Here is a 57671-nt window from a genome sequence, read left to right as displayed (position 1 = left end):
CGGCAGCTCGTCTATCACCGACACATCCAGGTCGCCATACAAGGTCATGGCCAGGGTGCGCGGAATGGGTGTGGCTGTCATCACGAGCACGTGCGGGATAACGCGCGGGTTCTTACGCCACAGCTTAGAACGCTGCTCCACACCAAAACGGTGCTGCTCGTCCACAATGCAGAGGCCCAGGTTATGGAACTGCACTACATCTTCCAGCAACGCATGGGTGCCCACAATCATTTTCATGTCGCCGGAGCGCAGTTGCTCGTGCAGCACCTTACGTTCTTTAGCTTTCGTGGAGCCTGTTAATTTGCCAATGTTTATCCCAAGGCTGTCGGCGTAGGCTTTCAGGCCCACATAGTGCTGGTCTGCCAGGATCTCGGTAGGGGCCATCAGCACAGATTGCGCTCCATTATCTGCCGCAATCAGCATGGTGATGAAGGCTACAATGGTTTTGCCGGAGCCCACATCGCCCTGCAGCAGGCGGTTCATCTGTTTTCCTGCGGTAAGGTCTTTGTAGATCTCCTTTACCACCCGCTTCTGGGCATTGGTCAGGTCGAAGGTGAGGTGGTTTTTGTAAAACTCGTTGAGCGTAGGCACCTGGCTGAATACCTGTCCCTGCAGGTCTGCTTTGCGCACAAGCTTCTGCCGGAACAGGCGCAGCTGTATGTAAAACAGTTCCTCAAACTTCAGCCTGAACGTGGCCGCTTTGTACTTGTCCGCAGATTCCGGGAAGTGAATGTTGAGGAGCGCATTGCGCTTGTCCATCAGCCGGTAGTGGTCAATCAGTTCCGGCGACAGCGACTCCTGCACGTTTGGCAGGGCTACCTTCAGCAGCATCTCCATCATTTTACCGATGACCTTGCTATCGATGCGGTGAGCCTTCAGCTTTTCGGTGGTATGGTAAACGGGCTGCAGAAAGGAGGTTGTCTGCTTCTCTTCGCTTAGTTCCTCCAGTTCCGGGTGCGCCATGTTAAACCTGCCGTTGAAAGCAGTTGGCTTACCAAACACAATGTAATCAGTGTGGTTCTTCAGCGTTTTCTGCATCCACTTCACCCCTTTGAACCATACCAGCTCCATCTGGTCGCCGTTCTCATCCACCAGGGTAGCCGCCAGGCGCTGCTTTCTTCCTTCGCCCAACAGTTCCTTTCCCCGTATGCGGCCGCGCACCTGCACGTAGGGCAGGCTCTCGTCCAGTTCTGCAATTTTGTAGAACTGCGTACGGTCGAGGTAGCGGAAAGGGTAGTGCTGAATTAGGTCTCCGTAGGTGAAGATCTGCAGTTCTTTCTGCAGCAGCTCCGCCCGCATCGGCCCCACGCCCTTCAGGAATTCAATCTTTGTATGGAAGAAGTTGTTCAATGCCTCTGGCTGGTGGTTTAGACTACTGTACAAAGATAAAAGACAAAGGACAAAAGACCTTGAAGTATATTTCTAAAGTCTTTTGTCCTTTGTCTTCGTAGTGTGTTCCTGTTACTCTCTGTCGTTGTTGGTGTTTTTCACCAACAACTTTTGCTTTGCAGCAGCCTATCCTGTTTGTTGTTGGTGGAAAACACCCAAAATGGCGCATCATACATTTTCTATTACAGGTAAAGAATCAACAGTTCTACTGTTTATCCTTCCACTCCAGCGTATTCAGCAGGTGCACGATGTCTTTTTTTACATATTCAATAACCGGTGCCAGTGAATCATTTTGCGTAGCGGTGCGGAAATACAAAGCGCCGCGCAGGAAGTGATCGGTAGAGTCAGTAACATAGAACTGAAACTGGCTGGGTACTTCGCCCTCTAACTCAAATATAGAGGCGATGTCGCCTGAAGGCGTCTTGATCTGGCTTTCCTCAATGGCATAAGCTTTTATCTGGTGCTTCGCCGTTAGCTTACGGGAGTCCTCCATCAGGTCATTCAGCATTTTGTCGCCGTTAATGCTTTTGTACGTAAGCTGCACATTGGCTCCCAAGCTAGGATAGATGATATTTATCCAGTGAGGTTGCGCAATGCCAGAAGAGTCAGGGCGTATTTTAGCGTGCTCTGAGAACTCGAAAGTATACGGGTGCGCTTCTTGCAGTGGCTGGTAAGCCGCTTGCGGAAGGTCGATGCGGTTATACCCTTTTGGTTTTGGGGTGTATTCTGCTGTTCCGCAGGCTGCCATGGCCGTTGCCAAGCAAACCCATAAAAATACCTGTAATTTAACTAACCCTTTGGTAGTGCTCTTTTTTACTTGCGACATTTATCTTAACTCGTTTTACGCGCTTAAAGTCCGCCGACTCTACGGTAAAATGAAAATGACCGTAGGAAACTTCCTCGCCTACGCGCGGAATTCGGGAGAACAGCGCCAGCATCAATCCAGCCACCGTTTCGTTCTCCTCTTTTACCTCGTTGAAGGCATCGAACGGTACTTCTGCTATCTTACAAAAGTCGTGCAGCGATGTCTTTCCATCAAAGATAAAAGTATTTTCGTCGAGTTGTGAATAGATAATATCATCGTCGTCATCGTACTCATCGTTAATTTCGCCCACAATCTCCTCCACAATATCTTCTAATGTGAGCAAGCCGGAGGTGGCACCATATTCATTTACCACAATAGCCATATGCACGTGCTTGGCCTTAAACTCCTGGAATAAGTCAGAGATGCGCTTGGTTTCGGACACAAAAAAAGGCGGGCGTACCAGTTTTTGCCAGTTAAAATCTGCGCCCTTGTTAATGTGAGGGAGCAGGTCTTTGACGTAGAGGATTCCCTCAATCCTGTCGTTACTTGTAGTATAAACCGGCACTCTGGAGTAGCCCCACTGTACAATCAAAGGCAGCAATTCAGGAAGTGTCATGCAGCTGTTAAAGGCATTTACATCAACACGGGGGCGCATTATCTGCTTTACCGTGATAGAGCCGAAGTTTACAACGCCACGCAGAATCCGGCGCTCTTCCGGTGATGTCTCCTCGTTTGTTAAAGCTAAGTCCAGACTTTGGTGCAGGTCCTCGATGGTTTGGTTGTACCCATTTACCATGTAGCGCTTTTCTATATAGCCACTAATGGCCATCAAAAGGGAGGAAAATGGCCGGATAGGCAGTTCGAGCCAGTGCAGGACAGAAGCTGTTCTGGTTACAATACCCAATCTTCTTTTCTGCACATACACCTTCGGAAGCACTTCCCCGCAAAATACAATGAAAAAAGTGGCGAACAGCATACAGGCCACCATCACACCGGCGGGAAGCGCCATTGTGCCAAACACCTGCCAGGCCACATACGCAAACAGCGTAATGATGCTGACATTGATGCCGTTGTTAAGAATAAGGATGGTGGTAAGAAGCTTACGCGGGTTCTGCAGGAGCTGGTATACACGTTGTTCTGCAGGCGACTTGCTGTTTTTGCACTGCTCCAGTTCCTGCTCTGAGAGAGAGAAAAATGCTGCCTCTGCCCCCGAGATGAGGGCAGAGAACAGCAACAATATAAAGCCGGCCAGTATGGCGGCTATGTATTCAAATCTGAGTTGTGTAAGCGAACTTTGCAGTATCTGAAGTAAACTATAACTCAGGGGGTCTCCGGAATCTATACTGTCCAAGATCTATTCATTTAGTGAAACATAGGTTAGAACGGCAGGTCATCCGGCTCGTCGTTCTGGAAAGCCGATGCTCCGCCGCCAGTGGCTGTTGCGCCACCGCCATAGTTGCCGCCTGATGAGGAGGCAGAAGACGAAGAAGACTCCTGGTAATTTCCGCCACCGCCGTTGTCGTTGCGGCCGCCTAACATGGTCATGTTGTCGGCAACAATCTCTGTGCTGTAACGCTGGATGCCCTCTTTGTCCTGGTAGTTGTTTGTTCTAAGCCGGCCTTCAATGTACACAGAGTTACCTTTTTTCAGGTATTTCTCAGCCACTTCAGCCAGACCTCTCCAAACCACGATGTTGTGCCATTCTGTTCTTTCCTGGCGCTGCCCGCTTTTGTCTTTGAACGTTTCAGAGGTAGCCATTGGGAAACGGGCGACAGCTACACCGCCTTCAAGGTGACGTACTTCCGGGTCTTTGCCCAGGTTTCCGATCAAAATCACTTTGTTAACACTTGCCATGTCTTTTTACGATAATATTTAGTTAAATGGGCTACTCCAGCAACCAAGCTGGAGGCAATATGGCTTACTGAAAAAGATAATGCTTTTGCCTGCATAAAAAGTTTCAGTCTATAAATATACTAAAATCTTAGCATCTTTCAAATAGCTGTCAATCAATATTGGCTTCGGCAGTGCCTCTATTTCTTCAACGTGAAAAGGGGCTACTCTTGTTTCTCTCAGCACCTCTTCTTTTAAAGGAGAAGTTAGCCTTATACGGTAAAAGCGGGCTGTTATTTTCTGGTGGCTCAGGATGTGCTTGTAGTCTTTCAGAGGCGGCTGCAGGTGGTTCGGGTCTATCTGCAGGCCAGCATGCTGCAACTCCTGTACCAGTGCCTCCAGGGGCAGGCTTTTTTCCTGGCTCTCATACAGGTAAAAGTCGTAAAGACCCTGCCAGATGTCGCCCTCCAGCCGCTTACGCAGGTAAAAAGTCCCCTCGTGCTCCAGTACAATATAGTGAAAAAAGCGGGGTCGCGCTGCCTTCGCTTTTTTCTTTACAGGCAGCTCCTGCACCATGCCGTTGTTAAAGGCAAAGCAACTTTGCTGCAGCGGGCAGAACAGGCAGTCGGGCATAACAGGGGTGCACTGGATAGCGCCGAACTCCATGATCGCCTGGTTGTACAGGTCAGGGGCACCAGCAGGCACGAGTTCATCTGCCAGTTTCTGGAAGATTTTCCGGGAGGCCGGTACTGCAATATCATCAGAGACACCGAACACACGGGCCAGCACCCTGAACACGTTCCCATCCAGCACCGCTACCTGCTCCCTGAATGCAAAAGCTGCAATAGCGGCAGCTGTGTAGCTTCCTACTCCCTTCAGTTTAAGCAGTTCTGCATAACTGTCAGGAAACTGTCCTCCATACTGTTCCACTACAATTTTAGCGGTATGATGCATGTTGCGGGCCCTTGAATAGTAACCAAGGCCTTGCCAGAGGCGCAGTACTTCGTCTTCAGGGGCGGCGGCCAGTTGCTGCACCGTAGGGTAGGCCTCCACAAACTTCTGATAATAGGGCAGGCCCTGTGCTACACGCGTCTGCTGCAGTATCACCTCTGAAAGCCAGATGTAATACGGGTTGGTGGTGTCGCGCCAAGGCAGCGAGCGCTTGTGCTGCCCATACCAGCGGAGGAGCGTGTCAGAAAAATATGATGGGGCGGGAGTAGCCATGTTTTGGGGTGTGAATACTAGAGTTCCGGGGTTGATAAAACACACCAAAGGACGTGAATGTTTGCTGGTGGTGCAACATTGATATAAAAAGCCTGAGGCTGAAATATATACCTTTTCGCCGCGTTATGGGGTGGTGCGGATTGTATAAACAGGTGTTTTGGGGTGCTAAAGCGGTGCGTATGAGGCGCTAATAATTTATGGGGAATGCTTTTACTTGTCGAAAAGTAAAACTACCTTTGTGCCCCGAAAATGAGGAAGCGAACGATCGCGCTGATTCCAAAGGATAGAAAGTTATCTTATTATTAAATTATAAAAATCTAAGAAAGTGACTAAAGCAGAAGTAATATCAGAAGTTGCTGATAAAACAGGGATTGATAAGGCGGATGTACAGGCTACAGTAGAGGCGTTTTTCAAAGTGATCAAAGACTCTATGGCTGATGGTAACAACATCTACGTGCGTGGTTTTGGTAGCTTTGTGAACAAGAAGCGCGCGAAGAAAGTAGCTCGTAACATCTCTAAGAACACGTCTATCATCATCGACGAGCACTTTATCCCGAGCTTCAAGCCATCGAAGACCTTTATCCAGAAAATCAAAAACAGCAAAAAAATACAGGAGTTAGCTCATTCTTAATTTTTTGTATCTTTGCTGATCTAAAATATTTTAAATCAGAATACAACCTTAGGTAAAAAGAATGTCACGGTCACAAATATTGATAGTTGTTGCAGCCATCGTGTTGGTAGCTGTCATGTTCTTTTTGCCTAAAGTGGTTGTAAACGAAGAAGACAAAGAGGGCTTTGCCCAGAATGAGTCTGCCGCAGCTACGCCGGAAGGTCATTCAGAAGATGATGGGCATGACCACGGGACAGCGGAAAGTACAACTGCAGCAGGTGCACATATGGCTGCCACTCCGGAGCAGTTGATGGAACTGGCCACGACACGTGCCCGGTACAGCAAAGCCACCGACGAGCAGGCGCGTATGCGACTGGCGACAGAGCTGGCAGAGGCTTATGCTACTGCTAACAAATACGACAGCGCCGGTTATTACTTCGAAATTGCAGCAGAAGCTCGCGGAGGCGAGAAGAGCTACAAGAGGGCTGGTGACGCGTATTATGAAGCATTTACTTTTGCGTCTACTCAGGAACGCGCCAGTGAACTTGGTGCCAAGGCCCGTGAGATGTATGAGCAGGTACTAAAGAACAATCCTTCTGCGCTTGATGCAAAAACGAATGTGGCCATGACGTACATTGCCAGTACCAACCCGATGCAGGGAATTACACTGCTGCGGGAGGTGATTGCATCAGACCCAAACAACGAGAAGGCGCTGTTTAACCTTGGTATCCTGTCTATACAGTCCAGGCAGTACGACAAGGCGGTAGAGCGCTTCCGAAAGCTTGTGTCTGTAAACCCGGCACATATAGAGGGAACCTTCTATTTAGCCGTATCGTTGGCAGAGACAGGGGAAACTGAAGAAGCGAAGGCCTTGTTTAACAAGGTAAAGGGCATGAGCGATGACCCGGCACTGGCAGCCTCCGTGGATGAGTACCTGACTAAACTAAAGAATTAAAGAAAATATTTATATAACAAAAACTACAAGACTATGCCTTGCGGAAAGAAAAGAAAAAGACATAAGATAGCCACTCACAAGAGAAAGAAGCGCTTAAGAAAGAACAGACATAAGAAGAAGTAATTTCTTCTATAGTTTTAAGGCCCACTTTGCTTTGCAAAAGTGGGCTTTGGTCTTATACATCCTAAATAACCATTTGAGAGAAATTGAGTAACGAACTGATTATCAATTCTACTCAAGATGGGGAACGTATTGCGCTTTTACAGGACAAGCGCCTGGTGGAGTATCACTTCGAGTCGAAAGACACGGACTATATAGTCGGTGATATTTTTCTGGGCACTGTAAAAAAAGTAATGCCTGGCCTAAACGCTGCTTTTATTGACATTGGCTATCAGAAGGATGCATTTCTGCATTACCATGATCTGGGAGCGAATGTGCGAACACTTAACAAATATGTTAAAGCAGCGCAAACACAGAAGAACGCGTCACCAAAGCTCAACCAGATAAAGTTTGAGCCCGAGATAGATAAACTCGGAAAAATGGCTGATGTCCTTAAAAAAGGGCAGCAGCTTTTGGTGCAAATCGTAAAAGAGCCAATTTCAACCAAAGGCCCGCGCCTTTCCTGCGAGATTTCGCTGGCTGGCCGATACCTGGTGCTCGTGCCGTTTTCAAATACGGTAAGTGTGTCCAAGAAAATCGTCAGCAAGGAAGAGCGTACGCGCCTGAAGCGACTGATCACCTCCATAAAGCCGGAGAACTTTGGTGTTATCATCAGAACGGTGGCAGAAGGACGTGATGTGGCAGAACTCGACAGAGACCTGCGCAACATGGTCGCAAACTGGGAGGAAGGCTTTAAAACGCTGCGGATAGCAAAACCCAATGATAAAGTTATTGGTGAGCTGAACCGTTCTTCATCCATCTTGAGGGATTTATTGAACGAGAGCTTTGATAGCATAGTAGTAGATGATACACACCTCTATGACGACATCAAGGCATACATCAGTAGCATTGCCCCGGATAAGTTAAACATCCTGAAGCATTATACTGGTAAAACCAAGACCTTTGAACACTTTAACATTGAGAAACAGCTAAAGTCTGCTTTCGGCAAAACAGTTACTATACCAGGCGGCGGATACCTGGTGATAGAGCACACCGAAGCACTGCACGTGATTGATGTTAACAGTGGGAACAAATCCAATACCGAAACCGATCAGGAGGCAACTGCGCTGAACGTGAACATGATGGCAGCCAGAGAAGTGGCCCGTCAGCTGCGTCTCCGGGATATAGGTGGTATCATTGTAGTGGACTTCATCGATATGAAGTCGGCGGAAAACCGCCAGAAAGTATTTGAGGTAGTAAAGGAGGAAATGAAGAGAGACCGTTCAAGGTCCACTATTCTCCCCATCTCAAAATTCGGCCTGATGCAGATTACAAGACAGCGTGTAAGGCCTGAACAAAACATTGTAACCGGGGAGGTTTGCCCTACCTGCAACGGCACCGGTAAAATAACAGCCAGTATACTGGTAACAGATGAAATTGAGGCAGCGGTAGACGACCTGCTGACCAGCCACAACCACAAAAGCCTGACGCTTTACCTGCATCCGTTCTTGTATACCTATTATACAAAAGGAATAATGTCACGGCAGATGAAGTGGTTCTTTAAATACTTTAAGTGGGTAACACTGGTAAAAGACACCTCGCTGGGCATCATGGACTTTAAAGTGATGGACGACAGAGGGGAGGAAATTGAACTGCGCGCCGCACTGGCAGATGTAAGTGTGGTAGCAGATGAAGTATAAAATAAATATACAGCGTAACAAAAAAGCCGCACCGATTTCTTATCGGTGCGGCTTTTTTATTTTCTCTGGTGCAGTGTGCTTAAAACTTCACCCCAAAATCAATGGAAACGCCATTGTTCTTCACAGAAATATTCTTGTCGCTAAATTGGTCTTCGTAGTAATCATCAATATCAGTAAGCCCGCGGTGGTACGTAATGCCGCCAAAAAGTTTGGTGCTCTGCCCTAGCTGAAACTCAGCGCCTCCACCAATCAGTGCATCTGCTTCAAAAAGGTTGAAACGCTTTGTCACGCGATCGCCGTTAATAACTTTCTTGTTGTTTACCTGGGCAGCTACTTTGGTGTTGAGTGAGCCACCTACTTGGAAATAAGCAATAGTACCGGGCGCCAGTTCGTTAGTAAATAGCTTTAGCGTTACAGGCAACTCAATGTATTGCAGGTTGATGTCGTCCTGGCCTCTGGTGGTAACAGTGGAGCCACCAGTGTCGCGGGTATAGCTGTAGGATATTTCTGCGCCTTTGCTGCGGTACATCAAGCCGGTGCTGAACGCATAGTTCTGAGCGAAAAAGTAATCCGCTACTACACCTACACCAAGACGCAGTTTGCTGCTCTCTTTTTCAAAATTGTACCTGTCTTCTGCAATAAAGCGGTTACCAGCTATCGTTGGCGACACCATCAGCCCTATCTCGACTTGTGCCATCGCTGAAAAACCTGCGACCAAAAACAGCATGAGGAATGTAAGTTTCTTCATAAGTGTGGTTAAATTATACTAAGTGTTACTCTAATACGACGGAACACCTTATTTTTGTACAAAGATACGCAACAATGTATTACAGATTTCTATTACTAGCAACACTTCTGGTAGCTTTTGGCTGCAAAGACAAAGGCTGTGAACTTCCGGATGAAATTGCACAGATACCCGTAAACGTGGAAATTGAGCGGCTGGAAAAACCCTTTTTCACAGCAGACTCGAAAGAAGATATTCTTGTTTTTATGAGAGAGAATCCACAGTTCTCAGAAAAGTTTTTACAGGCAGACAACCGCCCGTCTGATTCACTGCTGGTTACACCGCTGTACGAACTGGCCACAAATGCTGCCCTCGATACTTTAGCCCGGCAGGCTATGCAGCGTTTCGGAGACATGGAGGAAGAGCGACAACAGCTGGAGACGGCTTTTAAAGTAGTGAAATTCCATTACCCGGAGTTTTATGTGCCGCAGGTAAAAACTTTCGTAACCGGCCTTGGCACCCTGGGCAACGATTTGTTTGTGTCCGACAGTTTGCTGGTGTTCGGGTTAGACTACTTTATCGGTAAAGAAGCCAGCTACCGGCCGCAGGTATACGATTATATTCTAAGCCGCTACGAGCGGGAGAAAATGGTGCCAGCGGCCATGCTCCTGCTCTCTGACCGCTTTAACAGAACAGATGCCACTGACAGAACGCTGCTCGCCGAAATGCTGAGCATTGGCAAGGCCTACTACTTTGTGCAGACAGTGTTACCCTGTACCGCTGATTCAGCTATTATCAGCTATACAAGCCAGCAGATAGCAGATGTGCACCATAACGAAGGCCGTATCTGGGCGCACTTTATTGAAAAGGAACTGCTGTATGAGAAAAGCCCTTTTGTAGTGAACAAATACATCGGAGAGCGCCCCAGCACACCTGAAATTGACGCCACTGCCCCGGGCCGCATAGGGGCATGGGTAGGTTGGCAGATTGTGCGGAAATACATGGAGCGCAACCCGGAGGTAGCACTCCCGGAATTGATGGCTGAAACCGACTACCGGAAAATATTCAATGAGTCGAGGTATAAGCCGGAGAGAAGGAGGTAACTTTATAATTCCTGATAGTCAGTTGTTGCTTGTTACGCGGGTGCAGAGTTCAAGGTCCAGACTTAAGTTCTCAGCCATCTCTAATTGACGACAAGCCATCAACAACCAACCATTAACAATACATAATGCACATTGCCGTACTAAACCAGCATCACAACACCCCGGATTGCCCTTCTACCGCCCGCCATTATACCTTCATAGAGTACCTGGCCCAAAAGCACCGGGTTAGCCTGGTGGCAAGTGATGCGTGGCGGAGAACATGTATTGCCGACAAACACAGTTGGGTGCCGGAGGGGGTAGAGCTGCACGAGAGCCATGTGCCTTATGAAAACAAAATGGGTATAAGACAGCGGCTGAAGTCTTTTGTGGGTTTTGCAGGCAGTGCTTTCAAAATGACCATGCAACTGCAGAAGCCGGATGTGATATGGGCCGTATCCACGCCGCTTACCACACCCTGGGTAGCAGCGCAGGTGGCACGGCTGCGTGGGGTCCCTTGGGTGTTTGAGGTGCAGGACCTCTGGCCCAGTTTTCCGATTGCGATGGGGGCTGTAAAAAATAAATGGGTGCAACAGCGCCTGTATAAGCTGGAGAAAAGCCTTTACCGCAGCGCCAGCCATATTATTACGCTCTCCCCGGACATGACAGACTATGTAGCTGGCCTTGGCATTAGCCGGGATAAAATTACCATGAACTATAATGGCACGAACCTGGAGATGGTAGATGCCGTGCAGCCGGAGGACGTGGAGGTACTGCGTCAGCAGTATCAGCTGCAGGATAAACAGGTGGTGCTGTATGCCGGCACCTATGGCCGGGCCAACGACATGCCTACCATGCTGCAGGTTGTAGAAAGCTTAGCGGGAGAGCAGCACATTCGTTTTGTTTTTGCAGGTGCCGGCTATTATGAACCGCAGCTGCAGGAACTGGCGCAGCGGGTACCGAACCTGTTGCTTTTACCACCGCAGCCCCGCACCGAGATCTTCAAACTGTTTAAGCTGGCAGACCTTTCAGTTGTTTCTTTTAACGACCTGCCGGTGCTGGCAACTAACTCTCCGGCTAAAATGTACGACAGCCTGGCCAGCGGCACCCCGGTGCTGGTAACTAATCCTGGTTGGACAAAAAGCTTTCTGGAGCAGCATGACTGTGGCTGGTATGCACCTGCTGAACAACCCTCCGCTATAGCCAAGGCTATAAAAGAGCTGCTTGCAAAGCCGCAGGAGTTGCAGGCAGCAGGCACGCGTGGTGCCGCCATCGCCCGTAAACTATTCGACCGCCAACAGTTGGTGCTGGAGGTCGAAGAAGTGCTGGAGCAGGTAGTGCGGTAGTTTTTCGTAATGCCGTCAGCGGATTCACAGTGGGTATGTGCCTTTTTGTTCGTTGGGAGGATGACCCTTCAAAAGGCGAAAGAAAGGCAACAAATTATATTGTTTTCCTCAACCAGCAAGGGTATTTGGCTTTAGAGCTGTTGAAGATCTGCTCCTGTCTGCCCAATACGCCCAGCCTATAAATAACCACTGCAACTGCCCTGCCCAGGCAACCGCTGACATACTGGGAGGCAGGCGGCGGACCAAAAAGGTTAGCGCCGTGTACCAGCACAAGAAAAACAATCAAAGCCCATAAAGAATATAAACCGGTTCTGCCCTCTGCCCATGTAGTGCGCAGGTAGAGCCATAGGCCAAACAGAAATAGCAGCCCTTCCAGTAGCAGCGTGCCACCCATGGAATTCCAAAGGCCGAAGCCTACCCGTGGGGAGTTGCCAGGGTAAAGCGGGAGGTCAGGGAGGTGTACAATCAGGTCGAGAAACCAGTGGCTTACCACCAGCAAGCCCAGTACAAGAGCCGTTTTCACGTCTTTTTGAAACAACCAGTGTACCAGCGCAAACAAAAGCCCCCAGCCCAGCACAAGCACAAGGCTATGCGAGATAGGATAATTTGTAAACGCTATCGGTACAGGATTGCCGGGAGCGGGGTTGATGGTGGCATGTTCCAGGTTCAGGAGAAGCAGCGTGGGCCAAAGCAGGTCCAGGAACTGAGCACCAAGAAACAGTGTGCCCAATGAAGCTTTAGGAGCTGCGGCTTTGCCTGCAAAGCCAGCAGCAAAATGACCAATGAACATCTTTTTATAGCGTAGATGAGTTATGATTTACGCTATAAATGTAATAAATTTAAGAAAATTTTATGTTCCTTTTTTCTTCATGGCTTTGCATAGCCAGCTCAATCACTCTGATGGTGTCGCGTGCCTGCTCTGGCTTTACCTCCAGTTCGTCCTCACCTAAAATAGCGTTGTATACATTCTGGTAGAAAGCAGTATAGTCACCGGCTTCACTTTTGATTTTCCCGATGATTTGGAGTCCTTCAAAATCAGTATTGAGCTTACCCCAGGTTTCTTCCGGCTCTATACCCCAGTCAGCATTGCCTTTTGGAGACTGGCCTTCTTTTAGCGCAGCTTCCTGCACATCCAGGCCGTATTTTAGAAAAGAGCCTTTGTCGCCGTAAATTTTATAGCGTGGGCCCTGCTCCCGCACCAGCATACCTGCCCTTAAAATAACACGCAGGCTGGGATAGTGCAGTATCAGGTGAAAGTTATCGATGATCTGGCTGTCTTCCCGCTGGATGCGAAGGTCTGCAGAAATTTCAGAAGGCAAGCCGAAGAGGCACAATGCCTGATCTATCAGGTGCGAGCCGAGGTCATAGAGTAAACCAGAGCCTGGAGCCTCCTCTTCCTTCCAGCTATCAGGCTTCAGGAAATTGCGGAACCGGTCAAAGTGTGCTTCATACTCCACCACTTCTCCCAGCAGGTTTTCAGAAACTATTTTCAGGATTGTCTTAAAATCGCTGTCCCAGCGGCGGTTCTGGTATACGGTCAAGAGCCTGTCCTGCTTTTCTGCCAGCTCCATCAGTTCATCGGCCTCGGCAGAGGTAACCGTAAAAGGCTTTTCCACCACTACATGCTTGCCTGCCAGCAATGCCTCTCTTGCCAGGCTCAGGTGCGAGCTATTGGGAGTGGCTAGCACGACTAAGTCAACAGACTCATCCTCAAAAACAGCCTTTGCAGTGTCAACAATTTTGGCCTCCGGGTACCGCTGGTTGGCCAACGCGATGTTTTCAGGGCGGGTTTCTCTGATTTTGGCGAGGCGGAGCCCCGGCACATTGGTAATGAAGGGTGCATGGAACATACTGCCGGCCATGCCAAAGCCAATGAGGCCTACATTGATAAGTTTGCTCATGATAAGAATAGGGTGTAAGGAAATTTGCGGCCGTTAAGTTAAGCAGAAATTTGAGCTAAGTGCATGACTGCTATAAAGATTCTCTATTTAAGCTCTTCGCTCATAGAGATCAACATGCCTGTAACACCGGTCACCACTTCTGCCATTTTATCAAAGTTCAAGGTGTCGATGGTGTCGGTTGTCATGTGGTAATGTGGGTTTCTTAAAAACGAAGTGTCGTTCACCATTACAGCATCAAAGCCATGCTTTGAATAACTGCGGTGGTCCGATAAATTGGCCAAACCGTTTGTAACCGGAAAGGCCACCGGAAATACAGGTACGGTGCAGTGCTTCTGCATACGGGACGCCAGCGTTTCGGCCACTTCTTTCTGTGAACTGTGGCCTGCAATAACAACAAAGTTGCCAGTCTGGGGGAACATGCTTTTCAGGGCAGGGTCAGGGAAATGCTGGGAGCCGGGGGCATCGCTGAAGTAGCCAATCATTTCATAGGCAATCATATATTTAACCGGCACTTTCTGGTTCAGCATCTGGCGTGCGTGCACTGCGCTGCCCATTTCATCTGTTCCAAAAAAGGGTGGCTCTTCCAGGCAATAGCCTACAAACTCCAGGGTATAATTTAGCTTTTCTTTTTGCTGGTATGCCTGTAGCAGCCTGGCTGTTTCCAGCATGCCGGCCACCGCGCTGGCATTGTCGTCTGCCCCGGGCTGGTCACCACACACGTCATAATGCGCTCCTATAATTATCCTTTCTTCGCGTGTTCCCTTGTATAAGGCAGACACATTCCGGTATTTTTCTCCGCCTCCTACCGTAAAGTCCTGGTATTCTATCTTGTCGAAGGACAGCTTGTCCAGCTCTCTATAGATATAGCTGGAGGCTGCTTCCAGCGATTGCTTGTTACGGTAGTTCCGGGCAGGCTGAAGGGTGGTCAAAAATTCTACATCCTGGTAAAGTCTCTGTTTGTCTGCTTGTAGTGCCATAGTAGTTCTTAGCTTGTAGGTGAAGGGTGCCTATAGAAACTACGGTTAATCTGGCTGCACTGTCTGATTCTGCTCCATTTTTCCAACATTGGGTTTGAAGAAGTTGAGCAGTAGAAATGCCTAATATAAACAAAATCAGTGTTCTATAGAGCAGTATCCATAAAAGGCTGCTTTTGTTTTGAGGACCTGATACCTGCAGGTGTTGGCTGTTTAGCGGCAGCCTCTAGCCACCCAGTTTATTTTCCGGGTCATCCGGGATGTTAGGGAAGTTCTTCTGGAAAAAGGCGCAGAAGTGGGTGAGAGGGCACTCCTCACATTTGGGCCTGCGAGCCACACAGATATAGCGGCCATGCAGAATAAGCCAGTGATGCGCTTTGGAAACAAGCTCCTGGGGGAGGTTGGCTACCAATTGCTTTTCTACCTCCATCGGTGTTTTGGAGGCTTTTGTTACCAGGCCCAGTCGCTTGCTTACCCGGAACACATGCGTGTCCACGGCCATGGCAGGCTGGTTCCAGATAACGGACACAATGACGTTAGCGGTTTTACGGCCTACGCCCGGTAGCTTTACCAGTTCCTCCACCGTGCTGGGCACTTCTGAGTTAAACTGCTCTACCAGCATTCTGCCCAGCCCTGCCAGGTGCTTGGCTTTGTTGTTAGGGTAAGAGATGCTTTTAATGTACGGCAGTACTTCTTCAGGTGTGGCAGTAGCAAGGTGCTCTGGTGTAGGGTAAGCCTCAAAAAGAGCAGGCGTTACCATGTTTACACGCTTATCGGTGCACTGGGCACTCAGCACCACAGCCAGAATCAGCTCATAGGGGTTGCTGTAGGCCAGTTCTGTTTCAGGCTCCGGGAAATGCTGCGTGAAATACTCAATCAGAAGTTTGTAACGTTCCTTCTTTTGCATAAAAAAAGTTTGCAGTCGGTTAAGACTGCAAACTTAAGCTTTTTGAGTAATTTAATATGTTATTGACGGCGCGCTGATGAGGAGCCTTGGCGGCAGCATCAAGCAGCTGTTGCATCATCAGCAAATCGGAGCAGCTCTCAGCCAGCTCTAAATCTTGCGTTAATGCTAATTCCAGCTGCTCGCAGGCTTCGTCAGCCAAATCGTTGTACACATACTGGATTAGCTCATTCTGAGTAGAGGTTTTTATCATACGCTATGTTGTTGTTTAGCATCTTCTTCCTCAGGTTGATGAGCGCATAGCGCATACGACCCAAGGCTGTGTTGATGCTCACACCGGTAGCGTCTGCTATTTCCTGGAAACTCATTTCAGCGTAATGCCGCATCATAAGCACTTCCCGTTGCGTTTGTGGCAACGTCTGGATAAGCTCGCGTAAACGCGCATGCGTGTCCTCTTTTATCTGAAGCGACTCTGCCGAGTCTTCCGAAAAAGACATGTTGTTGAACACGTTGCTGCCGTCTTCCAGCGTGATCATCGGGCTTCTCTTCTCTTTACGGAAATGGTCGATTGCCAGGTTATGGGCAATGCGGCAAATCCATGAAGAAAATTTACCTTCCTCGTTATACCGGCCGCTTTTCATGGTGTGGATGGCTTTGATGAAAGCATCCTGAAGCAGATCTTCGGCTGTATAAGAGTCTTTTACTATTAAATAAATTGTTGTGTATACTTTGTTCTTGTGCCTGTTTACTAGTTGTTCAAACGCACTTTCTTTACCTGCGATATAGAGCGATATCAAAGCAGAGTCGCTCATCTGGGTAGTTGTATTCATCTTAAAGCTACATTAGGTTAACGTAGAGCTTTATATCATATTGTGGCGTTTACTAGTTAGAACAAAATTTTTCAGAAGTGTAAATCAAATATAGATAATGTGTTTTTCATGTGCAATAGCTGGTCCTGCTATTCTGAAAAAAAGATAAAAGAATTATACAGAAGGCTATACCCCTTACGTTGTGCCCGCATGTCTCTCTTCTTTGTATTTAGGCACAAAAACTAAGCCAGCAGACGATACTACTCCTGCTGGCGCCCCGGAAAATACTAGCTAAAAAGGATAAAAGTTACGCCAGGGCGCTAAAAAGCCCCATTTTTACCTGGAAAATTTTAGCAATGCTGGCAGCTTTCTGTTTGGCCTCGGCTGATTTTTCGCCTTCAAAAAGCATATCCACTGTTTGGTTAAACAGCGCCGTCCACCGGCTGAAGTGTTGCTTTTCAATAGGAAGGCGCAGGTGCTTTGGGAAAGGCTGCCCCCTGTAGGCCATGTTTCCTAAAAGAACTGTGCTCCAGAAGTTATACATGACTGGCAGGTGCGTCTGCCAGTTTACTTTTGCAAAAGTATTAAAAATAGGAGACAGCAGCTCATCTTTGTTCACGTTGTCGTAAAATGTATCTACTAGTAGTTTTATGTCTGCTTCGGTTTCTATGTCTTTCTTCATCTCAAATTGCTGCTTAACAAGAAGGTGTTATAGGGTTTGTTGTGACCTCTGGCGAATGTCTTGCCTGAGCTGGTATTAGCGTCGCCTGCCCCAAAATAAGCTTGCTTCGGAAACTCAATGGATTGTAGCTCCGCTGACAAGATAAATCAGGATGAACCATGAAATTTATTTTATGGCAGTACAATTTTATGCACATCTGAACATAAAAAAAATGACCTGCATCACCTTGAGCAGGTTTGCCAGCGAGGTGCAGGCGGCAGCGCGCCAGGAGCAGAAATGCAGCAGTAAACAGGAGGAGTGGATGAGAGAGGAGGAGAGGCTTGCTTGTACTGCTGAGGGAAAAGCAGGGACATAAAAAATCCTTCGAAAGAGCTGAGGAATCTTACCGAAGGATGAATGTTAAAAATATGCCTGAAGGGCTTTATCTTCTGCTGTAACCTTTAAGGCGGTTTAGTATCAGCAACAGGCGACGGTTAATGTCGCGCTCTTCTACAAGTGAGCACTGGGCTGAGATATGTGTGGGCGTTTTAAGCTTGGCTTCTACATTTTTCAGGTGCTCCAGGTAGCATTCCAAAGTCGAGCAGGAAATGTTTTTGTAGGCGTCTTCTTCTACCTCGTTTTCCTTCTTAAACTTCAGGTTAATGGCTTTCGCTATCTCCGTGTTAATAAGTTTTGTTACAGCTGCGTCAGTTGTAATTTCCTGCTGGCACACCTTTTTTTCAATGTTCTCCAGCAAGTTTCGAATGTCAAGTACTTCCATGTATTCTTCATTAATGTTAAAAAAATATTTTGGCTACCGAACAAAGGTACGCTTCGGTACACTCAGTGTTTCCTTGGAAAAATATTGTTAATACAAGTTTTACATAAGAGGCGTAAAAACAACCTTTTCTTAATAATGGGGCATTTTCTGTTAAAAAACGGCAGCGTAGCCTCGGTATCGCCTTTTCCTGAAGGAAACTAAATCAGCAAAATTTTATACCTCGTATTTATCCGGCATGTTACGGGAAAATGCTTTTTTATTCTCCCTGGTTTAAACTAACCAAGTATAAAAGGAGAAAGTGCCCGGGAGGTTAACTAACCTGAAGGCGCTGTTCTAAGCTACGAATCTATAGCGGCACTCATTCAACCACTCCAGGGCATCATGTTCAGAAGTGAAATAGCGCACCGTTAAAAAGTCTGAATGCCTGATAAGTTTGTTTGAAACGCCAAAACTGACAGGCTCTTTTATGGTTGCATCTTGCTGCACCAGTGCTTCCCGCTGTAACGGCGACATCAGGTAGGCAATAAAATTGCTGCCTCTTAAAACCTGGCTGGTGGTAGGCACAAACGTGTGCATAAAACAGTCACGCTGTTTTTCGCAGGAGGTGTTGCGCAGGCGCAGGTCTTGCAGCCAAAAGTGAGCATCCTGCTGAGCGGCAAAACGCAGGGCAGCCATGTAGCCTTCCGAAAATTCGGGCAGCTCCACTGGCATACGCCATCGGCAGAACAGCACACGTAAATCCTTCTGATAATAAATGTGCAGGAAAGGCAGTTCCAATCTTTCTATGATGGTCATAGGCCGTTCGTTATAGTGTTACACAGACCTTACGCCATAACAAAACAGTTCTTAAGAAAAACTTAGAACCAGCTACAACGCCAAAAGAATCTATTTTCAGATAAATTTACAACTTAACGTCTCTTTGCCTTTAGCAGCAGAAACAGAGGTCTTGGGCAGTTTTAACAAACGGAACTATAACAGTTGTGCCTATGGATGTTATACGTTAGGCAAAATCTAAAGTTTACAGTATATATAAGATAAGTTATATTTTTAATAGTTATCCTCTTGCTGTTTTATGCCACCTTTGCTATAGTTTTGCCATGTGATTTTTAGAAAGGCAGCATGAAAGAAGAGACGCAGCGCAAGCATGATCCTTATGCCGTGCTCCGGTTACCGGAGTTCCGTTTATATATTGTAGCCCGTTTGTGCATTACGCTGGCCATGCAGATCCAGGCGGTTATAGTGGGCTGGCAGATCTATGATATTGCCCAGGACCCGCTCTCGCTGGGGCTCATTGGACTAGCCGAGGCCATTCCGTCCATAGTGGTGTCGCTGTACGCAGGCTACCTAGCAGACACAGTGCCGCGCAAGAAAATAATTATGCTGGTGGTAACGGTGCTGCTGCTGTGCTCTGCGGCGCTCCTGTTCTTTACACTCGACATCAGCCATGTGCTGGTGCAGTACGGCACACTCCCTATCTACATCGTCATATTTATCAGTGGCATTGCCCGTGGCTTTATGGGGCCCGCAGTGTTTTCCTTTATGCCACAACTGGTAGCCAGCAAGCAACTTTATACCAATGCTATTACCTGGAGCAGCACAACCTGGCAGGCAGCCTCGCTGGCGGGGCCGGCAGCCGGCGGGCTTATCTATGGCTTTGCCGGTGTTACGGCTGCTTATACCACTGATACTGTGCTTGTGCTGCTGTCCCTGCTGGCCTTTGCCTTTATCGGTGCTAAGCCATTGCCGGAGAACATCAACCCGCAGAACCTGAAAGAGAGCCTTCGATCCGGGATAAAGTTCGTTTTCGGAAACCAGATCATCCTGAGTGCTATCTCGCTGGATCTTTTTGCGGTGCTGTTCGGTGGGGCGGTGGCGCTGCTGCCCATCTTTGCGTCTGATATACTGCAGACGGGGCCACAGGGGCTCGGTTTCCTGCGGGCTGCCCCGGCTGTAGGCTCTGTACTGATGGCCGTGGTGCTGGCCTATTACCCTATTAAAGCCGATGCCGGTAAAAAGATGCTGTGGGCCGTGGCGGGTTTTGGCCTGTGCATTATCCTGTTTGGCCTTTCCACCAGTTTCTGGTTCTCGCTGTTGTTGCTGGCCCTGAGCGGTGCCTTCGACAGCATCAGTGTTATTATCCGTTCCACGCTCATCCATACCCTTACGCCGGAGTATATGAAGGGCCGGGTATCGTCGGTGAATAACATTTTTGTAGGGTCATCCAATGAGATAGGAGCCTTTGAATCTGGTTTTACAGCCAAGCTGATGGGAGTGGTGCCTGCAGTACTGTTTGGCGGCATTATGACGCTTGTAGTAGTGGGCGTTACAGGCCTGAAAGCAGATAAGCTGCGCTCACTCGACCTCAGCCCGGAAATGGAGCCAGTCTGAGAGGGCAGCCTCTAACGCAAAAAAGCACCGCTTTCCTGTTTCAGGGGAGCGGTGCTTTCTGTTTCGGGGGGTAGTTTAGTTGCTTACTTGGCAGCAACTGCTTCTTTAGGCGCAGATTGTCCGTTCTTGTTGGCTTTGCGGGGGCGTCTTTTGCCGTACGTGCCTTTTGTGATCTTGCCTTTTCTTGATTTTTTATCTCCTTTTCCCATAAATAGATTTGTTTAGATAGGTTGTAGATGTCTCCTTCATACGGGCAGCAGCCCGCGCTGGATACAGATTAAGTGCCCGTTCTCCCGCTCACGCCCTCTGCCATGCTAGCTGTGAGGCGGCGGTAAAATAATAAGCAGTGGATACGGCTGCATGTAGTAACTAAAAGCCCACAGCTGTTGTTGTCAAAGACGGCGTTACCTGCAAAGAGTGGTGTAACAAAGGCCTTCAAAATGAGGTTATCTATTCGTACCTTTACAAATTAACTTACTAAGAGAAAATGGCTTTGGAGAGGTTTGTTTAATTGCTTCCGGGGCCGCTTTTTATATGGCAAATATTCCTGATTATAACCTCGACGAGCTCGATGCCCGTCAGAACATCATCATCAAAGGGGCAAGGGTGCACAACCTCAAGAACCTGAGCGTCGCGCTGCCCCGCAATAAGTTTATTGTGGTTACAGGGCTTTCGGGCTCCGGCAAGTCTTCCCTTGCTTTTGATACTTTGTATGCCGAAGGGCAGCGCATGTACGTAGAGAGCCTGAGTTCTTACGCACGCCAGTTCCTGGGCCGCATGGATAAACCTGATGTAGACTACATCAAAGGCATCAGCCCGGCCATTGCCATTGAGCAGAAGGTAAGTATCAAGAACAACCGATCTACCGTGGGCACCAGCACAGAGATTTATGATTACCTGAAACTACTTTACGCCCGCATTGGCAAAACCTACTCGCCGGTGTCCGGGGAGGTGGTGCAGAAAGACTCAGTAGCCGATGTGGTCGATTTCATCTTCTCCCTCGAGGATGAGGCACGTGTCATGATACTGGCGCCCCTGCACCAGCACAGCGACCGTTCCCTGGCAAAGGAACTGGACCTACTGCTGCAGAAAGGTTACTCCCGCGTTTATGCAAATAGCCAGGTGTACTTCATTGAAGAGCTGCTGGAGGAGAAAAAGCCGAGCCTGGGCAAGGAGGTGTACATCTTAGTAGACCGTGCGGTGATTTATAAATCAGACGAGGACCTGCAGTTTCGTATTGCTGACTCTGTGCAGACGGCTTTCTTTGAAGGCCATGGCGAGTGCCGCGTGCTGTATGGTGATGAGGAGCGCATATTCTCCGACCGCTTTGAGCTGGATGGTGTGGTGTTCGAGGAGCCGTCTGTTAACTTCTTCAGCTTTAACAACCCATACGGCGCCTGCCAGACCTGCGAAGGCTTTGGTAGCGTGCTGGGCATAGATCCGGACCTGGTGATACCGGATAAGAGCCTGACGGTTTATGAGGGCGCTATTGCCCCCTGGCGATCCGATAAAATGAGCGAGTGGCTGCAGCCGCTGGTGAAAAACGGTATCCGCTTTGATTTCCCGATTCACCGGCCTTACAACGAACTGACGGAGGCAGAGCAGGAACTGCTCTGGACGGGTAACAAGTACTTTGAGGGCCTCAACGACTTCTTTAAGCATATTCAGGCACAGACGCATAAGATACAGTACCGTGTGATGTTGTCGCGCTACCGTGGCCGTACCACCTGCCCGGAGTGCCGCGGCTCGCGTCTGCGCAAAGATGCCAGCTATGTAAAGGTGAATGGCAAAAGCATCACCGACCTGGTGCTGATGCCGATTACGCAGGTGCTGCCGTTCTTCCAGAACATAGAGCTAACGCAGCACGAGCGGAACGTGGCCGAGCGACTGGTAACGGAGGTGGCAAATCGCCTGAGTTACCTGGAGCGGGTGGGGCTTGGTTACCTTACCCTCAACCGCCTTTCCAATACCTTGTCCGGTGGTGAGAGCCAGCGCATCAACCTGGCTACCTCGCTGGGCAGTGCGCTGGTGGGGTCTATGTACATCCTGGACGAACCCAGCATAGGGCTGCACCCGAAGGACTCAGAACAGCTGATTGGCGTGCTGCGCACGCTGCAGCAACTGGGCAATACCGTGATTGTGGTAGAGCACGAAGAGGAAATGATGAAGGCTGCTGACCAACTCATCGACATCGGGCCGGAGGCTGGCTCGGGTGGCGGCAACCTGATGTTCCAGGGCACGTTCGAGGAAATGACCCGGAACGTGGATACCTATACTGCCAAATACCTGAGCGGCAGGATGGAGGTGCCAGTGCCGCCGCAGCGACGCAAATGGCGCAATGCCATCGAGGTGACAGGCGCCCGCGAGAACAACCTGAAAAACCTGAATGTGAAGTTTCCGCTGGGTGTGATGACGGTGGTAACAGGCGTGAGTGGTTCCGGTAAATCCACTTTGATTAAGAAGATATTGTACCCGGCCATGCAGAAGCTGCACGGAGCCACCGCAGAGGCAACCGGTAAATTCGATAAGCTGGGTGGCGACTATGGCAAGATAGACCATGTAGAGTTTGTGGATCAGAACCCGATTGGAAAATCGTCGCGCTCTAACCCGGTTACTTATGTAAAGGCATACGACACCATCCGGACCTTGTATGCGGACCAGCCGCTGGCCAAGTCGCGTGGATTTAAGCCATCGCACTTCTCGTTTAACATCGAGGGCGGCCGTTGTGAAGTGTGCCAGGGCGAAGGGCAGGTAAAGATAGAGATGCAGTTTATGGCCGACATCTACCTGACTTGCGAAAGCTGCCACGGCCACCGCTTTAAGCAGGACGTGCTCGATATCAAGTACAAGGAGAAAAGTATTTCCGAGGTGCTTAACATGACGATTGCCGACAGCATCGATTTCTTTGCTGACCAGCCCAAAATATCAGAGCGCCTGAAGCCACTGGACGATGTGGGCCTGGGCTATATCCGCCTGGGGCAGTCGAGCAACACCTTGTCAGGTGGCGAGGCGCAGCGCGTGAAGCTGGCATCCTTCCTTACAAAAGGGGCTACGTCGCATCACGAAAACATCCTGTTCATTTTCGACGAGCCAAGCACCGGTCTGCACTTCCACGACATCAGCAAGCTGCTTACCTCCATCAACGCACTTATCGAGAATGGCAATACCGTTGTTATCATTGAGCACAATATGGACATCATCAAATCTGCTGACTGGATCATTGATTTAGGTCCGGAAGGGGGTACTAACGGTGGGCACCTGTTGTTTGAAGGCACACCGGAAGAAATGGTGAAGCTGGAGGATAATGCTACAGCCCGCTTCCTGAAGGGGAAGGTGTAGCAAGGGCATTAGAAAAGTTTGAAAGCCGCAGATACTGTTGTATTTGCGGCTTTTTTACCTCCCCCCGGCCCCTCTTAAAAGCAGGAGGGGGTGATGAAAGGGCATGAGTACGGGAAGTACCTCTCATGGCTTCGCTCCCTCCCCTGTTTTTAGGAGGGGGCTGGAGTGGGGTTAAACCAGAAATTGCTAACTTGCCGTAAAGCAGCTGAGCTGACAGAACAAGAGTAATCATCAACAAACAGATAGAACATGAGAAAGAAAATCGTTGCAGGCAACTGGAAAATGAATAAAACCTATGAGGAGGCGCTTTCGCTGGTATCGGAAATCGATAACATGGTGAAAGACGAAGTGAACGGCGATGTAACCGTAATTGTAACGCCTCCTTTCCCTTACCTGCAGAGCGTAGGCAAACTGGTGCAGGGCAACAGCAAAATGCATCTGGCAGCCCAGAACGTGAGCGAGTACGAAAGCGGTGCCTACACCGGTGAGGTATCGGCAAGCATGCTGAAGTCTGTGGGTGTGGAGTATGTCATTATCGGCCACAGCGAACGCCGCCTGTACCATCACGAAGATGCCCAGACGCTGTATAAAAAAATGAAGCTGTCCATTGCCCAGGGGCTGAAGCCGATTTTCTGCTGCGGTGAGCCGTTGGAAGAGCGTGATGCCGATCGTCACTTCGAGTATGTGGGCCAGCAGCTGAAAGACAGTGTTTCGTACCTGAGCAACCAGGAGTTTGACCAGATTGTGATTGCCTATGAGCCGATTTGGGCGATTGGCACAGGTAAAACAGCCAGTTCACAGCAGGCACAGGAAATGCATGCTTATATCCGGGAGCAACTGTCGCGCATGTTTGATGCAGAGTCAGCCTACAATTGCACTATTCTGTATGGTGGCAGCTGCAACCCAGGCAACGCTAAAGAGCTGTTTGCGCAGGAAGATATAGATGGTGGTTTGATAGGTGGTGCCTCCCTGAAGTCCAGAGATTTTACCGATATCATCAAGTCATTCTAAAATTGCAAAATTAAGTGCAAAAAAGGCTGCCAATTGCTTCAATTGGCAGCCTTTTTTGTGTAACTTATAGTTATATTTGAGACAATATTCATATATTACTATGTATTTACTGTTCATTATCTGGATGTCCCTGCTGCCGCTTTTCAAGCTGGCGGAAGCAGCTCCGGCACCACCTGTCCTGGAGGCGAATGTTGGCCGGGATTATTGTGACATTTACGGATCAGTATACCTGGAGCGTGACCCGCGGTACAAGAACACAGCTTCCAAAACCGTTTTTTTAAATGAGGAAGAGGCTTTTGCCAATATGGTGGTGTACCGTGAGAACAACAAGCTCTTTGCCGATGGCACGGGCATCTGGTTTATTACGCCCAACAAGGCGTTTGCCGATCATATTCTGTTTGTGACGGATCAACGCTACCAGGCTGATTTTACAGTTTATTTTACCGATGTGCGCTCTTCGGCCACATGCCGTGATTAATTTTTGAAGATGGATTTTATAGAGGTTGCTTTAAAAGTGAACGCAGACTTTGCGGACATACTAACTGCCGAGCTCGGAGAGCTCGGCTTTGATGCTTTTGTGGAGACAGAAGATGGCTTTAGTGCCTACATAGCGGAAGACCTGTTCAGCGAGGCTGCGCTACAGGAAACGCTGCAGCATTATGCTGATTATGTAACAGTTACGTATACTGTTCAAAAGATTGAGCGCCAGAACTGGAACGAAGAATGGGAGCGTAATTTCGAGCCCCTGTTCATTGGCGGGCAGGTATCCGTCAGGGCATCTTTTCACCCAAAGCCGGAGCAGGCGAAATACGATATTGTCATCAACCCGAAAATGTCGTTCGGTACGGGCCACCACGAAACCACCACGCTCATGATTGAGAACCAGCTGACGCTGGACCACAAGGGCAAACGCGTGCTGGACATGGGCTGCGGCACCGGCATACTGGCCATCATGGCCGGCGAACTGGGTGCATCAGAGATTGTGGCAGTGGAGATAGAGGACTGGACCGTAGAGAACGCCCGTGAAAATGCCGAACTCAACAACTACGGCCACATTGATGTGCGCCTGGGTGGCGCCGAGACAATAGAAGGAGAGAAGCCATTTGATATCATACTGGCCAACATCAACCGCAATGTACTACTGGAGGACATGCCAGCCTACAAGGCCGTACTCAAGCCGGAAGGCTGGCTGCTGCTGAGCGGCTTTTACACTGAGGACCTACCCGTACTCCGGCAACGAACAGAGGCGCTGGGGCTGCAATATGTCTCGCACCGGGAAAAGAACAACTGGGTTTCGGCCCTATTCAAATCGAAATAACACATACCCTTAGCCTTACCCTTATGAAGCGACTTTTACCTCTGATTTTTCTATTCGCAGTTTTGACGGCGCAGGCGCAGACAAAGCTCTCTAACAAGCCCGATGAGTTTATAGGAAATGTAAAAATGCTGCTAACAGCGGGGAAGGTGAATGATGCTGAGAAGCTTTCTGCTGACCTGGAAGAAGTGTGGAACAGCGGGAAGCTTTCCTCCAGGCAGCAGCAGCAGATTATGGATATCAGCCAGCTTATGTACCGTAAGCGCATCAGCAGCGCACAGTTCGGGCAGTTTTACACCATGGTTACGGCTGGTGTCAACAATCAAAGCATGCGGTCCGGCGAGCTGGATAAGATGCTGGAGGTAACTGAGAAAGTAGTGCAGCAGGAAGATGCAAAGCGCCTGCAGCAGTTCCTGGCTACTTCCAGCTTATACCTGAGCAGCAACCGTCTTTTTCAAAACTCCTATTACAGCCTGCGCACCTCAGGTGGCAGTTTCAGCTTTTCTTATGAAGGTGCCAGCAAAGCAACCGCCGAAGAAGCGGATGCCGGCAGTGGCTGGGACAATGTTTCCTGGGACGATGAGGAGAATACGCAGGAAGAAGCGGCGGATGATGCATGGGGTCCCGTAACAACCACACCTAAAAAAGGGGACAAGAAAAAAACAGCGCAGGCACGCAAAGAGAGCCTGAAGCAACAGTTCTTACCAGCGCAGCCCAAGGTCTCAGGCCCGGTGCTGAAACTAGAAAAGACAGACTTCACCTTTGTTACCCCCTGGGACTCCACTGCAATCAGCAACACACAAGGGCAGCTGATGCTGGTAAGCAACCTGTTTGTAGGTGAAGGCGGTAAGTTTGAATGGCAGGTAAAAGGAGAGCCGGCCACGGCAGAGCTCCGCAAGTACAACTTCAACATATCATTTGCCGGTTTCAAAGCGCCGGATGTTACAGTCACTTACCCGGCTGTGCTGGCTGCACCTGTGGACGGGGCTTTTGAGTGGATCAGCAGCAAGCGCAAAGGCAGCAATTATTCATATCCAAAGTTCAACTCTTTCACCAGCGATGCCAAGGTAAAGAACCTGGGCAGCAACGTGGCCTACAAAGGTGGTTTTTCGTTGGTAGGCAGCGCCATCGGCAGCAAGCCCATGGATGGCAGCCTCTCTGAGATTGTGGTGTCGCACAGCGGGGAGCGCAAGTTTCGCTCCCTGGCCCGAAGCTACTCATTCGAAGACTCCCTGCTGCTTGCCAACAGGGCAGCTGTTGCTATCTATCAGCAAAAAGACTCACTGGTGCACCCGGCCATGCAGCTGCGCTATTCCCGGGCTAGTCAGGAGCTCACGCTAACAAAAGACAAAGGAGCTTATGCCGATGCGCCTTTCATCGATAATTTTCACCAGATGGAAATTCTGGCAGAGCGCCTGCAGTGGAAGGTGAGCGAGCCGAATGTAGAGTTTTCGGTGCTGAACTCTAAAACACTGGTGCCGGTACAATTGGAATCTATGGAGTACTTTTCCAACAGCCGCTACCAGCAGTTAGTGGGGGTAGCTCCGTTTCACCCCTTGCAGGTATTGGTTGGGTATGGACTTAAGGCTAAAACAAATTCATTTTATACCGCTGATGTAGCGAAGGCTGTTAAAATAAACGAAGCAGCCATAAAAGAGGCAGCGCAGGCTATGGCATACCAGAGCTACCTGGATTATGATCCGGCTTCCGGCTACATTGAATTAAAACCCAAGGCATTGCACTACGTGGTTTCTTCCCGGGATGCAAAAGACTATGACCATATCATCATCAAGTCTGTAGTGCCATCGGGCCGTAATGCCACACTTAACCTGAGCGATAACAAGCTGACAGTACGTGGGGTAGACAAAATACTTTTCAACAACGACACTGCCAGTGTCTACATTCTTCCGCGGGGCAACGAGGTTCATATCCTGAAAAACCGTGATATTGAGTTTAATGGCCAAATCTATGCCAGTAGCCTGGCCATTAAAGGATCCGACTTTAAGTTTAACTACAAAGATTTCAGGATAGACCTTGCCAACATAGATACAGTGGCATTGGTGACGGGCAAGCGACGCGGCCGCAACGGCAACATTACCGACCAGGTGCTGACGAGTAACAAAGGGGGAATGTCTGGTACGCTGTATATTAACAAGCCAGGTAACAAATCGGGGAATAAGTATTTCGCAGAGTACCCTAAGTTCGATGCTGTGTCGGGAGCAAGAGTGGCTTTTGCCAGAACCGATGTGGCAGGCGGTGCTTATGACAGCACGGTATATTTTGAGATGCCGCCTTTTAAGCTGGACAGTCTGAGCTCAAGCAAAAACGCTATCGGGTTTGACGGTACCTTTAACTCTGGTGGTATTTTCCCGCCCATCAAAACGAAAATGGTCATGATGCCGGACGAGACCCTTGGCTTCTATTATCAGCCGGGGGCAAAGGGGCTGCCCGCTTTCGGTGGCAAAGGAATGGTTTACGATACTATCATGATGAATTCAAAAGGCATTCAGAGTAAAGGTGTATTGAAGTACCTGAATGCCACACTGAAGGCTCCTACCTACACCTATTTCAAAAATGCAGTTGTAGTAGAGGGTGGTACATCTGTAACGATGGCAGAGGGTTTACACAACGGTGTGGAGTATCCGGTAGCAACCCTTCAGGGCTTTAACATGAACTGGCAGCCACAGGCTGATACCATGTACCTGCAAACAGTGAATGAACCGATGAAGCTCTACAATGAAGGGTTTTCTCTTATTGGAGGGGCCAAGCTTACACCTGGAGGGCTATACGGCAGTGGTGTGGTTGATAACCCCGTAGCCAATGTTACCTCAAAAGAACTGATGTTTAAGCAGCGTAGCTTCAGCGGGAACCATGCTCAGATGCTCGTGAAATCTGATGTGGAGGGAAGGCCTGCAGTAAAGGCACAGGATGTTGCTTTTGCCTATGATATGGTGGGTGGGGTAGTAGACTTTGCAAGCGAGCGGAAAGGCTTCGCAAGCCTGGAATTCCCTAAGGCGCAGTATAAAACATCTATGAGCAGTGCCCGCTGGGACATGAAGCAGCAAAAAGTAGACTTGAAAGCTGATGAAAATGGCGGCAAAAACTGGTTCTATTCGCTGCACCCTGCCCAGGAGGGGCTGCGCTTTATGGCCGCAAGCGGAGAGTACGACCTGAAGAGCAATAACCTGTTGGCGGGTGGCGTGCCTTATATTGCCGTTGGCGATGTGCATGTAGTGCCGGACAGTGGCAAAGTGGCTGTAGCGGCAGATGCTACAATCCAGACACTGCGCAATGCCCGGGTGCTAGCTGATTCAACGCAGCAGTTCCACAAGCTCTACAAAGGAAATATTGATGTGCTGTCACGCACAGCTATGCGGGGAAGTGCAGTGCGTGACTACTATAACGCTGCCGCCGATTCATTCCAGTTGCAGTTTTCTGATTTTGTGTATGGCGACCCAGAGAATATAGAAGGTAAGAAAGAGAGAAAGAAGAAGGTAGCCTACACTTTTGCATCGGCTAACATGGAAGAAGACAAGTCGTTCTACATTTTCCCACGCATCCTGTACCGTGGCAAAATAACGATGCGTGCCCCAATGGAGCATATGGATTTCAACGGAGAACTGAAACTAAACTTTACCGGCAACCCAGACGACTCAGAGTGGTTCCCTTACAAGAAAGATACCCTGAATCCGAAGAATGTCCGCATCCCTATCATCAAACCAAAAGCTGCCGATGGTACAAAGTTGCATACGGGCCTGCACATGGCAGGCGGAACAGGGCAAATCTACAACACGTTTGTGTCAAGAAAGCAGGCAGAGGATGACCTGGATCTGTTTACAGTAGACGGCCTGCTCTCTTATGATAGCGACCGGAAGGAGTTTAAAATTGGCCATGAGAAACGTGCCTATGGAGATGCTTATGAAGGAAGCATGCTGGTGTATAATGAACAGGCTAAGGCTGTGCATTTTGAAGGCAAACTGAACCTGCTGAAGCCAGTAAAGAACTTTGCTGTAGAGGCAGCTGGTAGCGGCAATGCTAAAATGGACAGTAGCAAATATGACCTGGATGCTTTCCTTGTATTTGACCTGGATGTTCCTGAAAAAGCCCTTACAGCCATGGCGGCTACCCTGCGCGGGAGTTCTGTAAGTGCTGTACCAGCCATTGAGAACAGCGATGCCATCTATTACAAGTTAGGAGAGTTTGTCGGAGATAAAGAGGTGCGTCGTTACGCGCAGCAAAGCGCCATTACCCATGTGCCGTTGCCAAAATTTTCTAAGAAACTGGTGCGCAGCCTTATCCTAAGCGATGCAAGGCTACAGTGGTCAAACGATCACAAGGCATGGTATAGCGTAGGCAGCATTAGCCTGGCCAGCATCCTGAAAGAAGATGTGAACACGCGCATGGACGGCTACATAGAGATGCGCGAAGACATGAATGGTTTACCGGCAGTAAACCTGTACCTGCAAGCAGATCCCTACACCTGGTACTACTTCAGTTTCTTTGAGAACGGCATGACCATGGCTTCTTCAGATGATAAATTCAACAAAGCAGTGGAGTCCAAGGCAAGAGGCAGCCGGGGGGCCACCAGTAGCTACGGCATCTACGCTGGCCAGCCAATTGAGAAGAATGAGTTTATACAGTACTTCCGCAACAACTACCTGAAAGGGGCAGAAGGATTCAAAGTAGCTTCGGAACAACAAATCATAAATGAACCTGCCGATAGCTTCGATGCTCTGGAGGAAGATGAACCTAAAAAGAGCAGAAAGAAGAAGAAAAAGAAGAACAAAAATGCCCCGGAGGAGGAAGAGGCAGAAATTGACATGCAATAACCAGGAACTATAAAGCCACCGTATAGAGTTAGAGGGAAACTTAATTTTTGGACTGTAGATCAAGATTTGCCTATATTTGGACTTCTTTTTCACTCTTGAATTACCGCACATTTGCTCAGGCAGGCCCGTAGCGGACAAGAGCAGGTCCTGGAATAAAACAGATAATTCATGGATATACTTTTGATAGCTGTACTGTTTGTGGCTGCATACCTGATAGGCTCTATTTCGACGGCAGTCTGGCTCGGGAAGGCCTACTATGGCATCGACATCAGGAAACACGGCAGTGGTAACTCAGGTGCTACGAATACCTTCCGGGTGCTTGGCAAAAAGCCGGGCGCCATTGTTATGCTCATCGATATTTTCAAAGGGTGGGCCGCCACCTCGCTGGCTGGTTTACTCATTATTTTCGATGTCGTTGCATCGGAGAACCTTGTTGTCTATCAGCTTATTATGGGAGCGTTGGGTGTATTAGGGCACATCTTCCCGGTTTATGAGCGCTTTAAAGGCGGTAAGGGAGTAGCTACATTGCTGGGCATGATGCTGGCGATAGAGCCGGTGGTGGCGCTGATGTGTATTGCTATCTTTGTTATTGTGCTGTTTACCTCCAAGTATGTTTCCCTTGGCTCTATGATTGCGGCGCTGGCTTTCCCCATACTGCTGCTCCTGCCGCGGTTTCATCCTGAAAACCCAATTCTGATAGTGTTCGGGTTTATACTGTTTGCCGTTGTAGCCCTCACGCACCGTAAGAACATTAACCGCCTGATTGCAGGGGAAGAGAGCAAAGCGAATATCAAGCTGGGGCGAAAGCGCTAAGCATGCTGTTACTGTAAAAAAAGTAAAAGCCATCCTGCCACGCACGGATGGCTTTTTTATAGATGAACTAAATTAAAGTACTTTGAAAACTATGAACAAATACATCAACGAGAACAAAGACCGCTTTATAAATGAACTGCTGGACATGCTGCGCATCCCGTCAGTAAGTGCTGACCCGAAGTTCAAAGAAGATGTGCTGCGCACAGCAGAGTTTGTGAAGCAGCGCCTCTCTGAGGCCGGTGCCGATCATGTGGAGCTGTATGAAACTGCTGGCAACCCGATTGTATACGGTGAGAAGATAGTAGACCCGAACCTGCCGACAGTGGTGGTATACGGCCATTACGATGTACAGCCGGCAGACCCTTATGAGCTTTGGAATTCTCCTCCCTTCGAACCAGTCATAAAAGACGGTAAAATCTATGCCCGTGGCGCCTGCGATGATAAAGGGCAGATGTACATGCACGTGAAAGCTTTCGAAACAATGGTGCAGACTGGCACACTGGCCTGCAACGTAAAGTTTATGATTGAAGGCGAGGAAGAGGTCGGCTCTACTAACCTTTCAACCTTTGTTAAGGAAAACAAAGACAAGTTGGCGGGGGATGTTATTCTGATTTCGGATACCGGTATGCTAGGCAACGATACGCCTTCTATCACCACTGGGCTTCGGGGTTTGAGTTATGTAGAGGTGGAGGTAACGGGACCTAACCGCGACCTGCATTCTGGCCTGTATGGTGGTGCAGTAGCGAACCCTATCAATATCCTGTGCCAGATGATAGCTTCGCTGCAAGATGAGAACAACCACATTACCATACCAGGCTTTTATGACAATGTGCAGGAACTGAGCCAGGAGGAACGTGCTGAGATGGCACGCGCACCGTTTGACCTTGAAAAGTATAAAAAGGCGCTGGACCTGGGCGATGTACACGGAGAGGCCGGCTACGTGACCATGGAGCGCAACTCTATCCGCCCGACCCTGGACGTGAACGGTATTTGGGGCGGGTACACTGGTGAGGGCGCTAAAACAGTGATTGCCTCTAAAGCCTATGCCAAAATTTCCATGCGCCTGGTGCCAAACCAAAATTCGGAGGAAATCACCGAGAAGTTTAAGAAGCATTTTGAAAGCATTGCCCCGAAAAGTGTGAAGGTGGTGGTAAAGCCGCACCATGGTGGAGAACCTGTGGTAACGCCGACGGACTCTGTGGCCTACCAGGCTGCTTCCAGGGCGTACGAAGAGACTTTTGGCGTGAAGCCGATTCCGGTTCGCAGCGGTGGCTCCATTCCGATTGTAGCGATGTTCAAATCTGAACTTGGACTGGATTCTGTACTAATGGGCTTTGGCCTGGACACAGATGCCATTCATTCCCCGAACGAGCACTTTGGTATATTTAACTTTATGAAAGGGATAGAAACGATCCCGCTGTTCTACAAGCACTTTGCGGAGCTGAAGAAGTAAAGTGCTTTTGTTGTTTATAACAAATATAAAGAGGCCCGGCTGCAAAAGCAGCAGGGCCTCTTTTGCTAACGGCGCATCATTTCTACAGCGCTTGGCGGCTGTATCAGGTAACCAAAGCTGAGCCTGAATCCAAAGTTCTTCTGGTCTAAATCTTTTGAAAAAGAGCGGAAACCGCCTGTATTCCGGAAGCTCATAAAGAAGCCATTATCCAGCATAATGCCAATACCGGCTGTATATCCATAGTCGAAACGGTTGATGCTGGCTGAGTTGTAAGTGATGGGTTGTCCCGCGTCAGGGCTTACGCCTGTTGTGGTAAAGGCAATGTCCGAATCGGTACCTATGAGATAACCTCCATATGGCCCTGCCTCTGCGAATAGCCCTCCCTTCTGAATTTTGAGCAGCAGGGGAAGTTCTATATAGTGCAGCCGCAAATCTCCGTTTGCGGTCACACTGGGGTTAACAGCATAGGCATCGTAGGTAAAGCCTTTCTGGTCGTACAGCAACTCTGCCTGCACGGCCAGCCGCGATACAAATTCATAGCTTACCACCGGTCCTGCATGAAAACCGGTAAAGTAATTAATGTAGTCACGGGAGGCATTGTCGCCATACGCTCTCGTAAATCCTCCACCCGCCTTTCCTCCATACCGGACGTATTGTGCCTGTGCCACCAACACAGGAAAGAGTGCGATGCATATTAAGAAAAACGTCTTTTTCATTTTACGGCCTGTAAAGTTTAGGAATAGCTTAAGCTTGTTTACTATGGCTGTAACAAAAGAGTTTATGGTGACAGGTAATACCATAAAAAAAGCCAGCCCCCCTGATTGAGAGGCTGGCAAAGATTCAGCAGAAAAGTGTGCCGGAGTTATTTGGTTAAGGACACGCCAACAGTTAGCATGAATACTGAGTTTCTTGCATTTCTGATGTCTTCGTTAAAGTAGTTGTCCGGCGTGTTGTCTACAAAATCATTCAGGCTGCCATTGTAGCGTACTCCAATGCTCAGGCGTTTGCCGGCTGCAATGCCAACACCGGCAGCATATCCAAGCTCAAACTTCCTCATGTTGTCGCGATCTATTACAGTGGTGGTAGACGAAACAAGATTGTTGTCAGCATACACACTCGTTTCATCTTTTACGCTTAGAAGGTAAGATGCCTGCGGACCAGCCTCAAAATACAGAGGACCTGCCTTGATTTTCGCTAGTACCGGTAAATCAATATAGTTGTAGTTTACCTTACCCACCCGGCGGTAAAGCGGGGTTGTCTGGTTAGGCAAAGTGTATTCTTCGTCGGCGTTTTTAAATCCTTTATTAGAGTAGAGCAGTTCTGGCTGAATCGAGAAAAAATTGTCAATTATTCCTATGTTCAGCGTAAGGCCCCCATGAAAGCCCCACTTGCTGTCATAAAGTGATTCGTTTCTCAGGTCCCCTTCAAGATTGGAAAGGTTTGCTCCACCTCTGACACCTAAGCCAGATTGAGCCTGAGCTGCCGTAACTGAAATCAGCGCAAAAGCAAAAACGGATAGTAGCTTTTTCATAATCATCATTGGTTTGTTGTATCTGCTCCAAGCGAACAGGATACGGGTTAGTAAAGAAATAATACTGTGGTTAAATTATCCGACAAGCTAAACCTGCCCGGACTGTTTAAAGCAGTCTTCTCTGGTTATCGCCTATTGGCCCTGGCATGCATGCTAACGAGCAGCTTGCAACAAACAGGCCAAAATATAGCTTGAAACTATATAGGTAAGAATAATATGTGAGGGAGGTGAATTTACGGGTAAACGGCCTGCCGGAGGAAGAATAAAAAAGCCCGACGGCAAGACGGGCTTTTGATTTCATAGTTTTAGGTTGTACTAAGGCAAGTGTTAGTCAATTTGTGTTTCTGTTTCGTACTCTGTCTCTGTTTCTATCTCGTATTCTGTTTCTATAGGTCGTGGTTTGCGGGGGAATACGTAACCAACAGTTAGCATGAATGCATTGTTGCGTACATTTGGCACGTCATCGGTATTGTTCAGGTTTGATACATCTCCTACATAGCGGACGCCTATGTTTAGCCCGAGCCTGGTGGCAGCAAAACCTACACCGGCAACATAACTAAAATTGGCGCGCCTGAGCAATTCCCGCCTGTATATGACATCATCCCTGTCAGCTGTTAAATCATCCCGGATTCTTACCGACACCTGTGGGCCGCCCTCAAAATAAATGGGGCCGGCGTTGATACGGGCCAGGACAGGTACATCAATATAACTCATCCTTAACTCGAAGTTATCAACCTCTCTTTTAGCTCCTCTTTGGGAAAAAAGTATTTCTGGGTGTAGCGTCAGAAAAGTGTCTGGTGTGACATAAAACTGGGAGGTAACACCTGCGTGGAAGCCGTATACCCTGTCCAGGTTATCAACATTACTGCCTGAGATACCAGAATAGTTAATTCCTCCCCGCACTCCGAACCGTGGCTGCGCCTGTACGACAACGACGGTGGCTACCATCAAAGCAAAAAACAAACAAACCTTTTTCATTCACTTACTCGTTTAACTCGTTCGTGAAAAACACTAAAAATGAAATATCCGGCCAAAGCATTATAGCCTTTGCCTGATGTAAAGCTATTACGCAGTGATTTTACAAAAGTCTGAGCCTGCTCCCGATTTTTGGTGATATACAATTGCAGGCGTGGTAACTTAACTATAGCTTTAGTGAGCGTAAAAGCGGCAGACGTAAGGTGCTGCCGCTTCTGCTAAACACTATTTTAACATCTGGCTTAGCCAGCCCAGCCTTCCCTGTCGAGGCTGCGGTACTGAATTGCCTCTGCTAAGTGTTCAATTTTAATTGTATCGTTTCCTGCAAGGTCGGCTATTGTTCTGCTCACTTTCAGGATGCGGTCATAGGCGCGTGCCGAAAGCCCGAGGCGTTCCATGGCTGTCTTCAGCAAGTTGCGGCCCGCCTCATTTATCTGACAAACTTCCTTTACCATCTGAGAGGGCATCATGGCGTTGGAATGTACCTGTGGTATGTCTTTAAAACGCTGTGTCTGCAACTTACGCGCCTGCTCCACCCGCTCCCGAACAGAGGCACTGTCTTCTGCCTTGCGTGTGGCTGTCATCTCGTCGAACGTAACCGGTGTTACCTCCACGTGCAGGTCAATACGGTCCAGCAAGGGGCCGCTCACCTTGTTCAGGTAACGCTGTACTACACCGGGGCCGCACACGCACTCTTTCTCCGGGTGGTTGTAATAGCCGCACGGGCAGGGGTTCATGCTGGCTACCAGCATGAAGTTAGCCGGAAAATCAAGAGTGGTCCTGGCACGCGAAATGGTGACACGCCGTTCCTCCAGTGGCTGGCGCATTACCTCCAGTACCGTGCGCTTAAATTCAGGAAGTTCATCTAAAAACAGCACCCCATTATGTGCCAACGATATTTCACCTGGCTGCGGAACGCCTCCTCCTCCCACAAGCGCTACATCAGATATGGTGTGGTGCGGCGAGCGGTAAGGGCGTGTGGTAAGCAAAGAAGCTGCCTCCCCCAACTTGCCCGCCACTGAGTGAATCTTGGTAGTTTCCAGTGCCTCGTGCATGGAGAGCGGCGGAAGGATAGAAGGCAGGCGCTTGGCCAGCATGGTTTTGCCGGCACCCGGAGGGCCTATCATGATGACGTTGTGGCCTCCCGCTGCGGCAATCTCCAGGGCACGCTTAATATTCTCCTGCCCCTGCACATCGGCAAAGTCAGCAGCATACTGATCTGCCGCCGCCTGAAAGACATCCCTTGTATCTATGACCACCGGTTTTATCTCCCGTTTGCCATCCAGAAACTCAACTGCTTCCTGTATGTTGTTCACTCCAATAACATCGAGGTTATTGACAATAGCAGCCTCTGTGGTGTTCTGTGCAGGAAGTATAATGCCTTTAAAACCTTCTTTGCGGGCCTGTATGGCGATGGGCAGCACGCCCTTTATTGGGCGAAGCGAACCATCCAGCGACAGTTCTCCCATAATCATGTACTGCAAAACTTTATCAGATGCCATTTGCCCGGAAGCAGCCATTATTCCCATTGCAATTGCAAGGTCGTAGGAAGCGCCTTCCTTGCGGATATCGGCAGGAGCCATGTTGATAACTACTTTCTGCCGGGGTATCTTATAGCCAAACTGCTTCAGCGCAGACTCTATACGCTGCTCTCCTTCTTTTACAGCGTTATCAGGCAGACCTACCAGAAAGTATTTTGTACCAGCGCTAACATTTACTTCTATGGTGATGGTGTAGGCATTAACGCCATGCACGGCGCCTCCGTAGGTTTTAATGAGCATGTATTTCTGCTTTATTAGATGTGATTTTATGAAGACTACGAGGCGCAACAACAACTAGGTTCAATTGATTCCGAATCTGCTTTGAAAGTAGAAGAGCAGAAGGATGTAGCCTTGCTTTAACAACTCAGGGCGCTGTTCCCTTTGGCACGGGCCAGGATGTAGCAGAAAAAAAGGCCACGCTAAAGATTGCTGTGGCCTTTGGTCCTTGGCTGTTGTACACACAGCTAGAAAGCCGTTGTGCAGGTTTGACCTATGTGAGTTTCTGTTCGAGCAGCAATATCAGGATATGAATGACCTTGATATGTACTTCCTGCACACGGTCGGCGTAGCCGAAGTGGGGAACACGTACCTCCACATCACAAAGCGGGGCCAGTTTTCCGCCGTCTTTGCCCGTAAGGCCAACTACTTTCATGCCTCTGCCTTTGGCTGCCTCCGCTGCTTTGATGATGTTGCCCGAGTTTCCACTGGTGCTGATTGCCAGTAACACATCGCCAGCGTTTCCCAGTGCTTCCAGATAGCGGGAGAATACAGCGTCGTAGCCGTAGTCGTTGCTCACGCAGCTTATGTGGCTCTGGTCTGCAATGGCAATGGCTGGCAATGCACGGCGGTCGTTGCGGTAGCGGCCGGTAAGTTCTTCAGCAAAGTGCATGGCATCACACATAGAGCCACCGTTGCCGCAGCTTAGAATTTTGCCGCCGTTGCTTACAGCTTCGGCCATGGCATCTGCTGCCTGCTCAATGGAAGAGATGCTCTTTGGGTCAGCCAGGAAAGCACTGAGCACTTCCTGTGCCTGCGTCAACTCTGCCAGTATAGTATTGGATGTCATTTATAGGTTTTAATACGCTGTATCAGCCTCTTCTTTGGGCTGTGCTTTTTTGTAGCTGCTGCTCCTGAATGCCTGGCGCTTCTCGTAAAGGTCTACCTTCAGTTCGTTTATTTTTAGCTGTGCCTGGTGGCGGTCATACTTCATGTCGGCAATGTGCAGGTGATTTGCCAGTAGCCTTACCAGCATCAGTAAACAGCCTGCGGCAGCTAATATTTTATAAAGAGTGAGTGCCTGGTTTTCTGAAGTAATATCAAAAATAGTGTTCTCGTTGAGTACAGTGGTTAATAGAAGTACAATGAACACGGTGTAGGCCAATACAGATAAATCAAGAATCGCTTTTAGGGCTTTCATGCTTTATTCCTGGTTTTGGTGCAACAATATGTTTCCTCAAAATTAAGAAGAAAATATGGCTTTCCGGTAACAGTGGCTCTTAAAGCCACCACAGTGGTCCTGTATATAGCCGCTGTACCCCTATGCCGTCAGCTGCATTTGCGTCAGTTTTGCATACAAACCTCTGTACTGCTGCAACTCCTCATGGGTGCCGCGCTCTACAATGCGTCCCTGCTGCAGCACCAGTATTTCATCGGCGTGCTGAATGGTACTCAGGCGGTGCGCAATCACAATAGAGGTTCTGTTTCGCATCAGATTGGTAAGCGCCTCCTGTACCAGTTTCTCTGATTCGGTGTCCAGTGCAGAAGTGGCCTCATCTAAAATAAGAATAGGCGGGTTTTTAAGAATGGCCCTGGCAATGCTCAGGCGCTGCCGTTGGCCGCCTGAAAGTTTGCTGCCACGGTCCCCGATAACTGTATTGTAGCCGTGCTCCGCGTTTATGATGAATTCATGGGCGTTGGCAATTTTAGCGGCGGCTATCACTTCCTCTTCTGTGGCGTCTACTTTATTGAAAGCGATGTTGTTGAAGATAGTGTCGTTAAAGAGGATAGACTCCTGCGTAACAACCCCGATTTTATCCCGCACCGACTCCATGGTATAGTCCCGGATGTCGTGGCCGTCAATGTAAATAGCACCTGCCGTGGGGTCATAGAAGCGCGGGATCAGGTCAGCAAGGGTAGATTTGCCGCCGCCCGAGGGGCCTACCAAGGCCACTGTTTTTCCTTTTTCGATGGTGAAGCTAATGTCCTGCAGTACCTGCTTGTCGCCATAGCCAAAGCTTACCCGTTCAAATTCAATCTGATGCTCGAACCGGGGCAACACCTTTGCATCAGGTTTATTCACAATAGCCGGTTGGGTATCAATCACCTGCAGTACCCTGTCGCCGGAAACCAAACCACGCTGTATATTGCTGAAGGAGGCTGACATGGCTTTTGCCGGCACCAGTACCTGCGAGAAAAGGATGATGTAGGCGATAAACTCTGCCGGCTGCAACTCAGACTGCTGGTTCAGCACCAGGTTACCGCCGTAGTATAGCAGGCCAGCTACCACTGTTACTCCCAGAAATTCAGAAAGTGGAGAAGCCAGGTCGCGCTTATTGGCAATGGAGCGCTGGATGCGGGCATAGCGGTTGTTCTGGCTATGGAATTTGTTCAGAATAAACGGTTCTGCATTAAAGGCCTTCACCACCCGCATGCCGCTGAGGGTTTCGTCTATTATGGTCAGGATAAAGCTAAGAGAATCCTGACCCTCTTTGGCTTTGCGCTTCAGCCGCTTCGAAATACCCGCTATCACTCCACCGGATAAAGGCAGCAGTATAAGCGTGAACAGCGTCAGCTTTACCGACATGGTAAAGAGCACGGCAAAGTAAGCGATGATAGCGATAGGTTCTCTGATGATGACTGTTAATGTGTTCACAACAGAGTTCTCCACCTCCTGTATGTCTACTGTCAGGCGGGTCATCAGGTCGCCTTTGCGCTCGTTTGAGAAGTAGCCGAGGTGCAGTTCCGTTACGCGCTGGTAAATGGCGTGGCGCATTTTGCGGACTACGTGCGCCCGCAGGGCTCCCACAATCCGGAAGGCGAGGTAACGGAACAGGTTTGCCAGAAAGATGGAGATAATAACCACCACACACACAAATAGCAGAGCGCCCTGGCGGCCCTCCTGCAGAATAACCTGCCCGAAATAGTAGTTGAAGAAATCAGAGAAGAAATCGATGCTGAGGCTGAACTCCGGCCTTTGCGTCACCATGGTAGTTGCATCTTCGGTGCCAACCTGTGCAAACAGGACGTTCAGCAAAGGAATGATCAGTGCAAAGTTAAAAATGCCGAAGATGATGCCTAAAATGGTATAAATGGAGTAAAGCGGCACAAACCGGCTATAGGGTCTGGCAAACTGTAGTATGCGAAGGTAGGTCTTCATGCTGTTATAGGTTGTTGCCTGCCGCTGCTTCTGCACATCGCCTTTTCTGCTGGCGGGCAACTTCTGGAGTAACACCTGCTGGTGTTAACCTTTAGTTAAATTAAATAAACACCGGAAAAGGTTGCTGCTCTTTGCCTTTGCCGCCGCAAAGATACTTATTAAAAGATAGAAAGGACAGAAATGCAAAAGGCAGAAAGTTTCCTCTCTGCCTTTTGCATTTCTGTGTGTCATGGGCTCTCTAAAACTCATGCAAACGCTGTGGAATATTCCAGCGGAAAGCAAAAGAAGTGAAGGCTGTGTTCCGATCGAGGGTGTTGATCTCCGCATCAGTCCGGCGGATGATTTGCTTCAGGTCCAGGAACATATTGTGGCGAAGCTGGAAAGTGGCCGTCAGGTCGAGGTGCAGCTGATTTGTGGTAATGCCCTGGCCAATCTCGTTGCCGTAGCCAGAAACGCGGTCAAGGTAAGACAGGTTTACATTACCCCCATAGTTCAGGGTATCCAGGGCCGTTACAATATCCTGCCCATAACGGGTGGCGATGGCTTTGCCCGTCAGGTTGAGGCGCGGAATAGGCTGGTAGCGCACAATACCTATCAGCTCATACAGATTGGCACCAATGGGGTGTGCCAGGGGCTGCCTGTAATGCTGGTAGTTCCTGAACTGGTCCATGTGCTGGTAGGTATAGGGGCGTATAATGTTGACTTCTCCCTGGAGGTCAAGGTTGCTCAGGCCAAATGCGTCGATGTATTTAGCGCCGATTTGCCCCGCCTGTTTGTTAGCCCACCAGCCATTAGATGCTCTAACCTCACTTAGCAGGAATTCATCCAGCATGAGCTGGCCGTACAGCTGTACACGGTTCAGGATATTCCAGCGGAAGTCGGCACCCAGCAACGCGTTGTCTTCGCTACCGATGTTTTGCTCAATGCTTCTGTAAAAAATAACAGGGTTCAGGTACTGTAGTTCAAACCGGCCTTTGCCGCGGGCAAACACAACCTGCTCAAACAGTCCTATATTAAAGTTGTCGGTTACATTAAGGCCCAGGCGGTGCAGGGCCATGTACTTTTTAGGGAACAGAATATCGCCCCCGCCGCGTCTGTAGTCCGCAGTAAGCTCCTGGAACAGGTTCATGTAGTGCAGCTTCCAAACGTTGGTGTTCAGCTTCAGGAAAAAAGCAGGAGGTGCATAGTCAGAATATACAAGAGAGCGGTAGCCGTCACCTATCACATGGCGGTCGTGGCCCAGCTGTATTTCCACATGCCTGGAAAGCGCGTAGTTCAGGTAACCTCTTGCCGTAAGAAAGTCATACCCGTTCTCTTTGAACCTTTTCCACAGTCCTTCATGTGGCACCACGCCATCGCGTGCAATCCGATCCATCACATAACCCGGAAAGCGGGCCTGGTTTTCCCCGATAAAGGTATAAAAACCGAACTTCCCGTCTATGGTTCCCTCTATCTGCACGCCACGTGTGTTGATGTAGCGCATACCGTCTGTCTGGTTGTCCAGGCCTGCTTCCAGGTGCAGCACAGGGTTGATACGCAGTGTGAAATGCTCGTTCTGAAAGCTGTATAGGTCTGTTTTGTTCTGATAGAAGTATTTCAGGATGGGCCGCTTGCTTTCGTTGTTATCCTGGTTGGTGTAGTTCCAGTTATCGTTCAGCAGGTACTGCGTGTTGAACTGGTCTACGGCTGTGATGGCATTGCGGGCGCTTACCTCCGCCAGGGCTGCTACATTCTGCCGGCCATATGGCCGAACGGCCGTTTGTAATTGAGGTACCTGGTCGCCGTACTTTATCTGGTAACGGTCTATCCAGTGGTACACATCCTGGTTATAGGGCACATACACATCCTGCGCCTGTGCGACAGACCCGGCAGCAAGAGACAGGCCCAGAGCACAAAGTATACGTTTTATGAGCATAAAGCTATTCAGGGAAATCGGTTAAATGAAACACGAATGTACTGTTTTGTACTGATTTTTCGGTTAACAATTCAGTTTTATACTTTACCGGGGACATTTACCTCTGAAAATTGTCTTATGTTACATTACCTGCCTTTAGCAGGAAGGCAAAGTGCTAAAATGTACTGCGGTTTTGGCGGAACGCCCGGACCTTACGTATCTTTAGAGCAGGAACACAATTTACAGTATCTCACATGGACAAAAGCAACATCCACATCCTGACGCAGACGCCTTCATTAGCAAACCATTTTATCGCCGAGTTGCGCGATGTAAAGGTGCATGGCGACAGCATGCGTTTCCGGCGTAACCTGGAGCGCCTGGGGGAGTTGCTGGCTTATGAAATCTCTAAAAAGCTGCCTTACACTGCAGCAACACTTACCACACCGCTGGCTGACACCCAGACAGTGCTGCTGGCTGAACAGCCTGTGCTGGCCACTATTCTGAGAGCCGGCCTGCCGCTGTACAATGGCATGCTGAACTATTTTGATAGAGCGTACAGTACTTTTGTGGGAGCTTATCGTGTGGAAGAAGAAAATACGGAACTGCAGATTAACATGGAGTACCTGGCCTCTACCAACCTGCACGATAAAATACTCATTCTGGCAGACCCTATGCTGGCTACCGGCCGTTCTCTGGTGAAGGCTTATAAAGGAATGCTGCGCCATGGCGAGCCCAAGCAGGTGCATGTGGCAGCGGCCATTGCTTCGCCGGAGGGTGTGGCGCATGTGCAGCAGGAAATGCCAGGGGCCATGCTGTGGTTAGGAGCCCTGGACGATCATTTAAACGAACGTTCTTATATTGTGCCCGGCCTGGGCGATGCCGGTGATCTAGCTTTCGGTCCTAAAATTTAGCCTGAACCTTTGCCACTTCACGGCTGTTACTCAGTACCTGCTCAATGTATTGTGTTTCAAATAATTGTCTTATGATATTATTTGAATTGTTATACGAATGCAGCTCCTGTAGTGCGTATACAACTGTACGACAGCTATTCGTCTTGTAGAGTGCAATATTAGTTTTTAGACGTGTTAATAGATTTATTAAAGTACCTTTCTGTGTACCTAGTTAGTATGGTGAAATTCTTCGGAGGACCATTGACCGGGATATCCCTTGGCTTGTCTTATTTTGAGACAGCACTACTCACAGTTGCGGGTATGATGACGAGCGTGGTAATTTTCTCTGTGATAGGCAAGGCTGTGTCGGAGTGGTACTCCAAGCGGCAGCGTGCCAAACAGAAGCCCCGCTTCACTTCAAAGAACCGCCGCATTGTGCAGGTCTGGACGCGTTTTGGGGTGTCGGGTGTCGCTTTTCTGACGCCTATTCTGCTCACACCTATTGTTGGCACAATTGTGGCCGCTCTGCTGGGTGCTCCGCGCAAACACATTTTTGTGCATATGTTCTGGAGCTCTGTTTTCTGGAGTGCCACACTCACCCTAATGGTTTTTGAGTTTGGCGATATAGTAGCGAAGTACTTATAGAATGGATAAAGAAGTAAAATAAAAAGGGAAGCGTGATAGGCTTCCCTTTTTATTTTATTTACCGCTTCTTACTTCCTTTCTTCTTTGTCTTTTTCCAGAAGGATGCTTTGGGGTCTCCTTTGCTTTGCTTCGGCTTACCTTTCGGAATAGCTTTCTTTTCGTGGAAAGCACCTTTAAAGTCCGGGTTTTCCTGGCGCTTCAGGTGGTCGATGGACTTGGCTATTTCCTGTTGCTCTTCAAAAGGTGTTTTAAATATTTCCACCTCTGCCGGTAAAGGCAGTTCAGGTATCTGCATCCGTATCAGCTTCTCAATCTTGCGGATGTGGTACATCTCTGCCTCGTTGGCAAACGTAATGGCGATGCCTTCGTTTTCAGCACGGCCCGTGCGGCCAATGCGGTGCACATAATCCTCGTAAACAAACGGCACATCGAAATTAATCACGTGGCTCACCATGGTCACATCAATACCACGTGCTGCCACATCAGTAGCTACCAGGAAGCGCACTTCTCCGCCTTTAAAAGCCTCCATCGAATTAATACGGGTATTCTGCCCCTTATTGCCGTGTATAGCACGTACCTCACCGTAGTTCCGGTGTTCTATAAACCTGGATACGCTCTCCGCATTCTTCTTGCTCCTGGTAAAGATGATGACGCGGTTCAGCTTTTCCTCGTCCTGAATCAGGTGCTCCAGCAGGGCTATTTTAGTGCGCAGGTTCGGCACCTGGTACAGCACCTGGCTTACGGTTTCTACCGGAGTAGCCTGCGGCGTTACCTCCACGCGTGTCGGGAATTCCAGGAACTCCTCTGAAAGGGTCACGACTTTCTCCGGCATGGTGGCCGAGAACAACAGGTTCTGGCGCTTGCGCGGAATCACCTCCAGTATCTGGCGGATCTGCGGCATAAAGCCCATGTCCATCATTTTATCGGCCTCGTCCAGTATCAGCGTTTTCAGCTCTTTCAGAACCAGTTCTCCCTTCAGGTATAGCTCCATCAGGCGCTTGGGCGTAGCCACAACTATATCCAATCCTTTGTTGATGGTTTCTATCTGCGTTTTAGGACCCAGTCCTCCATAAATAGCTGTGAAGCGCAGGTCGGTATATTTGGCCAGCAGGGCGATGTTCTCTTCTATCTGCATAGCCAGTTCGCGGGTAGGGGCAATAATGGCAGCCCTCGGGTTCATGCCTTGCGCATACTTCACTTTCATCAAAAGGGGCAGGAGATAGGCTGCGGTTTTGCCTGTGCCTGTCTGGGCAATACCCAATACATCCTGGCCATTCAGAATAAGTGGTATGGCCTGCTGCTGTATAGGAGTCGGTTTTTCATAACCAGCTTCTTCAATGGCATTCAGCAGTTGTTTGTTCAGCTTAAAATCTTCGAATGTGGTTGTTTCTTTCTCTGCTTCTTCTGCCATGGCTGTGTTCATTTACTTTCGGTTTATTTACAAAAGTACGGTAATTTTATGGTAGGGAGGTACAGGCGGTTCAGAATAGGTCATTTGTACTCCTCTTCTCCATCCTTGCCAAGCACAAAACCAAAGGGCTTTAGCCGGTCTATGTTGTCAAAAATAACTTTAGCAATGCCCAGGTAAGGAACAAAAAGCACCATGCCCACTATTCCCCATATAGCACTTCCCAGCAGCAGGACCATGAGTGTGGCCATTGGGTTGAGCTTTATCTTTGCACCCGTAATGTTTGGAGTGAGGATATAGCTTTCAATTTGCTGCACCACCAGAAAGAAGATGGCAACCACTAATGGCGTCCAGAGCGAGTCTTTGGTAAGCAAGGCAAATAATACAGGAATCAGGCTGCCTGCAAGGGAGCCGAGGTATGGGATGATGTTCAGGAGGCCCGCCAGCAATCCAAACAGCAAGGCATGGTCTATGCCTATCACCATCAGTCCTAATGTGTTGATGACTGTAAGGATGAAGACAACCAGGAAAACTCCTGAAATGTAAGAACTGGCAACAGTGGTAATCTTGCCTACTATTTCATGTGCGTTCGAGTTGTAACTTTTGGTAAGGCGCGAAATAAAGGTTTTCAGTCTCCTCCTGTAAAGTAGAAACAGGAGCGTATAGCTCATTACAATGATAAAGCTGACCAGCAGGGAGCTCGCAAAAAGAAACAAGCTTTGAAGGTAAATGCCAATATACTGCAGCGAGCTTCTGAGGCTTCGTTGTATGTACTCATTCTGCTTTTCCCTCGAAACATCAAAGTTTTCTTTTACATACTGATGCGCCTCGTCCAGCAGCTCAGTAAGCTTGTAATCGAGCCGGGGAAGGTCGTAGGCCAGTGCCGTCAGTTGGTCAATGAGTACGATAATCAGTAAAATAAGCAGGATAACGACGGCCAGCACACAGAGTATGGCAGCCAGGGTAGGGTGGATGCCCCATTTCTCGAGTTTCCGGCAGGCAGGGGCGAGCAGCATGGCAAACAAACCACCAATCGCGACAGGCACCATGAAGTCCCTGGCAAGGTAAAGGATGCCAAAGAACAACAGCAGCGCCAGCAGCACCTGGTTAAATTGCCGGAGGGAAAAGCGTTGATTCATTTTTAATTTAAAAAGCTGCTGTTTCGGTTGTTTACTACAGTAAGAGCTTCTCTGTTTCGGGGCATATGTAGGCAGGGGCGGTTGTAACAGCCTGCAACAGGGGGGAGAATTTTGATTATTTGCTTTTGTGTTGTTGATTCAGGCTATCATCCCCTATCTTAGCAATATGAAAAGTACGCTTATAAAGAACGCACAGCTAGTTAACGAAGGAAGCATCACCACTTCCGATGTACTGATAAAAGACGGACGCATTGCGCAGGTCGGCCAAAACATCACGGCCGAAGCTGATGAGGTTATTGATGCTACTGGGCTGCACCTGCTGCCTGGCATCATCGACGACCAGGTACACTTCCGGGAGCCGGGCCTCACACACAAGGCAACCATTGGCTCTGAAGCCAAGGCGGCTGTGGCTGGCGGTGTTACTTCGTTTATGGAAATGCCGAACACAGTTCCCAATGCCATAACGCAGGAACTGCTGGAAGACAAGTATAAAATAGCCGCTGAAACATCGCTGGCCAATTACTCCTTCTTTATGGGGGCCACCAACGACAACCTGTCGGAGGTGCTGCTGACCAACCCCAACACAGTATGCGGCATCAAAATATTCATGGGGTCCTCTACAGGCAACATGCTGGTGGACAATGTGGAAACGCTGGAGGAGATTTTCTCGAAAGCCAAGCTGCCTATTGCCGTGCATTGCGAAGACGAGCAGACGATACGCGACAACATGGCTGTTTATGAAGAGAAGTACGGAGACGATATCCCTGTAAAGTGCCACCCGGAAATCAGAAATGAGGCGGCCTGCTTTAAGTCTTCGTTTATGGCTGTGAAGCTGGCAGAGAAGCACAACACACGCCTGCACATCCTGCATATTTCCACTGAAGAAGAACTGAAGCTTTTCCGCAACGATATTCCGCTGGAGCAGAAGCGCATTACGGCAGAACTGTGCGTGCACCACATGTGGTTCGATAAAGAAAATTACGACACCTTTGGCTCACAAATCAAGTGCAACCCTGCCATAAAAGAGGCTCGGCATAAAAAGGCTTTGCTCCAGGGGCTGCTGGACGATAAGCTGGACATTATTGCCACGGACCATGCGCCGCATACTTGGGAAGAGAAGCAGGGCACGTACAAGAAAGCGCCGTCGGGTGTGCCTTTGGTGCAGCACTCGTTGCAGATGATGCTGGAGTTTGTGCGGGAGGGTAAGTTAACGCTGGAAAAAGTAGTGGAGAAAATGTGCCATGCCCCAGCCACACTGTTTAATGTGCGGGAGCGCGGTTATATAAGAGAAGGCTACTGGGCCGACCTGGTGCTGGTAGATGCAAATAGGCCCTATACCGTTAGCAAAGACAACATTTATTACCAGTGTAACTGGTCTCCTTTCGAGAACCATACCTTCCACAGCACGATTACCCATACCTTTGTGTCGGGGCACCTGGCTTTTGCTGATGGTGCTTTTGATGAAAGTAAAAAAGGCGAACGCTTGTTGTTCGACAGGTAAATCTGCAGAAAAGGACTTGAATATACAGAGAAAATATATTTCTGATTTGTAGTGGCTTAGCCTCAGGTGTCTATTTTTTGAGGTAAAAAAATGCGCCAGGTTATTGCATTGTTTCAATTCCTCTGTATATTTGCACACTCAAACGAGACACGGTGGTTGTAGCTCAGTCGGTTAGAGCACCAGATTGTGATTCTGGGGGTCGTGGGTTCGAGCCCCATCTTCCACCCCAAGCCCTTGAAGCTAACTTCAAGGGCTTTTTTATTTTAATGGTTAAATTGCTCTATGGTTGGATAGTTGGTCTCATTGTTAAATGAACAAGGCCATTCAGCAATGAAACAACAAATGAGTTGTTGGTGATAACACACAACAACGGCGAAAGCTTTCGCAGTAGGAGTGGGAGAAAGTAACTAAGGTTTTGTGGTAACACATCCTTTGCCCCATTCATCATTCGTAATTCATAATTCGTAACTGATAAAAATATGAGCTTAGTAGTAGTAGGTTCAATGGCGTTTGATGCGCTGGAGACACCTTTCGGGAAAACAGACAAAATTGTAGGTGGTGCGGCCACATATATCTCCTTATCGGCTTCTTACTTTGTGAAGCCTGTAAATGTGGTATCTGTGGTGGGAGGTGACTTTGACCAGGACCACATCCAGTTGATGCACCAGCGCAATATCAGCACCGAGGGTGTACAGGTAAAGGAGAATGAGAAGTCGTTCTTCTGGTCTGGCCGCTATTTTAACGACATGAACAGCCGCGAAACGCTGGTGACTGAGCTGAATGTGTTGGGCGATTTCGACCCGATTATCCCGGATAGCTACCAGGGCTGCGAATACCTGATGCTGGGTAACCTGGCCCCGCAGGTGCAGCGGACAGTAATTGAGCGCCTGAATGAGCGCCCGAAGCTGGTGGTGATGGATACTATGAATTTCTGGATGGACATTGCCCTGGATGAATTGAAAGCGACAATAGGGCTGGTGGATGTGCTTTCTATCAATGATGAAGAGGCACGCCAGTTGAGCGGGGAATATTCTCTGGTAAAAGCAGCAAAGGCTATCATGGCGTTGGGGCCAAAATTCCTTATCATTAAAAAAGGCGAACACGGTGCCCTGTTGTTCAACGAGGATAAAGTGTTCTTTGCACCAGCCCTGCCATTAGAAGAAGTATTCGACCCAACCGGAGCCGGCGATACCTTTGCCGGTGGTTTTATTGGGTACATTGCCAGCACCGGCGATACCAGTTTCGAAAACATGAAGCGGGCTGTAATCTATGGTTCTGCACTGGCTTCGTTCTGTGTGGAGAAATTCGGTACAGAGCGCCTGAAAAACCTGACGCAGGAGGAGATTGACCAGCGCGTACAGCGGTTTGTGAACCTTGTAGCTTTCGACACCATACTGCCGTAGTTTAGCGATACATAATGAATAAGAGAAAGGGGGGCTTTGGCCTCCCTTTTTGCATTTAAGAGGAGCTGGCAGTACAGGAATGATTTTGCCTGTATGTAACAAAACGCGGGCTTAGGGGGTAAAACTTAGTATAGAGTAAACGAAGAGACGGACACTAAAAGAGGAGACAGACTATGAACGATAATAATAGAGATAAAGAAAGCAATAAAGAGAGACTACAGAAGCAGGCCGAAAGACCAATATCTGATATTACAGAAGATAAGCGCTGGAAGGACGGGCATAACGAAGACATATCTTTGGACCCCGCACAAAAGATAGCGCAGACTGGTTCAACGACTGTACAGAACCCACAGCGAAACCTCGCCAAAGGTGGTAACAATACTAATGCTAAACACAGATCAGGATGATTTGGCTTTAGTGTTATTATAAGCAAAATAACAACTATGAAAATATAGAAGGAGGACGGCCTGTAGGGTCGTCCTCTTTTTTTGTGCTTTCAGGGTGTGCAGCAGAGGCCGTAAATCCTTATCTTTCGTTTTGTTCATACCTTATTGCATGTACCAAACCGATATCTGTATTCTGGGGGCAGGCCCCGGCGGCGCAACGGCGGCGCTTCACCTCGCTAACAAAGGCATCCCGTCCCTCCTGATTGACAGGGCTACCTTTCCTCGTGATAAAGTCTGCGGCGATGCCCTAAGTGGCAAGGTAGTGAACGAGCTGCGGCGCATTGCGCCGGAATTGCCCGTTTTGTTTAGCCAGCAGGAGGAGCAGCTGCCGTCCTGGGGAATACACTTTATCTCTCCCGGAGGGCAGCAACTGAGTGTGCCGTTCAAGTATAACTACAATAAAGTTCAGGATATCCCGGCAGGCTATATCTCTAAACGCATACATTTCGATAATTTTCTGATAGAGCAGGTAAAGCAGCGCCCTGAGGTGCAGTTGTGGGAAGGGGTAGAGCTGACACAATACGAACGGCAGCAGGATGGCAGCTTTATCCTCTCTGGCAAGGATGGGCAGCCACAGGTACAGGCAAAGCTATTAATTGCCGCCAACGGGGCGCAGTCGGGGTTTGCACGGCATGTGGCCCAGTTACAGCAGGAGCCGGAGCACTATTGTGCCGGATTGCGCGCCTACTATAAAAATGTGGCGGCGCTGGACCAGGATAACTTTATCGAGCTTCATTTTTTCAAAGACTTTCTGCCTGGCTACTTCTGGATTTTTCCGCTTCCAAACGGCCATGCCAATGTGGGTGTGGGCATGCTGAGCAGCGCCGTGAGCAAAAAGAAAGTGAATTTGAAAAAAGAAATGCTCCGGATGATCCAAACGCACCCGAAGCTACAAAAGCGCTTCTCCAACGCCGAACTCATTGGCGACATCAAAGGCTATGGCCTGCCGCTTGGCTCTAAAAAAAGAAGCATTTCTGGTGATAACTATATGTTGGTGGGTGATGCCGGCGCTCTGATAGACCCCTTTACCGGAGAAGGTATCAGTAATGCCATGATTAGCGGGAGGTGGGCAGCTGAACAGGCAGCGGCTTGCCTGCAGGAGCAGAACTTCTCAGCAGCCTTCATGCAAGGTTATGACGCCGCTGTGTATAACCGCCTTTGGAAAGAGCTGAAGCTGAGCCGGAAAATGCAGCAGCTGCTGAACTACCCGTGGCTCTTTAACCAGGTAGCGTCCAAAGCTTCTAAGAACAAAGCCCTGGCCGAAACTATCTCCTGCATGTTCAACGACCTGGACCTGCGTGAACGTCTTAAGCAACCTTCTTTTTACCTGAAGCTGCTTTTTAACTAGACAAAGATTTGAAGATAGATGACAAAAGACTTTTTCCTGTATCGTTCGTTTGTGTCATCTCGAACGCTAGTGAGAGATCTGTGTCAGATGTGGAATACTCATGGATCTCTGAAAACATGAACATTTTGCGTCTTGTTCTACTGCTAAGCCTACGAAGATATCAGATCTCTCACTAGCGTTCGAGATGACAGTAGTAGAAAGGCAGCTACAGGCGGCCGTTTCAACCTTTTGTCTAAATATCTTTTGTTATCCTCAAAACTCCTGCTTCAGCCACAACTTAAAGTTCTGCTTCTGTTCTTCTGTGGCGTCTGCGCGTTTCTCAATCGTGAACTTGCTGTAATAGCTTTTTCCATCCGGCTCTAACTGCACTACCCGTAGTTGCTTCTCCCGGAACAGCGTTAGCTCTACCGCATCTGGCTGTAGCGAGAGCAGCTGCTGCAGGTTGTTCTCTAATTTGCGGCCATTCAGGGCTATTAACTCATCCTCTATACTCAGCACCTTGCTGGCAGGAGCGTCCGGGGCAATGGCCGTTACTTTCACTACCTGGTCAGATGAAACCTTAAAGCCGTATCTGCCCTCGTGCAGCAGCGGATTTTCCTGTTCTTTTAGGGTGCAGCCAACATATTGCAATGCTTCATCTAAAGCAGGCTCAAGCGGTGCGGTTCCGTTTATGTACTTGTCGAAATAAGGTTGAAGCGATCGCTCCGCTACCTCCTCCACCAAGCGGGCATAATCCTGCTCAGTATAGCCGATGTCTCTTTTTCCGAAGTTTTCCCACATTTTGCGCATCACCGTGTCGAGAGAGGCTGTGTTGTGTGTTGCCTGGCGCAGTTGCAGGTCAAGCAGCAGGGCAGTAAGCGCACCTTTTATATAGATGGATACCTTGCGGTCGGGGATGCCGGGTTTGTAGCCATCCAGCCACAGGTCGAAAGAGGAGTCGGCGACGGAGAGGTTGTGGCGGCTGTAGTCTGCGAAATAGCGCTGCAGTGTCGTATTCAGCTCCTCAAAATATTGTGCTGCCGTGAACACCCCCGACCGCGCCAGTATATAGTCGCCGTAGTAGGTGGTGATGCCTTCCGCCACATAGCCTGTCCGGAAGTAATTCTCCTGCACAAAGTTATAGGGCAGCATTTCCTTAGGTCGTATCTTCTTGATGTTCCAGGTATGGAACAGTTCATGCGAGCTTACCCCGATAAACTCTTTGTACAGGCTCGGCTGCATGAGCAGTTCACCCGGGCCAAGCGTAATAACGGTAGAGTGGCTATGCTCCACTCCGTGATAAAAGCGGTAAGGCAGTATCTCGTTCAGGTAGTGGTACTCCGGCACCGGGAAATCGCTAAACACCTCCAGTTGCTCTTTGGTGAAGGCGGCAAAGTCCCTTTTAATCTTTTCCCAGCCTGGTTGGCAGTCGCCCTGTATCCAGATGTGAAACGGGATATTATCTACCTCAAACGTTTCCTTCTTCAGGCTGCCGCTGGCAATAAAGGGGCTGTCTACAAGGGCATCGAAGTTAGGCGCTTCTAACACGTGCTTTTCTTTCTCGGGTAGTCCGCAGGCAATCTGCCAGCCTTCGGGTATGCTGAGTTGCAACTGGCAGGGCTCCTGTTCCAGCCCCTCCACCGCCATCAGGCAGTTGATGGGGTTCAGGTACAGCTGCTCCTCGTCCAGCCACGAACCGCCGGCATCCATCTGGCGCGCAAAGAAGCTGTATCGAATCTCCACTGTCTCAGCTCCGCCAGCTTTAACCAGCCATCGGTCTTTGGTCACTTTGCTGATAGGTACAGCTTGCCCATTAGCACTGGCTGTGATGTCCCGCAACTTCTGGGCAAAATGCTGCAGTTCATAACGGCCGGGGCGCCAGGCTGGTAGTTGCAGGTACAGTTCCTCCTGCTGATTCTTCGAAATGGTAAGGGTAATGTCAAGAAAATGCGTGAGCGGATTGGTGTACGAAATGCGGTAGTTTATCATTTTTGAAGGGAGTCTAGCATTATAATTTGACCTCTATTGCTGCTTCAACGGCTGTTCAGCATCTTTTGATAGAGTTTTTTGAAGAATATTGGTGCCTGACATTGCTAATTTACAAAAGGTTGCCTAATTTTGCAGGCCATAATAAAACCATTGGCATACGATGAAAAGAACATTCCAGCCTTCTCAGAGAAAAAGAAGAAACAAGCACGGTTTCAGATCAAGAATGGAAACCGCAAACGGTAGAAGAGTATTGGCCAGCAGAAGAGCCAAAGGCAGAAAGAGACTAACTGTTTCTGACGAAAAAAGACATAAGGCGGCCTAATCCCTGACCGGGATAGCTTCGCTCGTCGTTTCCGCTGATGCACACAGAGCCAGCAGGCGAACATAAAGCAGAGCAGCCACCTCTCTATACATTTTCAAAAGAAGAACGCTTGTGTAGTAAGCGCCTCATCGCGCTGCTATTTAGCAAGGGTTCTTCTTTTAATGTATACCCGTTGCGGTTTGTGTACTACACGCCGCAAGATGTGCCTCCTGGGCAGCCCCAGGTGCTCATTTCCGTTTCTAAACGTTATTTTAAGCGCGCCACCGATCGCAACCGCCTGAAGCGGCAGATACGGGAGGCATACCGCCTAAACAAGCACATCCTTTACCAGAACCCGGCGCAGGCTCCGCAGCTATTGGGTATTCTCTATATTGGTAAAGAAAAAAAGCCCTTTGATTCTATCCAGAAAAAACTAATTTCAGGTTTGGAACGTTGTTTGATTAAGTAGTCTTACCTCGTCCTTAACCGCGGAATTATGTATAAAAAGTATATAACAGGCCTTCTGATTGGAACATTGGGCTTAGGCCTGTTCTCGTTCAAATCAGAATCAGACAAGTATTTTGAAATAGCTAAAAACCTCGATGTTTTTGCCACCTTATTCAAAGAGGTAAACACCTATTACGTAGACGATGTGCCTCCTGCACAAATGATGCGTACCGGTATCGACGCGATGCTCAAGTCGCTGGACCCTTACACCAACTATATTCCCGAAGACGATATTGAAGATTTCCGCACCATGACCACAGGTCAGTACGGCGGTATTGGTGCTGTTATCGGTAACCGCGATGGAAAAGTAGTGGTGCAAATGCCTTATGAAAGCTCCCCGGCCCAAAAAGCAGGCCTGGTTATTGGCGACGAAATCCTGAAAATTAATGGCGTAGCGGTAACAGGTAAGTCTACCAGTGATGTCAGTAAGATGCTCAAGGGGCAGGCAAATACAACCGTAAAACTAGAGATACGAAGCTATGGACAGTCGAAAGGCAGAACGGTAGAGCTTACGCGCTCCAACATCATGGTGGAGAACGTGCCCTACTATGGCATGATTGACAGTGAAATAGGCTACTTCCAACTCTCTGGCTTCACTGTGGATGCTTCTAAAGAAGTAAGAATGGCGGTGCAGAAGCTGAAAGAGCAGGGTGCTAAGAAGATTATCTTTGATTTACGTGACAATCCGGGTGGTTTGCTGCATGAGGCGGTAAATATCTCGAATGTATTCGTGGATAAAGGAAAAGACATTGTAAGTACCAAAGGAAAGGTGACGGACTGGAACAAAACCTATAAGTCGCTGGATGATCCATTGGATAAAGATGTGCCTCTTGTTATCTTAACCTCTTCCCGAAGTGCTTCAGCTTCTGAGATCGTGGCCGGCGTTATGCAGGATTATGACCGTGCTGTGCTGGTAGGAGAGCGGACTTTTGGTAAAGGCCTGGTGCAAGCTACCCGACCACTTTCCTATAACTCACAACTGAAGGTAACAACAGCTAAATACTATATACCAAGCGGGCGCTGCATTCAGGCAATTGATTATGCGCATCGCAATGAGGACGGTAGCGTTGGTAAAATTGCAGATTCACTGCGGGTTGCTTTTCAAACAGCGAACGGACGGGTTGTGTATGACGGAGGTGGTGTGCGCCCTGATGTAGAGGTAGAGCAGCAGGCGTTTTCTGATATCACCAAAGCCATAGCTTCTAAAGGCCATTATTTTGAATATGCCAACAAGTATAAGGCGGAGCATGCTACTATTCCATCTGCTAAAGATTTCAAGCTAACAGATAAAGAGTATCAGGATTTTGTCGCTTTCTTGGGAGATAAAGATGTGTCCTATCGCACAGGCATTGAAAGCGAACTGGAAGACTTAGCCAATAAAGCGAAAGAAGGAAAACATTATGATGACATTAAAGCGGAACTGGAGGCAATTAAAAAGAAAGTGTCTCATAATAAGGCAAACGATTTGATGCGCTTTAAAGCGGAGATAAAGGAAGTGCTGGAGGCTGAAATCGCTTCGCGTTATTATCTGCAAAAAGGATATATCGAGTCAACTTTCGATGATGATCCGAACATATTGATGGCAAAGCAGGTGTTAAAGGACCAACAGAAGTACAACTCCTATTTAAAGAGTAACTAAGCTGATAGCTAAAAAGAGAGGGTGGTGCAGTGATGTGCCACCCTCTTTTGCTTTCTGCTCGGTAGCAGAGCTTTTGGTTCCTTGGCTTTGTTAGGCTAATTTTGTTGCACATTTAATTTCAGAACATGTCACTATTACTAGCACTCGAAACTTCTACCACTGTTTGCTCTATTGCCCTGTTCAAGGAACAGCAACTGCTAGGCGCTTCGGAACTGCAAATAGAGAAGTCTCACTCATCACACATTACAGTTATGGTATCGCAGTTGGTGGAGAATTGTGGAGCTGCTTTGGAAGAGTTAAGCGCAGTGGCTGTATCCGGAGGGCCGGGATCCTATACCGGGCTTCGGATTGGTTCTTCCACAGCGAAGGGCTTGTGCTACTCCCTCGATATCCCGCTGCTGGAGGTGTCAACACTCTACGGGTTAGCGGCGCAGGTGATAGCAACCACCCCGAATCCGGAACGCTACCTTTTCTGTCCGATGCTGGATGCGCGGCGGATGGAGGTATATACCTGCCTGCTCAACAGTAAACTGCAGGAGGTTAGCCCAATTGAACCAGTTGTGCTGGATGAGCAGACATTTAGAGACAAGCTCAAAAACCAGCCGATTATCTTCTTTGGGAGTGGAGCGCAGAAGTTCAAAGATCTGGTAACAGATTCGGAGCATGCGCTGTTTATAGATGGGGTGCTGCCATCAGCTAAAACAATAGGGCAGTTGGCGCTACAGAAGTATGAGGAAAAATCCTTTGAAGATGTAGCCTATTATGAACCCTTCTACCTTAAGGATGTTTACATAACAAGTGCAGGTAAAGGCACAAAATAAAACAGAACTATGTCAGAGTTAATAAATAAAGTTGCGCAAAGCGCGCTGGTAACCCTAAACCTGGAGTTGCTGCTGCATCCGGGAGAGCGCGTAGTGTATGATATAAAAGACAATCTTTTCCATGGTCTTATTCTGAAGGAAAAAGACTTCCGGGCCTTTGTAAAGGAAAATGATTGGTCAGCGTATGATGGAAAGAACGTGGCTATTATATGTAGTGCCGATGCCATTGTTCCCACCTGGGCCTATATGCTGCTGGCAACTAAGCTACAGAACCACGCCAACTATTATGTATTCGGAGATATGGAGGCACTGGAGCAGGCGATGATGCAGGAGGCTATCGCTAAAATTGATTCGGAGGAATACAGAGATGCAAAAGTTGTTGTGAAAGGCTGCGGAAGCATACCTGTGCCTACTTATGCTTATGTAGAGGTAATGAGAAAGTTGTTACCTGTTGCCAATAGCGTTATGTATGGAGAACCCTGCAGTACAGTGCCACTTTATAAGAAACCAAAAAACGCTTAAAGAAAAGTATTTAATGTAGCAGGAAGGCAGGGAGAAATTTTCCCTGCCTTTTTTGTTCCTTTCTGCAGGCAAAGTAAAGAGAAAAGAAAAACCATACTGGATGTCTTTGAGGAATATTGTACCCCACAATTGAGGAAATACATCTCTGTGTCATTCCCTAGTACCAGAGAAGCAGGTAAAGGCAGAGAAAAAGCTCCTAAAGAATTTATCTTTTCTCTGGAACTTCCGGCTCTTGGGCTACTGTTACTTCCCAGCGTCCGGACCTGGAAAGGAAACGGAACAGTAAAAACACCGTGGGGGCAACCTAAGGGACAGGGCGCCAGGCTCACCTTCTCGGGCAGGCCTGAGAAAAAACTTACAGGCGTTTTAGAAGGTTTTCCCCCGCAGTGTCAGGCACTTGCGGCGGGGGAGGAGAGGGGCAGGAGGTTTTCCTCATGCTGCCCCTTGCAAAGCAGGAAAAGATACCTACCTTTGCATCCCGCTTCGGCAGGAAGGGGAAAGGGAGGGCTTGGTAACACAGCCTCTACGTGAAGAAAAGGAAGGGTGGGGAAGAAGAAAAAACTTCTTTCGCTGCATTGCAAAGAGCGAAACTCTTCGTACCTTTGCAACCCGCTTCAGAAGGAAGCAACGGAGAAAAGAGACAGAAAATAAATTTCTTCTTTTTTATTGCAAGCAGAGAAAAAGTTCTTACCTTTGCATCCGCTTCCAGAGAAAGGGAGGCAAGTGGCACGGTTCTTGAGATAAAGAGAAGGTCGCTGAAAAAAAAGAGAAGAAAATTTTGGTGCTTAAGTAGAAAACGCCGAACTTTGCGACCCGCAAAAGAGCAAGAGGCTCTTCGTGAGTGAGAAGAAAACACCGGCATCATCAGGATGCCGCA

Annotated in this window: 53 protein-coding genes and 1 tRNA gene (1 of these 54 running past the window's edge); 26 read left to right on the top strand and 28 right to left on the bottom strand. The window is 48.7% G+C overall.

Annotated features, from left to right (window positions below; genetic code table 11):
- The 5 genes from recG to mutY all read right to left on the bottom strand — a co-directional run.
- Positions 1-1350, bottom strand: partial view of an ATP-dependent DNA helicase RecG gene (gene recG, locus ACYVB1_RS10845; RefSeq protein ID WP_460923683.1) — the 5' portion only. Its footprint begins 750 nt before the window's first position; only the first 1350 of its 2100 coding nucleotides appear in the window; the start codon lies at positions 1348-1350; its stop codon lies beyond the left edge, outside the window.
- A gap of 244 nt (positions 1351-1594) precedes the next feature.
- Entirely contained in the window at positions 1595-2215 is a 621-nt protein-coding gene (gene gldD, locus ACYVB1_RS10840; protein WP_460923596.1) for a gliding motility lipoprotein GldD, read from the bottom strand.
- Complete coding sequence (gene gldE, locus ACYVB1_RS10835) at positions 2175-3545, bottom strand: gliding motility-associated protein GldE (RefSeq protein WP_460923595.1); 1371 nt, start codon at positions 3543-3545, stop codon at positions 2175-2177. Before gldE ends, gldD begins: the two co-directional genes overlap by 41 nt.
- A gap of 26 nt (positions 3546-3571) precedes the next feature.
- Positions 3572-4048, bottom strand: coding sequence for a single-stranded DNA-binding protein (locus ACYVB1_RS10830; protein WP_460923594.1), 477 nt, complete (start codon positions 4046-4048; stop codon positions 3572-3574).
- Positions 4049-4156: 108 nt separating this feature from the next.
- Positions 4157-5248, bottom strand: a complete 1092-nt coding sequence (mutY, locus tag ACYVB1_RS10825) for an A/G-specific adenine glycosylase (RefSeq protein ID WP_460923593.1) — start codon at positions 5246-5248, stop codon at positions 4157-4159.
- 325 nt (positions 5249-5573) lie between these two features.
- On the opposite strand from mutY, the gene ACYVB1_RS10820 reads away from it, so the two are divergent.
- From ACYVB1_RS10820 to ACYVB1_RS10810, 3 genes are all read left to right on the top strand, one after another.
- Positions 5574-5879: an HU family DNA-binding protein gene (locus ACYVB1_RS10820; RefSeq protein ID WP_115566595.1), complete on the top strand. Its 306-nt coding sequence runs from the start codon at positions 5574-5576 to the stop codon at positions 5877-5879.
- A gap of 61 nt (positions 5880-5940) precedes the next feature.
- Complete coding sequence (locus tag ACYVB1_RS10815; RefSeq protein WP_460923592.1) at positions 5941-6813, top strand: tetratricopeptide repeat protein; 873 nt, start codon at positions 5941-5943, stop codon at positions 6811-6813.
- Positions 6814-7019: 206 nt separating this feature from the next.
- Entirely contained in the window at positions 7020-8612 is a 1593-nt protein-coding gene (locus ACYVB1_RS10810) for an Rne/Rng family ribonuclease (protein ID WP_460923591.1), read from the top strand.
- Positions 8613-8691: 79 nt separating this feature from the next.
- Here ACYVB1_RS10810 and ACYVB1_RS10805 read toward each other — a convergent pair whose 3' ends face one another.
- The gene (locus ACYVB1_RS10805; RefSeq protein WP_460923590.1) at positions 8692-9309 is read right to left on the bottom strand and encodes a porin family protein; all 618 of its coding nucleotides are present in this window, start codon (positions 9307-9309) and stop codon (positions 8692-8694) included.
- Positions 9310-9434: 125 nt separating this feature from the next.
- On the opposite strand from ACYVB1_RS10805, the gene gldB reads away from it, so the two are divergent.
- Positions 9435-10439, top strand: a complete 1005-nt coding sequence (gene gldB / locus ACYVB1_RS10800; protein WP_460923589.1) for a gliding motility lipoprotein GldB — start codon at positions 9435-9437, stop codon at positions 10437-10439.
- A 125-nt stretch (positions 10440-10564) separates the two neighbouring features.
- Positions 10565-11761: a glycosyltransferase family 4 protein gene (locus ACYVB1_RS10795; protein ID WP_460923588.1), complete on the top strand. Its 1197-nt coding sequence runs from the start codon at positions 10565-10567 to the stop codon at positions 11759-11761.
- A 94-nt stretch (positions 11762-11855) separates the two neighbouring features.
- Here ACYVB1_RS10795 and ACYVB1_RS10790 read toward each other — a convergent pair whose 3' ends face one another.
- The 7 genes from ACYVB1_RS10790 to ACYVB1_RS10760 form a co-directional block, all read right to left on the bottom strand.
- A complete protein-coding gene (locus ACYVB1_RS10790) occupies positions 11856-12551 on the bottom strand; it encodes a hypothetical protein (protein ID WP_460923587.1) in 696 nt (231 codons plus the stop codon).
- 49 nt (positions 12552-12600) lie between these two features.
- Entirely contained in the window at positions 12601-13662 is a 1062-nt protein-coding gene (locus tag ACYVB1_RS10785) for an oxidoreductase (protein ID WP_460923586.1), read from the bottom strand.
- An 83-nt stretch (positions 13663-13745) separates the two neighbouring features.
- Positions 13746-14639 carry a M28 family peptidase gene (locus tag ACYVB1_RS10780; RefSeq protein ID WP_460923585.1) on the bottom strand — a complete coding sequence of 298 codons (894 nt, stop codon included), beginning with the start codon at positions 14637-14639 and terminating at the stop codon, positions 13746-13748.
- 223 nt (positions 14640-14862) lie between these two features.
- Positions 14863-15543, bottom strand: coding sequence for an endonuclease III (nth, locus tag ACYVB1_RS10775; protein ID WP_460923584.1), 681 nt, complete (start codon positions 15541-15543; stop codon positions 14863-14865).
- 19 nt (positions 15544-15562) lie between these two features.
- Complete coding sequence (locus tag ACYVB1_RS10770) at positions 15563-15742, bottom strand: hypothetical protein (protein ID WP_460923583.1); 180 nt, start codon at positions 15740-15742, stop codon at positions 15563-15565.
- Positions 15743-15767: 25 nt separating this feature from the next.
- Positions 15768-16370, bottom strand: coding sequence for an RNA polymerase sigma factor (locus ACYVB1_RS10765; protein WP_460923582.1), 603 nt, complete (start codon positions 16368-16370; stop codon positions 15768-15770).
- A gap of 286 nt (positions 16371-16656) precedes the next feature.
- Positions 16657-17031, bottom strand: coding sequence for a group III truncated hemoglobin (locus tag ACYVB1_RS10760; protein ID WP_460923581.1), 375 nt, complete (start codon positions 17029-17031; stop codon positions 16657-16659).
- Positions 17032-17203: 172 nt separating this feature from the next.
- On the opposite strand from ACYVB1_RS10760, the gene ACYVB1_RS10755 reads away from it, so the two are divergent.
- Positions 17204-17386: a hypothetical protein gene (locus tag ACYVB1_RS10755; RefSeq protein ID WP_460923580.1), complete on the top strand. Its 183-nt coding sequence runs from the start codon at positions 17204-17206 to the stop codon at positions 17384-17386.
- A 66-nt stretch (positions 17387-17452) separates the two neighbouring features.
- Here the strand turns inward: ACYVB1_RS10755 and ACYVB1_RS10750 are convergent, their stop codons facing one another.
- Positions 17453-17791, bottom strand: a complete 339-nt coding sequence (locus ACYVB1_RS10750) for a hypothetical protein (protein WP_460923579.1) — start codon at positions 17789-17791, stop codon at positions 17453-17455.
- 333 nt (positions 17792-18124) lie between these two features.
- Positions 18125-18586 carry a hypothetical protein gene (locus tag ACYVB1_RS10745; protein ID WP_460923578.1) on the bottom strand — a complete coding sequence of 154 codons (462 nt, stop codon included), beginning with the start codon at positions 18584-18586 and terminating at the stop codon, positions 18125-18127.
- A gap of 324 nt (positions 18587-18910) precedes the next feature.
- On the opposite strand from ACYVB1_RS10745, the gene ACYVB1_RS10740 reads away from it, so the two are divergent.
- A complete protein-coding gene (locus ACYVB1_RS10740) occupies positions 18911-20179 on the top strand; it encodes an MFS transporter (protein WP_460923577.1) in 1269 nt (422 codons plus the stop codon).
- An 83-nt stretch (positions 20180-20262) separates the two neighbouring features.
- Here the strand turns inward: ACYVB1_RS10740 and ACYVB1_RS10735 are convergent, their stop codons facing one another.
- Positions 20263-20388 carry a 30S ribosomal protein THX gene (locus tag ACYVB1_RS10735; protein ID WP_460923576.1) on the bottom strand — a complete coding sequence of 42 codons (126 nt, stop codon included), beginning with the start codon at positions 20386-20388 and terminating at the stop codon, positions 20263-20265.
- Positions 20389-20713: 325 nt separating this feature from the next.
- Between ACYVB1_RS10735 and uvrA the strand changes: the two genes are divergently transcribed.
- From uvrA to ACYVB1_RS10700, 7 genes are all read left to right on the top strand, one after another.
- Positions 20714-23518 carry an excinuclease ABC subunit UvrA gene (gene uvrA, locus ACYVB1_RS10730; protein WP_460923575.1) on the top strand — a complete coding sequence of 935 codons (2805 nt, stop codon included), beginning with the start codon at positions 20714-20716 and terminating at the stop codon, positions 23516-23518.
- A 249-nt stretch (positions 23519-23767) separates the two neighbouring features.
- A complete protein-coding gene (tpiA, locus tag ACYVB1_RS10725) occupies positions 23768-24529 on the top strand; it encodes a triose-phosphate isomerase (protein WP_460923574.1) in 762 nt (253 codons plus the stop codon).
- 100 nt (positions 24530-24629) lie between these two features.
- Entirely contained in the window at positions 24630-25007 is a 378-nt protein-coding gene (locus ACYVB1_RS10720) for a DUF6150 family protein (RefSeq protein WP_460923573.1), read from the top strand.
- A 9-nt stretch (positions 25008-25016) separates the two neighbouring features.
- Entirely contained in the window at positions 25017-25847 is an 831-nt protein-coding gene (prmA, locus tag ACYVB1_RS10715) for a 50S ribosomal protein L11 methyltransferase (RefSeq protein ID WP_460923572.1), read from the top strand.
- A gap of 23 nt (positions 25848-25870) precedes the next feature.
- Positions 25871-30673 (top strand): hypothetical protein, encoded by a 4803-nt coding sequence (locus ACYVB1_RS10710; RefSeq protein WP_460923571.1) that lies wholly within the window; start codon positions 25871-25873, stop codon positions 30671-30673.
- A 168-nt stretch (positions 30674-30841) separates the two neighbouring features.
- On the top strand, positions 30842-31486 hold the full coding sequence (plsY, locus tag ACYVB1_RS10705; protein WP_460923570.1) for a glycerol-3-phosphate 1-O-acyltransferase PlsY: 645 nt from the start codon (positions 30842-30844) through the stop codon (positions 31484-31486).
- A 91-nt stretch (positions 31487-31577) separates the two neighbouring features.
- The gene (locus ACYVB1_RS10700) at positions 31578-32939 is read left to right on the top strand and encodes a dipeptidase (RefSeq protein ID WP_460923569.1); all 1362 of its coding nucleotides are present in this window, start codon (positions 31578-31580) and stop codon (positions 32937-32939) included.
- Positions 32940-33004: 65 nt separating this feature from the next.
- Here the strand turns inward: ACYVB1_RS10700 and ACYVB1_RS10695 are convergent, their stop codons facing one another.
- From ACYVB1_RS10695 to ACYVB1_RS10660, 8 genes are all read right to left on the bottom strand, one after another.
- Positions 33005-33655: a porin family protein gene (locus ACYVB1_RS10695; protein ID WP_460923568.1), complete on the bottom strand. Its 651-nt coding sequence runs from the start codon at positions 33653-33655 to the stop codon at positions 33005-33007.
- A gap of 146 nt (positions 33656-33801) precedes the next feature.
- Positions 33802-34470 carry a porin family protein gene (locus tag ACYVB1_RS10690; protein WP_460923567.1) on the bottom strand — a complete coding sequence of 223 codons (669 nt, stop codon included), beginning with the start codon at positions 34468-34470 and terminating at the stop codon, positions 33802-33804.
- Between the two features lie 327 nt (positions 34471-34797).
- The gene (locus ACYVB1_RS10685; RefSeq protein WP_460923566.1) at positions 34798-35448 is read right to left on the bottom strand and encodes a porin family protein; all 651 of its coding nucleotides are present in this window, start codon (positions 35446-35448) and stop codon (positions 34798-34800) included.
- A gap of 239 nt (positions 35449-35687) precedes the next feature.
- Positions 35688-37226 (bottom strand): YifB family Mg chelatase-like AAA ATPase, encoded by a 1539-nt coding sequence (locus ACYVB1_RS10680; protein ID WP_460923565.1) that lies wholly within the window; start codon positions 37224-37226, stop codon positions 35688-35690.
- 250 nt (positions 37227-37476) lie between these two features.
- Positions 37477-38052 carry a D-sedoheptulose 7-phosphate isomerase gene (lpcA, locus tag ACYVB1_RS10675; RefSeq protein WP_460923564.1) on the bottom strand — a complete coding sequence of 192 codons (576 nt, stop codon included), beginning with the start codon at positions 38050-38052 and terminating at the stop codon, positions 37477-37479.
- 9 nt (positions 38053-38061) lie between these two features.
- Positions 38062-38403: a hypothetical protein gene (locus ACYVB1_RS10670; RefSeq protein WP_460923563.1), complete on the bottom strand. Its 342-nt coding sequence runs from the start codon at positions 38401-38403 to the stop codon at positions 38062-38064.
- Positions 38404-38523: 120 nt separating this feature from the next.
- Positions 38524-40362 (bottom strand): ABC transporter ATP-binding protein, encoded by a 1839-nt coding sequence (locus ACYVB1_RS10665; RefSeq protein ID WP_460923562.1) that lies wholly within the window; start codon positions 40360-40362, stop codon positions 38524-38526.
- A gap of 238 nt (positions 40363-40600) precedes the next feature.
- Complete coding sequence (locus ACYVB1_RS10660; RefSeq protein ID WP_460923561.1) at positions 40601-42277, bottom strand: hypothetical protein; 1677 nt, start codon at positions 42275-42277, stop codon at positions 40601-40603.
- Positions 42278-42510: 233 nt separating this feature from the next.
- Between ACYVB1_RS10660 and upp the strand changes: the two genes are divergently transcribed.
- A complete protein-coding gene (upp, locus tag ACYVB1_RS10655) occupies positions 42511-43167 on the top strand; it encodes a uracil phosphoribosyltransferase (protein WP_460923560.1) in 657 nt (218 codons plus the stop codon).
- A 216-nt stretch (positions 43168-43383) separates the two neighbouring features.
- Complete coding sequence (locus ACYVB1_RS10650; RefSeq protein WP_460923559.1) at positions 43384-43791, top strand: small multi-drug export protein; 408 nt, start codon at positions 43384-43386, stop codon at positions 43789-43791.
- A gap of 58 nt (positions 43792-43849) precedes the next feature.
- Here ACYVB1_RS10650 and ACYVB1_RS10645 read toward each other — a convergent pair whose 3' ends face one another.
- Both ACYVB1_RS10645 and ACYVB1_RS10640 read right to left on the bottom strand, forming a co-directional pair.
- Entirely contained in the window at positions 43850-45202 is a 1353-nt protein-coding gene (locus ACYVB1_RS10645; RefSeq protein ID WP_460923558.1) for a DEAD/DEAH box helicase, read from the bottom strand.
- Positions 45203-45282: 80 nt separating this feature from the next.
- On the bottom strand, positions 45283-46338 hold the full coding sequence (locus ACYVB1_RS10640) for an AI-2E family transporter (protein ID WP_460923557.1): 1056 nt from the start codon (positions 46336-46338) through the stop codon (positions 45283-45285).
- A gap of 166 nt (positions 46339-46504) precedes the next feature.
- On the opposite strand from ACYVB1_RS10640, the gene ACYVB1_RS10635 reads away from it, so the two are divergent.
- The 5 genes from ACYVB1_RS10635 to ACYVB1_RS10615 all read left to right on the top strand — a co-directional run bounded on the left by ACYVB1_RS10635 (position 46505) and on the right by ACYVB1_RS10615 (position 51036).
- Positions 46505-47839, top strand: coding sequence for a dihydroorotase (locus ACYVB1_RS10635; protein ID WP_460923556.1), 1335 nt, complete (start codon positions 46505-46507; stop codon positions 47837-47839).
- Positions 47840-47991: 152 nt separating this feature from the next.
- Positions 47992-48068: transfer RNA gene (locus ACYVB1_RS10630), tRNA-His, on the top strand.
- A gap of 250 nt (positions 48069-48318) precedes the next feature.
- Positions 48319-49242, top strand: coding sequence for a PfkB family carbohydrate kinase (locus tag ACYVB1_RS10625; RefSeq protein WP_460923555.1), 924 nt, complete (start codon positions 48319-48321; stop codon positions 49240-49242).
- 173 nt (positions 49243-49415) lie between these two features.
- Positions 49416-49649 (top strand): hypothetical protein, encoded by a 234-nt coding sequence (locus ACYVB1_RS10620; protein ID WP_460923554.1) that lies wholly within the window; start codon positions 49416-49418, stop codon positions 49647-49649.
- A 148-nt stretch (positions 49650-49797) separates the two neighbouring features.
- On the top strand, positions 49798-51036 hold the full coding sequence (locus tag ACYVB1_RS10615; protein WP_460923553.1) for an NAD(P)/FAD-dependent oxidoreductase: 1239 nt from the start codon (positions 49798-49800) through the stop codon (positions 51034-51036).
- A 252-nt stretch (positions 51037-51288) separates the two neighbouring features.
- On the opposite strand, the gene ACYVB1_RS10610 is transcribed toward ACYVB1_RS10615, so the two are convergent.
- Positions 51289-53004 (bottom strand): M61 family metallopeptidase, encoded by a 1716-nt coding sequence (locus ACYVB1_RS10610; protein ID WP_460923552.1) that lies wholly within the window; start codon positions 53002-53004, stop codon positions 51289-51291.
- Positions 53005-53164: 160 nt separating this feature from the next.
- Between ACYVB1_RS10610 and rpmH the strand changes: the two genes are divergently transcribed.
- From rpmH to ACYVB1_RS10585, 5 genes are all read left to right on the top strand, one after another.
- On the top strand, positions 53165-53326 hold the full coding sequence (rpmH, locus tag ACYVB1_RS10605) for a 50S ribosomal protein L34 (protein ID WP_162347583.1): 162 nt from the start codon (positions 53165-53167) through the stop codon (positions 53324-53326).
- A gap of 37 nt (positions 53327-53363) precedes the next feature.
- Complete coding sequence (locus tag ACYVB1_RS10600; protein WP_460923551.1) at positions 53364-53774, top strand: ribonuclease P protein component; 411 nt, start codon at positions 53364-53366, stop codon at positions 53772-53774.
- A 27-nt stretch (positions 53775-53801) separates the two neighbouring features.
- On the top strand, positions 53802-55451 hold the full coding sequence (locus ACYVB1_RS10595) for a S41 family peptidase (protein WP_460923550.1): 1650 nt from the start codon (positions 53802-53804) through the stop codon (positions 55449-55451).
- A 125-nt stretch (positions 55452-55576) separates the two neighbouring features.
- Complete coding sequence (tsaB, locus tag ACYVB1_RS10590; protein ID WP_460923549.1) at positions 55577-56272, top strand: tRNA (adenosine(37)-N6)-threonylcarbamoyltransferase complex dimerization subunit type 1 TsaB; 696 nt, start codon at positions 55577-55579, stop codon at positions 56270-56272.
- 9 nt (positions 56273-56281) lie between these two features.
- The gene (locus ACYVB1_RS10585) at positions 56282-56794 is read left to right on the top strand and encodes a DUF2480 family protein (protein ID WP_460923548.1); all 513 of its coding nucleotides are present in this window, start codon (positions 56282-56284) and stop codon (positions 56792-56794) included.
- A gap of 523 nt (positions 56795-57317) precedes the next feature.
- Here ACYVB1_RS10585 and ACYVB1_RS10580 read toward each other — a convergent pair.
- The coding region (locus tag ACYVB1_RS10580) for a hypothetical protein (protein ID WP_460923547.1) at positions 57318-57671 on the bottom strand (354 nt) is incomplete at its 5' end.

The sequence above is a fragment of the Pontibacter brevis genome (assembly GCF_054779655.1).
The sequence above is the reverse complement of the archived record's forward strand: the minus strand, read 5'-3'. Positions and strand labels throughout refer to the sequence as shown.

Coding starts and splice junctions, on each gene's coding strand:
- gldD (WP_460923596.1), bottom strand. CDS start 2,215: ATGTCGCAAGTAAAAAAGAGCACTACCAAAGGGTTAGTTAAATTACAG.
- ACYVB1_RS10830 (WP_460923594.1), bottom strand. CDS start 4,048: ATGGCAAGTGTTAACAAAGTGATTTTGATCGGAAACCTGGGCAAAGAC.
- mutY (WP_460923593.1), bottom strand. CDS start 5,248: ATGGCTACTCCCGCCCCATCATATTTTTCTGACACGCTCCTCCGCTGG.
- ACYVB1_RS10815 (WP_460923592.1), top strand. CDS start 5,941: ATGTCACGGTCACAAATATTGATAGTTGTTGCAGCCATCGTGTTGGTA.
- ACYVB1_RS10805 (WP_460923590.1), bottom strand. CDS start 9,309: ATGGCACAAGTCGAGATAGGGCTGATGGTGTCGCCAACGATAGCTGGT.
- gldB (WP_460923589.1), top strand. CDS start 9,435: ATGTATTACAGATTTCTATTACTAGCAACACTTCTGGTAGCTTTTGGC.
- ACYVB1_RS10795 (WP_460923588.1), top strand. CDS start 10,565: ATGCACATTGCCGTACTAAACCAGCATCACAACACCCCGGATTGCCCT.
- ACYVB1_RS10790 (WP_460923587.1), bottom strand. CDS start 12,551: ATGTTCATTGGTCATTTTGCTGCTGGCTTTGCAGGCAAAGCCGCAGCT.
- ACYVB1_RS10785 (WP_460923586.1), bottom strand. CDS start 13,662: ATGAGCAAACTTATCAATGTAGGCCTCATTGGCTTTGGCATGGCCGGC.
- ACYVB1_RS10780 (WP_460923585.1), bottom strand. CDS start 14,639: ATGGCACTACAAGCAGACAAACAGAGACTTTACCAGGATGTAGAATTT.
- nth (WP_460923584.1), bottom strand. CDS start 15,543: ATGCAAAAGAAGGAACGTTACAAACTTCTGATTGAGTATTTCACGCAG.
- ACYVB1_RS10765 (WP_460923582.1), bottom strand. CDS start 16,370: ATGAATACAACTACCCAGATGAGCGACTCTGCTTTGATATCGCTCTAT.
- ACYVB1_RS10760 (WP_460923581.1), bottom strand. CDS start 17,031: ATGAAGAAAGACATAGAAACCGAAGCAGACATAAAACTACTAGTAGAT.
- ACYVB1_RS10755 (WP_460923580.1), top strand. CDS start 17,204: ATGGCAGTACAATTTTATGCACATCTGAACATAAAAAAAATGACCTGC.
- ACYVB1_RS10750 (WP_460923579.1), bottom strand. CDS start 17,791: ATGGAAGTACTTGACATTCGAAACTTGCTGGAGAACATTGAAAAAAAG.
- ACYVB1_RS10745 (WP_460923578.1), bottom strand. CDS start 18,586: ATGACCATCATAGAAAGATTGGAACTGCCTTTCCTGCACATTTATTAT.
- ACYVB1_RS10740 (WP_460923577.1), top strand. CDS start 18,911: ATGAAAGAAGAGACGCAGCGCAAGCATGATCCTTATGCCGTGCTCCGG.
- ACYVB1_RS10735 (WP_460923576.1), bottom strand. CDS start 20,388: ATGGGAAAAGGAGATAAAAAATCAAGAAAAGGCAAGATCACAAAAGGC.
- uvrA (WP_460923575.1), top strand. CDS start 20,714: ATGGCAAATATTCCTGATTATAACCTCGACGAGCTCGATGCCCGTCAG.
- tpiA (WP_460923574.1), top strand. CDS start 23,768: ATGAGAAAGAAAATCGTTGCAGGCAACTGGAAAATGAATAAAACCTAT.
- ACYVB1_RS10720 (WP_460923573.1), top strand. CDS start 24,630: ATGTATTTACTGTTCATTATCTGGATGTCCCTGCTGCCGCTTTTCAAG.
- prmA (WP_460923572.1), top strand. CDS start 25,017: ATGGATTTTATAGAGGTTGCTTTAAAAGTGAACGCAGACTTTGCGGAC.
- ACYVB1_RS10710 (WP_460923571.1), top strand. CDS start 25,871: ATGAAGCGACTTTTACCTCTGATTTTTCTATTCGCAGTTTTGACGGCG.
- plsY (WP_460923570.1), top strand. CDS start 30,842: ATGGATATACTTTTGATAGCTGTACTGTTTGTGGCTGCATACCTGATA.
- ACYVB1_RS10700 (WP_460923569.1), top strand. CDS start 31,578: ATGAACAAATACATCAACGAGAACAAAGACCGCTTTATAAATGAACTG.
- ACYVB1_RS10695 (WP_460923568.1), bottom strand. CDS start 33,655: ATGAAAAAGACGTTTTTCTTAATATGCATCGCACTCTTTCCTGTGTTG.
- ACYVB1_RS10690 (WP_460923567.1), bottom strand. CDS start 34,470: ATGAAAAAGCTACTATCCGTTTTTGCTTTTGCGCTGATTTCAGTTACG.
- ACYVB1_RS10685 (WP_460923566.1), bottom strand. CDS start 35,448: ATGAAAAAGGTTTGTTTGTTTTTTGCTTTGATGGTAGCCACCGTCGTT.
- ACYVB1_RS10680 (WP_460923565.1), bottom strand. CDS start 37,226: ATGCTCATTAAAACCTACGGAGGCGCCGTGCATGGCGTTAATGCCTAC.
- lpcA (WP_460923564.1), bottom strand. CDS start 38,052: ATGACATCCAATACTATACTGGCAGAGTTGACGCAGGCACAGGAAGTG.
- ACYVB1_RS10670 (WP_460923563.1), bottom strand. CDS start 38,403: ATGAAAGCCCTAAAAGCGATTCTTGATTTATCTGTATTGGCCTACACC.
- ACYVB1_RS10665 (WP_460923562.1), bottom strand. CDS start 40,362: ATGAAGACCTACCTTCGCATACTACAGTTTGCCAGACCCTATAGCCGG.
- ACYVB1_RS10660 (WP_460923561.1), bottom strand. CDS start 42,277: ATGCTCATAAAACGTATACTTTGTGCTCTGGGCCTGTCTCTTGCTGCC.
- upp (WP_460923560.1), top strand. CDS start 42,511: ATGGACAAAAGCAACATCCACATCCTGACGCAGACGCCTTCATTAGCA.
- ACYVB1_RS10650 (WP_460923559.1), top strand. CDS start 43,384: ATGGTGAAATTCTTCGGAGGACCATTGACCGGGATATCCCTTGGCTTG.
- ACYVB1_RS10645 (WP_460923558.1), bottom strand. CDS start 45,202: ATGGCAGAAGAAGCAGAGAAAGAAACAACCACATTCGAAGATTTTAAG.
- ACYVB1_RS10640 (WP_460923557.1), bottom strand. CDS start 46,338: ATGAATCAACGCTTTTCCCTCCGGCAATTTAACCAGGTGCTGCTGGCG.
- ACYVB1_RS10635 (WP_460923556.1), top strand. CDS start 46,505: ATGAAAAGTACGCTTATAAAGAACGCACAGCTAGTTAACGAAGGAAGC.
- ACYVB1_RS10625 (WP_460923555.1), top strand. CDS start 48,319: ATGAGCTTAGTAGTAGTAGGTTCAATGGCGTTTGATGCGCTGGAGACA.
- ACYVB1_RS10620 (WP_460923554.1), top strand. CDS start 49,416: ATGAACGATAATAATAGAGATAAAGAAAGCAATAAAGAGAGACTACAG.
- ACYVB1_RS10615 (WP_460923553.1), top strand. CDS start 49,798: ATGTACCAAACCGATATCTGTATTCTGGGGGCAGGCCCCGGCGGCGCA.
- ACYVB1_RS10610 (WP_460923552.1), bottom strand. CDS start 53,004: ATGATAAACTACCGCATTTCGTACACCAATCCGCTCACGCATTTTCTT.
- rpmH (WP_162347583.1), top strand. CDS start 53,165: ATGAAAAGAACATTCCAGCCTTCTCAGAGAAAAAGAAGAAACAAGCAC.
- ACYVB1_RS10600 (WP_460923551.1), top strand. CDS start 53,364: ATGCACACAGAGCCAGCAGGCGAACATAAAGCAGAGCAGCCACCTCTC.
- ACYVB1_RS10595 (WP_460923550.1), top strand. CDS start 53,802: ATGTATAAAAAGTATATAACAGGCCTTCTGATTGGAACATTGGGCTTA.
- tsaB (WP_460923549.1), top strand. CDS start 55,577: ATGTCACTATTACTAGCACTCGAAACTTCTACCACTGTTTGCTCTATT.
- ACYVB1_RS10585 (WP_460923548.1), top strand. CDS start 56,282: ATGTCAGAGTTAATAAATAAAGTTGCGCAAAGCGCGCTGGTAACCCTA.